Source organism: Pseudomonas sp. PAMC 25886, from assembly GCF_000242655.1.
In the GTDB taxonomy this organism is placed as follows: domain Bacteria; phylum Pseudomonadota; class Gammaproteobacteria; order Pseudomonadales; family Pseudomonadaceae; genus Aquipseudomonas.
Map to the genome: position 1 here is coordinate 1 of NZ_AHHC01000054.1, position 49,495 is coordinate 49,495.

Genomic DNA, 49,495 nt, shown 5'->3' on the forward strand with positions numbered 1-49,495 from the left:
AGAAAGCGGTGGACGCGACAACTACCCTGACACCGGGGGGAGCGGGCACGGTCAAATGTGGGAGCTGGCTTGCCTGCGATGCAGACAACTCGGTACATCAGACACACCGAGGTGATGCCATCGCCGGCAAGCCGGCTCCTACAGAAAAGCAGCTCTGCTTTCGCTTTGGCTTTTGATCTGGCTTCTACCACTCAAGCCGGCCTGTAGGCCGCTGTGCTCTTGCTTTTGATCTTGATCTGGCTCTGACTGCCCCAATAAGCCCGAGGCCGAACGCAGGTGGTGCGGAGCGGGTAAACCGGCAGGACGCCGGTTTAGCCGCGCTGGGCCAAGGATGGCCCATCGCGGCGGCCCGCGGAGCATCGCCGGAGTGAGGGAACACCGAGCCTAGGCGAGGTGCCGACAGGCGGGGCAGAGCCCTTTGGTTACTTTGGGGCTTTTTGTACGGACCGGACACATGGTGGACACATGTGCGGGGACATGGTTGACACATTATGGTCCGTAATCTGGCTTATTCACGTCGATAGTCCGCAAAAAGTGATGGCAGAAGTAGACGTCAAATAGCCCCTCGCTTTCAGGCTTTGAGCGTATCGCGATGTGATGTCCAGCCAGGCCTTTGGCGATACTGAAATAGCGGTTCTGAAAGCGGAATCGGCTGTGATAGGCCTTGGCCAGCTTGTCGTCCGGTCCGTATTCAAACTCTGGCAAACGCTGCGGATAAGCCCAAGGACTGGCGCGATACCGGTCCATCGGCACCTTGTAGTCCAATGCTTGATGAGGGCGTTGCAGGTTATAAATCTCACGCCATTGATCAAACGCTGTTTGGGCTTCTTTCAAGGTAGAAAACTGCCGCCCTTCAAGCACTTCAGCCTTGAGTGAGCGATGAAATCGCTCAATCTTTCCATTGGTTTGAGGGTGGTAAGGACGGCTAAAGCTGATCCGGATTCCTAGACGAATCAACCAGATACTCAGCTCTGTGATTTCACCAGGATTACGCGGTGAGCCCCATGGCGGCCCGTTATCAACGTTGATGCGAGCCGGTAATCCGAAACGCTCGAATACCTCGATCATCTTCTCCTTCACCGTGGTCCCACGCTCGTTATCACACGCCTGAATAGCCAAATTGAATCGTGAATGGTCGTCCAGCAACGTCAGGGGATGGCACCGGCCTTGCTGTGTCGCAAAATGCCCTTTGAAATCCATTTGCCAAAGATCGTTAGGCGCATCGTGCTCAAATCTCAGCTTTGCCGTTTGTTCCTTTGAAGCAGGCTGAATCAGCCCGTGTCGGTGCAGGACATTGGTGACGGTGCTGGGAGCAATCTGCTTTTTCAAAATGCTGCTGATCGTACGCCCACCCCATGCGGGATGGTCTTGCCTGAGTGCTATGACCGCCGTTTCTAGAGCAGGGTTGGTCAGCTTGGGGCTGGTGATAGGTTTGCGGGACTTCTCTTGCAGCCCCGACCGGCCTTGGGCCTCGTAGCGTTCGAGCCACTTGTACGCCGTTTGGGGGCTAATCCCGAACCGTCGACACAGCTCTCGTTTATTGCTGCCGGGTTGCCGGGCTAAGGCAACGAACTCTTCTTTCAGGCTCATGGCATCTCTCGTGTCCCAGGGCATGATGGATTTCCGGCGAAATTGGCTCGCCGAAAAGTGTCCACCATGTCCCCGCACACCCGTCAACCATGTGTCCGGTCCGTACAGGCTTTTCCAAAGTGACTCGCTGTAAGAGCGAAACCATAAGCCGCCGTTACCCAAATAACGGATATGTACTCAGTCAGCAATAAACCGCACCCCCGGCTTACCCCGCTCATCCACGATCAACTCAAAAATGTCAGGCCGGGCATAATGCCCAACCACATCATAGTCATACCGCGCCCGCACCAGATCATCGGTATCAATCCGCGCCACCAGCAACCCCGCCCCACCCAGCAACGGCCCTGCAAGAATGTCCCCCATGGGCCCGACGATCACGCTGCCACCGGCAATCAACGGCCGATCCCCAGGCCAGTTCGCCACCTCCACGCCCAACGCCTGGGGCGACGCCTGCACCTGACACGCACTCACCACAAAACACCGCCCCTCATGCGCAACATGCCGCATGCTCACCTGCCACATCTCCCGCTCGTCCACCGTCGGCGCACACCACACCTGCACGCCCTTGGCGTACATCGCCGTGCGCAACAACGGCATCATGTTCTCCCAGCACACCGCGCCACCAATGCGCCCCACCGCCGTATCAACCACCGGCAATGTCGAGCCGTCGCCCTTGCCCCAAATCAGCCGCTCGGTCCCGGTAGGCATCAATTTGCGATGCTTGGCTACCAACCCGCCCACCGGTTCGATGTACAACACCGTGCAATACAGGGTGCTGCCACTGCGCTCGATCACACCCAGCACCAAACTCGCCCCGGTACGCGCCGACAACCCGGCCAACGCCTCGGTCTCCGCCCCCGGCACATCAATCGCGTTGGCAAAATAACGGGCAAAGGCCTCGCGGCCTTCCGGCAGGCGATAACCCAGCTGTGTGCCAAAGCCTTCACCCTTGGGATACCCGCCGAGCAAGGCTTCAGGCATCACCACCAATTGCGCACCGCTGCGCAGGATTTCGTCCTCGTAAGACAGGATCTGTTCCAGGGTCTCGGCCTTGCCACCCGGCAGGGAACCGATTTGCAGCGCAGCCACGGTAGAAATGGGCATCACGATCACTCCGAATCAATGGGGTGACCCATTCTCCAGTCAGGAGCATTCATGAATAAAGCCCACTTCACTGCTAACTGATATGAGCCAAATAAATATCCACTCCCATCAGTTAACGTCTTTCAAGGATCCAATAAGGGTTTCGATAAAAAGCTCAAGCGCCGCCGGTAATGCGCGTTTGGGCATCGTCAGCACCTGGATTGCGCGGTCTGAAAATTGAGGGTTCGACAACGCAACCGATACCAGGTCGTCGCTTCCATTCGCCCGATGGCTGATCGCACCGCCAAACGCAATAGTGTCTGTGTTGCGAACGAATTCATGGATGGCGCCCGAATAGTTGCACGTCATCACGTGATTGAATGACAGCCCTTCCATCTGGCAAACGAGGTCAAACAACAGCCTTTGAGTGGAGCCCTTTGGCGTCAGCGCCAACGGGTAATGTGAGAGTGATCGAAGGGGCACCTGCTTGAGCGTCGCCAATGGATGCCCCACACGCATCACGGCGCGGATCGGCGAGCGGCTTGAATGCAGGACCTCGACACCGTCGATAGGCTCGGTACTGAAGACCAGCCCCACATCCGCCTCGCCGCGCCTCACTTTATCCGCACATTCGTGAGGCGACATCACCTCCAGCACATACTGGAACGCCGGATGTTGCTGGTAATGCCGGATCAGCACCTGAGGCAGGAAGTAACGGGAAAGCCCCTCGGTTGACACCAGCCGAACCACTTTCGCGCCCGGGTAATCCCCCGCCCGCAACTCCGACAGCAGGCTTTGCTCCTCCAGCGAGGCACGTCGTGCATGATCGGCCAAGGCGCTGCCGGCAGCCGTCGGCTGCATGCCCCGTGGCCGTCGCTCGAACAACGGCACCCCGATACTTTCTTCCAACAGGGAGATTTGGCGACTGACGGCGCTGGGCGCGATATGCAAGCGTTCACCGGCAGCAGCAAGCGACCCCGAGTCGATCACGGCCAGAAAATAGCGATAGTCCACGGTTTGATTCCTTTACCCAGGCATCTATTTATTAGAAGTCAAACGTCAAAAAACAGCAATATACAGAGCGATACGTGACTTCTATATTGGATTGAACCCAAGCACGCACCGGAACTGTCATGTCCAAGCAACAAGCGCTCGCGAATGTTCGCCAGTACCTGGCCGACGGCCATTTTGAAGCCGATCTGCGCCGCCGGATCGCCATTCGCAGCGAAAGCCAGAATCCCGGCCAAGCCCACGAACTGACGCGGTATCTGCAACAGGAAATACAGCCTGCGCTGGCAGGTATGGGTTTTGAATGCCAACTGCTCGATAACCCGTCCGGCGCCGGGCCTTTGCTGTTCGCATCACGTCATGAAGCGGACGACCTGCCGACAGTACTGACGTACGGGCATGGCGACGTGGTACTCGGCTATGACGAGCAATGGCGCGAGGGCCTCAACCCTTGGGCGCTGACCGTTGAAGGCGATCGTTGGTACGGCCGTGGGACCGCGGATAACAAAGGCCAGCACAGCATCAACCTGACGGCCCTCGAACACGTCATCAAACAACGGGATGGGCGTTTGGGCTTCAACGTCAAAGTGCTGTTTGAAACCGGTGAAGAATGCGGCTCTCCCGGGCTGCGCGAGGTGTGCACGACGCACCAGGCGTTGTTGCAAGCCGATGTGTTCATCGCCTCCGACGGCCCGCGCTTGAACGACAGCCGCCCGACGATATTTCTCGGCTCCCGGGGTTCCGCGCTGTTTTCCCTGAACATCAAGGCACGGGACAAGGGCCTGCACTCGGGGAACTGGGGCGGCGTGATGTCCAACCCCGCCGTGGTGCTGGCCAATGCATTGGCCAGTCTGGTGGACCAGAACGGTCGTATTCGCTGCCGAACGCTGGTGCCGGGCGCCATCCCCGAGTCGGTGCGCGAAGCCATCCGTGAACTGGGCATTGATCAGCATTCGCTGGGCCGTCCGTTGGACGTGCAGTGGGGCGAGCCCGGCTTGACCTTGGGTGAGCGACTGTTCGGCTGGAACACCCTGGAGGTGCTGGCGTTTACCGCCGGTAATCCATCCAAGCCGGTGAATGCCATTCCGCCCGACGCCACCGCTCATTGCCAGCTGCGCTTCGTGGTGGGTACCGACTGGCAACACCTGGAGCACCTGCTGCGCCAGCACCTGGATGCCGAGGGCTTTCAACAGGTCAATATCGTGATGGATCGTTGTACACCTGCCAGCCGGCTGGACCCTGACAACCCGTGGGTGCACTTCGCCAGACAGTCGATTGCCGACGCCACCCACCGGCCTGTCGCCGTGTTACCGAACCTTGCGGGCACCCTGCCCAACGATATTTTCGCAGACATATTGGGCCTGCCTACGTTGTGGATACCGCACTCCTACCCCGGCTGTTCACAGCATGCTCCGGATGAACACCTGTTGGGCTCGGTAGCCCTTGAGGGGCTGCAAATCATGACCTCGCTGTTCTGGGACCTGGGTCACCTCACACCACCCCAACCACAATAAAAAATCAGGGTCAGGCCGACCCTTTTTATCTGCCGCTCACCCCCTTATAAAATCAGGAGCGTCAAGCATGACAGCGTTATCGTCCCCCACCGTTTCACCCGCGGTCGCAACCGCGATGCCCCTCTGGAAGCCCGTGGGCGCCGCCTTGATCGGTAATACGCTTGAATGGTTTGACCTGTCGGTGTACGCCTATTTTGCGCTGACCATCAGCAAGGTATTTTTCCCGGCCGCAGACCCGGCGGTCTCGCTGTTCCTGGCCTTTGCGACCTTCGGGCTGTCGTTTCTGATCCGTCCGTTGGGCGCCGCCGTACTGGGTTCCTATGCCGACCGGCAGGGCCGCAAGAAAGCGTTGACGCTGTCGATCATGCTGATGCTGATCGGCACGGCGATGATCGCAGTCATGCCCGGCTATGCCGCCATCGGGATTATCGCGCCGATTGGCATTCTGCTGGCCCGTCTGCTCCAGGGCTTCTCGGCAGGCGGTGAGTTCGGCAGTTCCACCGCCTTCATGATGGAACATGCCCCGCAAAAGACCCGCAACTTTGTCGCGAGCCTGCAGTTTGCTAGCCAGGGATTTGGCGTGGTCATCGCCTCGTTGTTCGGCTACTTTCTGACCACCAGCCTGAACGACCAGCAGATGTTCGACTGGGGTTGGCGCGTGCCGTTTTTCTTTGGCTTGATCCTCGGCCCGGTGGGCCTGTACATCCGTCGCACGGTGGATGAGTCCCCCGACTTCAAGGAAAGTGAACCGGGCTCCCGGCCGCTGCGGGAGGTGCTGTTCTCGCAGAAGACCTTGTTGCTGGTGGCCATGGGCGTGCTGATCGTGTCGACGGCGTCCAATTTCATGATCAAGTACATGCCGTCCTATGCCGCGACCACCTTGAACATTCCCCAGTCCACAGGCTTTTTGGCCACGCTGTCAGGTGGGCTCATCCTGACCGTGGTCACGCCGGTGGTCGGGTTCATCACCGGTTATGTCAGCCGGATCAAAATCATGCTCTGGGCTTCGGCCGTCTACATCCTCGCGATCTTTCCGGCATTCGTCTGGCTCAACACAGTACCCAGCGCAACCTCGTTGTTGCTGGTGGTGTCCATGATGGCGTTGATCAAGGCGGTCTACTTCGCACCGCTGGCATCACTCATGGCGGATGTGTTTCCGGTACGCACCCGGGTGACCGGCATGTCCCTCAGCTACAACCTGGCTGTGACGATATTTGGTGGCTTTGCGCCGGTAATCGCCACCGGGCTGATCGCCCTGACCGGCTCACAACTGGCGCCGAGTTTTTACCTGATCGCGGCAGCGGCCCTGAGTATCAGTGCGCTGGTGGTGGCCAGCAGAAAATTGCAGCTGGTCTAGAGGCGTTATACATTCGAGACATATCCAGCCACGCACTATGAACCCGATGAATATCGCCAACGTCGATCTCAACCTGCTGAAAACCTTCGAAGCCCTGCACGACGAATCCAGTGCCAGCCGCGCCGCCCTGCGCCTTGGGGTGACACAGTCGGCCATCAGTGCGGCGTTGCGTCGTCTGCGGGATGTGTATGGCGATCAATTGTTCGTGCGCACCGGCCGGGGCCTGGCGCCAACCTTGCGGGCCAACCAGTTGAAACCGGTGATCAGCGAAGCGCTCGACCGTTGCCGCCAGAGCCTGGCCATGGTCGACCCTCACGGCAGCCATTATCAGGGCCGTTCGGTGGTTTTGGGGTTGTCGGATGATTTCGAAATTGCCTACGGCCGCCGGCTGATCGATGAGATCGCCCGGCGTGCGCCGAAGCTGCGGCTGATTTTCCGCCAGACCCACAGCCAGATCGTCGCCGGTGCCCTGCTCGACCGCAGCCTGGACCTGGCGATCACCGCCGGCGGTTTTGCCGAGCGCCGGCTGAGCCGCCAGGTACTCGGGGAAGGCCATTATGCGTGCCTGGTGGACCCCGCCAGCCTGGCGCCGGGACAACAGGCCATCGACCTCGACGAGTTCGTGAGGCGTGAACATGTGTTGGTATCGTCTGGGGGATTTATCGGGATTACCGACGAGGGCCTGGCCGCGCAGGGCTTGAGCCGGCACGTAGGCGCTTCCACCACCCACTTTGCCGCACTACCGTTTCTGCTCAAGGGCAGCCAGGCGGTGGCGACCATCCCCGATCACGCGGCCCAGGCCATCGCGCGGCTGACCGGGTTGACGGTGCTGCCCTGCCCACTGACCTTGCCGCGCTACCCGGTGGAGCTGGGCTGGCGCACCCAGGCGCAGCTCGATCCCTTGCAGCGCCTGGTGCGTGAGGCGATCGAGGCGTGTTTTACTTCGCCGCCATCAGCCGATTGACTTCACTGCGCACCATGTTCGAAAACTCCGGCGGCGACATGCCGTCCAGTTCCGCACGCACCCATTCGGCCCATTTGCCCTTGCGCTTGGCACGTTCGCCAAACAGGCGGGCGGCTTCGCCCTTGGCCTTGCCCAGGTTGCTTTGCCACAGGTCGTAGAGACGGGACTTTTCATCTTCCAGCGCGGCGCGCTCGGCGAGGGGCTTGTTGGCCAGATTGAAGCTCATGTTGAATTACCTGCTGCACAAATAGGTGACATCTTACACTGTAGGTCGAATTTTCTTGGCCTGGATTTCACCTAAGCTGACCTCAGGAAAAAAACCTGCAACTTTTGCCAGCTTCAAACACTCCATTCTTCATCGAGCGCATTTATTGCCACATTCACCTGCAAGGAGTTAACCCAATGGCCCGCAAATCTGCCGCCCAAGCTGTCGAAGAGCAAATCAAGGATCAAGCGTTCAGTGAGCTGACCGCGCTGATCGAAGAATCGGACAAGCTGCTCAAAAGCAGTGCGTCACTGGTGGGAGAAGAAGGTGAAACCCTGCGCGAACAGGTCGCTATCAAGCTCAAGCAGGCCCTGGACTCGGTGTCCAATGTGCGCGAGCGCAGCAAGCCGGTGGTAGACGCCACCGAGACGTACATCGGTGGCCATCCATGGCAGACCGTGGCGATTTCCGCCGGGTTTGGCCTGGTGGTCGGCCTGTTGCTGGGTCGCCGCAACTGACCTGACAAAACGCCTGCGCCCTCCCCGGGCGCAGCGCGCTTCACACCTGTGCCAGCACCCGCAACCGCTTCAATTCCTGCGTATTCAGCTCGATCCCGTCTGCCAGGGCCTTCGCCCGCGTGCGATGGCGCCGATCCCCCGGCAAACGCCGTAACCCTGCCGCATGCATCTGCCGCACCAGCTCCTGGCTGCGCTCGGCGAAGCTTTGCCCGGCAGTCTTGCTCGGGTCGATCACGATCAGCAACTGGCCGGTCCACGGCGTGCGGGCACCCGGGTGATCGGACCAGTTGAACTCAAACGAGAAATTGCCGCCCGTGAGGGCCGCTGCCAGTAACTCGACCATCATCGACAACGCCGAGCCCTTGTGCCCGCCAAACGGCAGCAGCGCGCCGCCTTCGAGAATGGCCTTGGGGTCCTGAGTGGGCTGGCCGAGGCTGTCCACGCCGATGCCCGGCGGCAGGCGTTCGCCTTTGCGCGCGGCAATCTGGACGTCGCCGTGGGCGATGGCGCTGGTGGCCAGGTCAAAGACGATCGGCAAGCCATCGGCACGGGGCGCCGCGAAGGCAATGGGGTTGGTGCCGAACAGCGGCCGGTCTGCCCCGTGGGGCACTACGCAGGTCATGCTGTTGACCACGCTCAAGGCCACCAGGCCTTCTTCGGCGAAGGGCTCGACATCCGGCCAAAGGGCCGCGAAGTGATGGGAATTGTGAATCGCCAGCAAGGCGATCCCGGCGCTTCGGGCCTTCTCCACCAACAGCGGGCGGGCGGCTTGCAGCGCGGGCTGGGCGAAACCATTGGCGGCATCGACGCGAATGAAACCACTGGCGACGTCCTCTACCACCGGCACGGCCTTGCCGTTGACCCAGCCACTGGCCAGGGTGGAAACATAACCGGGAATGCGAAACACGCCGTGGCTGTGGGCGCCATCACGTTCGGCGCTGGCGCAGTTCTCGGCAAGCACCCGGGCCACGTCGGCCGATGTGCCGTGGCGCACGAAGACCTGGCGCAGCAGGTCGGTCAATTGGGCGTAAGTGAGTCGCTCTGATGAAGACTCGACATCCAAGGGCGATGCAGACATCTGAAGCTCCCGTTTAATTATTGGAAAGGGCAACAGCGTACAAAGAATCGGTCTGACGATTAGACAGGGTTTGCCCCATGGCTGTCGACAGGGAACGCCAGACATATCTAGCGCCCTGAGGCGCTCGCGGGTGCGTAGGGTCGACGCCCTCACTTTGTCCAAGGATCAGGCACATGAGCCACAGCTCCCTACCCTATTTTTTCCCGGAAGCCCTGCGCGATGGCTGGAACGTCTTGGAGCGTGAACGCCGCCTGGGCCTCGACCGCAAGGACCACGAGTTTCTCGGCAAGGTGTTTTTCGCCACCGACACCGCGCGTCGTCAGCAGTCGCCGCCGATGATTGCGCAACGCCTCTGGCTCGACAAAAACACACCCAGCGCCGCCGAACTGGCCGGCAGCTTCATGATGAGTTCCAGCGGCGTTTACCCTCACGCGTTCCTCTACACCCCCTACGGCGGCCTGGAAAAATTCGATAACCGTGCGCAAGCCCTGGCGGCGTTGAGCGAACGTTTGAAAAATCCGGCGCAGGCCGCGCAACTCCTGCGTTTCCTGCCTTTGCAACAACAGGCCATACGGGCAGCGGATAACACTCCCGTACTGACCACCGAAGCCATCCTTGAGGGTGTTTTTGAGGAACAGGAAAAAACCCTCAACGCCTATCAGGATAAAAACCGCCAGGCGATGCTGGCCGAATTAAAACGACTCCCGACGCTGGGCACCTTGCTGTCGCAGTTGCTCAACGTGGTGTGTCGACCCGCGTTCCCGGGACTGGATGCCAGCGCCGCCCATGTGAGCTTTTTCGCCCGCCAGCCCGTGCAAGGCAACACGCCCCGCTGGCTTGATTCACTGCACATCAATGATGCCGTGTTGTTGTTTTACCGCGAGCAAAACTGGCCTGTCGGGCAGACCCGGGAATTTTTCCATCCCGGGCGCCCAAAAGACCCGGCGGACGCACCACGCTGGGAAACCGCGATTCAGCAAGCGGCCGGGCAACTGGTTCCGTTCCTGCAGAGCGCCCTGGAAACGTTCTGGAACACCGAAATATCACCCAGTCTTTCTCGCCGGGCCTTTTTCACACAGGCCATGGCGGCAAATGCCCGACTGGACATACTGCTCAAGCGCCAAAAGTCGATCATCAGTGCCTCGCAAAGCCAGGCGCTGGCCCTGCTGTACGAGCCCGAAGAGACCTTGAACGGGAACAACATCACCCCACTGCGCTTCGAAAAAGTGCAGATCTGGGAGCATCCCGCCAATACAGTTTCATTGGCCAGCACGTTGATGATCGGGAACGCCACTACGTTTTTCTACACACCGGGATTGGGCCTGCAGGTGCTCGGAAACTACGAGGATTTAATGAAGGCCCTCGAGGCCATGGTCAAGGCGCCAGGGTATGACAATAACCTCTATAACCTGATGTCCCTGCAAGAGCGCGCATTGTTTATCGGCTTCAAGGCCCCCCGGTTTTCTGGCCTACAACTGCAAGGCAACCTGTTTGAACAATTGTTCGAAGAGGTCATCGCCAAACAGCAGCAGAACCTCGGTTATGCCCTGGACCTGTACCGTCGCACACGAGCCGGCATCGATCCCGCGGCCCTGGTGGATCACTCGCTGGACGTGCGCTACATGATTGACAGCCAACTTCCGGGCCTGGATAGCGAGGGACGGTGGACCCCGCACTCAGTACTCGCCGACCCCACGCGCCCGGTCTCGCTCACTGCCGAACGCGTTGCCCTGCTGCAAAAACAGATGGTCAGTATCGAGCAATCCCTGGCCGTGCAGATCCGGGCGCAACCTGCATTGGCGAGCAAGGTCCGGGAAGTATTGACCGCGCAGTTCAACCTTCACCGCCTGCCGGATCTCGACCCGGAGGGAATTTACGTCAACCGATACGCCAGTACCGCAAGCGATGCAGCCGTGGCACCGCCCCTGGAAAGCCAAAGCCTCAGCAGCTATTTCATCGGGCGCCTGACCCGTGGCCTGGGGCCTATTCCCCAGACCCCCGACTACGGTCTCTACCATGCCCCGGGAAAGGGACTTGCAAAAAAACTGACCTCGCTCGATATCACCCGGGCCAACGCCATTCTCGGCGCTGCACTGACCCAATTTCGCAGCCGCGACCTCGCCAACATGCCCCGTGAGCACTTGGAGACCCTCAAGGCGCCCATGGCCCATGCCATGTCAGTGGCCATTCAGGGAGAGGCCCGGCTCAGGCGCCTGAACAACAGCCTCGACGCCCGTGACGAGGCGCTGATCAATACCGTATTTGATCATCAGCGCCCTGATCGGCGCCGGCGCCAGGGGCTCAACGGCTTCATTCCAGACGCCTTCGCGCTGACCGTCGAACCGCAGAACCAGAAGCAAAGGGTGCCATTGGCGCATTGCCTGGTGCTCACCGAACGTGGCGGCCTGGACCCTTCCCATTCCGGCCGGGCGATTCTGTGGACCCCGGCGCGAGGCCTGGAAAGTTTCACCCACATCGCTCAACTGCACACCGAACTCAAGCGCCGGCTCGCCGATCCCGAGCAGCGCATGATGCTTCTGCAGAACCTCGCCCCCCGCCAGTTCAAGCCCCACCAGTCTTACGCCCTGGGCAGCTTCATGCAGATCAACGACGCCGTGGCGCAACACCGCCAACAGTCGTGGATTGAGCATTACATCGGGCAACGCGCCCACTGCCTGGCGCTGAGCTTATCGAGCGGTGCCTTGTTGAGCCGTTTTGCTGCGCTGGAACAGACGCTACCCGCCACCGACCTGGACCACACGTCACGAATCGCCCAAACCCTGATGGCGCAACAGTCGTTACCCGCCTGGCTGGGGATGGCCCCGATCAAGGAGCAACAGCGCCATATCGAAATCCTTGAGCAATACCGCCAGAGCCTCAGCGACGACAAAGACTACCTGCATGATTTTTTCTCCCTCTCGCAGTATGTCCACGACACACTCACCGGCTTGTTGATGGCCTACGCCGTGTCCCCGAAAAACGTGTACATCACCCCCAAGCTGGTGCTCGCCGGCCAGCGCCAGAACCTGCTGGACTACGCCCTGAATCACGTTACACAACAGGCCGCCACCTTTGAAGTCGACTCCGCGGCCGTTGGCCTGACGCCCACGGTCATACGTCAGATACTGGCCCGCTTGACCCTCAAGCAAGACAACCAGGCTTACCTGACTGAAAAGCTCACCCCAGGCAACCCCGGTGCCGGGGAGCGAGAGCAACGGTTTATCCGGCAGTTGCCCTGGCAACTGCTGCAACATGCCCATGCACTGAAGCTACAGGAGCGGCTCTCGGTCACCGGATTGGGCCTGATCGAACAGATACTCGATATGCCGGACGCCACCGCCCGCGCTACCGTCGAGGGCGCGACCGCGAGTATCCGCCCGTTGGAGTTGATTGCGACGGCGGGCGCCCGCGCCGTAAAGACGCTGGGGGTCTACTTGATCAGTGCCGCCGGAAAGAACCCGGTAGTGATGTATACGCCGTACAGTCCGCAACAGACGTTCCAGGAGTTTGAAAACGAGGCCAGTTTGCTGCTTCGGCTCAACATACCCGGCCTGCTGCAGGACTGGATCATTGGCCATCTGCCGGCCAGCGATCAAGCCACCTATAAAAACCTGTGGGCCACCACTGCAGGGAAACTGTCTGAAATCACCCTGGCAGCAACGCCCATCATGGGCAATGCACTCAAGCAGCTGTACCGGGACAACACTGCCCTTATGGTGCACATGCTCGACCAGCAAAATCAGCCCGACGGCCAGTCGAATTGGGACACCATAAAAGCGCTGTTTACCGGCGGCCTCCAACAGTCACTCGGGTTACTGCCCGGCAAACTGATGCTGCCGATCGTGATATGGCAGAGCTACCGGCTTTTCAAGGCCTCCGCCGAAGCCTTGCAGCAACACCAATGGCGTGAAGCGTTGGAGTCGTTTATCGCGGGCGTCGGGCAAATGCTCTCGTTGCGCCAATTGATGCAGGCGCCTGTGGTTCCAGACGACCCTCAGCCGGCACCTGAACCAACGGATACAGCCCCGGCCTGGCCAGGCATCGACATAACGGCTCAAGAACGCACCCGGCTGCAGGCCTATGAGGTGCACGAACCCAGCCTGGAACAATTGAGTGCGGGCGCCTCCGGGGTCTACACCTCGGAGAATAACCACCATTACGTTCCCTGCGCGGGCAAGGTCTATCGCGCCGAAAAACAGGGCAGTCACTGGCGGCTGTTCAGTGCACAGTCCAAAGGCCCTCGCTTGCGCCTGGATACCGGACGCAAATGGCGGGTCGATACCCGTCCGCCCATCCGCCGCTTCGGCCCCGGGCTCAGCAGAATGCTCGAGCAGCGAGAAGTCAGGGCAGCAGCCCGCAGGATCATGAACATCGAAGCCCGTGGCATGGCCAATATCCGGCGCCTCTCTCCACACAGGGCCCAGGCGATTGTCGAGGCACTGGACCTGGCAACGTTTTACCTGCACAACTGCCAACAAAACCTGAAGCTGCTGGACCCCAAGTACCCACCCGTCACGCGGGTGCATCGCTTCGTGAATCGCTTCTTTGGGATTGCGCCAGACCCCGATACGGGGCCCGCACGGTTTCCCGAGGCGCTCGCAAAAAAACTGCTGGAAACCGTTACCGCTATCCTGGACGAGATCCTGGAACCGTCGCTTTACTCACTCAACTCGACGCGATTCGTTTCCGGAGCGCATATCGTCGAGCCCGAGCGGCATTGGGCCTTTACCATCGACGACGACCCCGACCGACGCATCTACCTCTCCGACAACTTCTTCGATCCCCCTGCGTCGCTGTATGACAGCCACTTGATCGGCTACTTCGACCAACCGGTCCATGCTCGCGCCACGACGCTTATCCACGAACTGACCCACATCGTGCGCAACACCGTCGACGCGGTGTACCTCAATACGGTATCACCGTTTTCCGACCTGATCGAAGTCCAGACCCAGACCGGTCGCGACCTGCGGGACTGGCTGCAAGACGTGCAAGAAAACGCCTACTCGGTGAGCACGCCCGTTGGGCACTTGTTCAAATCAATGGATGCCATGGGCGTGATCGGCCCTGACGTAGGCACAGATCCTGACGACGACTACATCAAGGAGCAGATTCTGCAGACCACCGGAGGCGTGGACTTGAGCAATGCGAGAGGGATTTTCAAAACCAACCTGACCCGGCGTTTCAATACCCAGATAGACAACGCCGACTCATTGACCCTGCTGATTACCACCCTGGGACGTCAGCTGGATCCGATACCGTCGATGGCGCACCAAACGCCCTGAAGCACAGGCCTGCGCAGGCCCGGACCGGGTCTGCGCAGGTTCATTTACCGCGTATCAGTCTTTCTGGTCGCGCAACACGTTGCCTGAGGCGCCGTCGATGCGGAACTCATAGACGATGCCATCAGACTTGCGCCCTTCCCCTTCCCAGTAGCCATCGTTGTCGGCTTCGATTTTGTAGATCTCGATATAACCGGCCTTCGTCTTGGCGGTCTCGATGGCTTTTTCGATGGTGATCCAGCCCGCACCGGGCTTGTCGGCCAAGGCAGCACCGGCACTGAGCAAGGCAGAGGTTGCAACGAGGGCGGCTAAGGTTTTCTTCAACATTTTCGTACTCCATTGAGGGAAAGAATGTGACCTGTCCTGATTTTTAGGGCCTTGCAGACGAGAATTAGTTCCAATTGATGTTCATTCGCCATGATGGCTGTTCTCCCGGTCCTGCTGTGGAGGTTAGAATGTGCGAAATCAGGATGAGTTAATGACAGATAAGTCCCTTTCAGAAGCCGAATACGACGCCATCACCGATGCCGCTGCGCACTGGTGCATGCGCATGCATGCGGGTGATTGCACGACGGTCGAGCGCCAGGCCTTCGAGCAGTGGCACGATGCGCACCCACTGCACGCCTTCGAATATGCGGCCATGCTGGAAATCTGGGACGTTGCCGATCACCTGCCACGCAGTGCGCCGGCGCCTGTGGTGGTGCAGTTGAAGCCTCGCAGCCGTTTAAACCCTTACGCGGTGGCCGCAGCAATCTGCCTGGTGGCGTTGCCGCTGGCGGCCTTCACCGGCTGGGAAGCCGGTTGGCTGCCCAGCTCATACAAACATTACGAAGCCGAAAACACCCTGCGCCAGGTCACCCTGGACGATGGCAGCCAGGTGGAGCTGAACCTGGGTACCGAACTGGTCTACAGCAATTACAAGGACCAGCGCCGGGTCATCCTGAAAAAGGGCGAGGCGTTTTTCAACGTCAGCCATGACCCGCAACACCCGTTTATCGTGCACGCCGGCGACGGCCAGGTTCGGGTGACCGGCACCCAGTTCAACGTCTGGAAATACGAAGACCACGTACGGGTCATGCTGCTGCAAGGCTCGGTGCTGGTGACCAGTGACGACGTCCACAGCGGCCTGCGCCTGTCCCCCGGGATGCAGGCCAGTTACAGCCACGGTGACGCGAGCCCCCAGGCCCAGCCGATTGCCCCGGGCGACACCGCCCTGGCCTGGCGTGACGGCAAACTGATCCTCGACAACCTGGCCCTGGCCGACGCGTTGCCGCTGATCAACCGCTACCTGAGCAAACCCGTGATGTTGGCCGACGCCGGCACCGGCGCGATTCGCATTGGCGGCATCTACAACATCAACGAGGTGTCCAACCTCGTCCCCTCCCTGCCCAAGGTGCTGCCGGTCTACCTGACCCAGAACCAGGACGGCAACCCCGTGCTCAATTCCATTCCGCGTAAAACCCCGAAAAGCTGACCTTCGTTCCAGGGGACCGCGCCCTCCTCCCCTGGCACCCTGCGCCTTTAACTGTCCACTTTTGAAACACTTGCACCGGCTGAGCTGACAGCCGGCTGCGGACTGCCGGGTTTGTGACGCCCGCTGTTTCATCCCTGAGACACCTGCCGGGCGGGTTGCACACGTGCCGGTTGTCTCACTTCTGGAACACATCCTGCCTGCACAGCCTTCGCCGCGCTCATAACGTGTTGAATCCGTTCATAAAATCAAAAGCGGCACAGCTCCTGCTCTCTTCCTGACAGCGCTGTTTAGGGTCAGCGCCAAGAATAAGGAACGCCGTCGTGAAGACACTTAATCCAGGCTCATTGAGCCTTCTGCTGATCAGCTGCGTATTGAGTACCAGCGTGAGCCTTCCAGTGCTCGCGGCAGGCGACGGTGTGATCGTGATTCAGCGCACCGTCCAGGGCCACATGGCGGGCCGCACTGCCGGCGTCGATCCCAACCCCGTCACCGTCAATGCCAATGCGGCGCCACAGATCCTGCGTGCCACCAATGAGCTGAGCGATAACGACTACGCGAACATCAGCAGCGGCTCCAGTATCACTCGCGCCATTTTGCCTGGCGGCAACCTTCCCGGCTTGACCAACAACGGCGGCGGCGTGGGCCTCGGTGCAGGCGCAGCAGCCGGCCATGGTAGCGGCTCCAGCCTCTCCGGCCAGATCAACGGCTCAATCTCCCGCGGCATGGCTCCCTTGAACAACATCGGCGCCATGATGGGAGGCCAGTGAGATGAACCATTCCTGGTTGTTCCTCGCGATCCTGGCCAGCTCAGCAGCCATGGCTGACAACAGCGCAGTGATCGACAACTCCGGCACCCAATACAACGGAATTATCTCGATCAACCAGGCAGCCGGTGATCAGCAGCAGCAAATCAACAGCCGCGCGATTTCAGCCGGCACCAACACCCAGGCTGGCGGCTCCATCAGCCAGACCATCGGCGGCGCACCTGCCGACCGCTCCCAGAACGCCAAGGTGGCGATCCAGGGCAACTCTTTCAGCAATGGCAACGGTGTACTGGGCGTCAACCAGTCGGCCGGGGCCACCAACCAGATGATCAATGCGGTGCGGATCAGCGTGAATGCTGGCCCGCAAAGCATCGACGACAGCGTCATGTCGCAACAGAACGTGGCGCTGTCACCAAACTCAGGGTTCACCTCTACCACTGGCAGCCGCCAGGTCGTCACAAGCGACCAGGCCTTCACCGGCAGCCGTGGAGTGGTACAGGTGAATCAGAGTGCCGGGGTGGGGAACCGCATGGCTAACGCCCTGAATGTGCAAATCCAATGATTCATTGGAGCTAGAAGCTGGACCGTACCAACACTTAACCAACTAATTAGAAGCAAGGGGAAATACCATGAAAACTACAATGGCTCTTAAACCACTGGCGTTCGCTCTCGCTGCAATCATGGCTGCCGCCGCACATGCCAACCCACCTACTGCCGTGGTAGCCGCCGTTTCCGACGCGCAATCGAGCAACCACAATGGCGTGCTCAACCTGGGCACCCAGAACAACGCATCGGCCAACAACTCGTTGAACGGCAGCAGCGGCAACGCCCAGGCCAACATCGCAGCCGGTGATGGCAACCAACAAGACAACCAGACCGCCATCGCGGCCGGTGACGCAGATGCCGTGTTTGCCCTGGGTACCATTACCCAAGACAACCACAACAACATCTCGGTGCAAGTGGCTACCCACAACAACGCTTCGCTCAACAACTCGGCCAACGGCAGCTCCGGCAACCTGGGCGTGAACGCGACCGCAGGCAACTTCAACCAACAGAAAAACCAACTGGCTATTTCCTCGGCCAAGGGTGCTGCTGCTGCCGCATCGAGCAACACCACGCAAACCAGCGTGGACAACGCCTACCTGAACACCGTGGCCACTCAGTCTGGCCCATGGGGTAGCCACACCTACCTGCCTGTCGTGAACAACGCCAGCGCCAACAACTCGCTTAATGGCTCTTCGGGCAACCTGGGCGCCAACATTTCTGCAGGTGTGGGCAATCAGCAAGGCAACACCACTGTGATCTCCTCTGGCGTGCGCTTCTGATTCAACGGGGCCTTGGCAACAAGGCCCCTTTTTATTCCAGTGTCCTCCAGGCCATTCGATCATGCGGATCATCGCCCTCACCTTCCTGTTACTGCTCACCGGCCCGACTTGGGCAGGGCAAATGGCGATTGCTGCCATGCCCGGCGGTGGCGTGATCTTCAAGAAGGTCGAGAGCATCCGTGAACGCAAGTTCGCCAACCTGGTGGAACAGAAAACCGATTTCAGCTGCGGTGCCGCCGCCCTGGCCACCATCCTGCGCCAGGCCTACTGGATGGATGTGGATGAAGACCACATCATCAAGGGCATGCTGGTCAACGCCGATCAGGACCTGGTACGCACCCAGGGCTTCTCCATGCTGGACATGAAGCGCTACCTGGAAAGCATCGGCATGCGCGCCCGGGGTTACCGGATTAACGCAGACACCCTGCTCACGGTGAAAATCCCGGTGGTGGTGCTGCTGGAGATCCGCGGCTACAAGCACTTCGTGGTGATGCAGCGCGCCGACAAAGACTGGGTCTACATCGGCGATCCGGTGCTGGGCCACAAGCGTTACGCCCGTGATGACTTCGTCAAAGGCTGGAATGGCATCGTCTTCGCCGTACTGGGCGAAGGCTACGACAAGACCAACGTGCTGCTTGATCCGCCCACCCCGCTGACCGCGAAAAACAGGATCAATGAATTCAGTCCGGTCCGGGACAGTGAATTGATGGATTTCGGTTTTATCCAGAGCGACTTCTTCTAGAAGCGCAATAAGGGGCAGGATGCTCCAGGAGCAAACGATGAACACTTACCGTTGGCTGACGGTCATGTGCCTGGCAGCCTCAATGCCCGCTTATGCGTCATCGGTGTTCAAGCCGATTGAAATAAAGGACTCGGAACTGGCTGACTTGCGTGGTCGCTATGTGATGCCGGGCCGGATCATCAGTTTCGGGATTGTAATGAGCAGTACCTGGACCAATGCCGCCGGCGACAGCGTCACCGGCTCGGCCAGCATGAACGTCAACGCCTCGACCATCACTCCGCAGTTTTATGTGCAGGTCACCGACAGCCCCACTAAAGTCTCGCCCAACCAGCCCAATGGCACGGGCACCGTCGTCGGTGGTGCCGGCCTGGGCTCTGGCCAGGGCGTGACACAAAGTGTGCGCGCTGCCGGCGACGGCAACACCGCCAGCAACAACGTCAATATCAACGTGAACCAGAACGGTTTGTCACCGGCCAACGTCGTGCAATCCGGGCAAGCGCTGGTGGCAGGCCAACCGATTACCGGCAGCACCGGTGCCGGTCAGGTTACCGTTTCGGCGGCCAATGGCGGGCTGCAAATGGCGATCCTGGCCAACAACAACCAGGGCAATGCCTTGCAGCAGATTGGCGGCGGGAATGTTCTGCAGGGCACGGTTTTGCAGGGTAACAGCAACTTTGTCAGCAACATGACGCAGCTCAACGTGGTACTGGGCAATAACGGTTTGAACAATTTGGGGCAGAACCTCAACCTGAATCAACTCAGGGGCCTACGCGCTAACGGTTATTGAACTACGCTGTGCCTCGACACTAGTGCAATAGAAAGGGACGGCTTATTTCATGCATCGATCGCTATCGTTACGTGCCGTAATTTGTTTAAGCACGCTCCTGCCCGCATCTATGTTGTATGCCGCGCCGGACACCGATATAGACACGTTGAAAAAGGAATTGCTGGAGCTCAAGCAACGCTACGAAGTGCAGCAAAAAGCACTGGCGGTGCTGGAACAACGGGTGCGCCAGGTTGAGGAGCAGCCGGTGGCCCCGCCCCCCAAACGCCTGGCCAAATCCCCGGCGGACTTCCAGAAAGGCGGCACTACCGTGGCCGGCAACACGCCGCGTACCGGCGCCGCTGCGGCCTCGGGCGGTGCAGCCGGTGGCGCCTCCTACGGCCAATCCCTCAAGGATGATTCGGCCCCGGCGCAAAGCGTGAGCAACCTGTACAACGAGGCCAGCGGCTTCTTTGGCAACGGCAAGTTCAGCTTTGAAACCGGCGTCACCTATTCGCGCTACGACGCTCGCCAGTTGACCCTCAACGGCTTTCTGGCACTGGACTCGATCTTCCTTGGCAACATCAACCTGGACCGGATCAAGTCGGATAACTGGACCCTCGACCTCACGGGCCGCTACAACCTCGACAACCGCTGGCAATTCGACGTGAACGTGCCGGTGGTGTACCGCGAGTCGACTTACCAGTCCGGCGGCGCCAACGGTGGCAGCGGCACGGCGACCTCGGAACAGTCGGTCACCCGCGACCCGACTATCGGCGACATCAACTTCGGGATTGCCTACAAGTTCCTCGACGAAAGCGTCAACCTGCCGGATGCGGTGGTGTCGGTGCGGGTCAAGGCGCCTACCGGCGAAGACCCATTCGGCATCAAGCTGGTCCAGTCATCAAGCAATACCAACCTCTTCGTACCGGAAAGCCTGCCGACCGGCAACGGCGTATGGTCGATCACGCCGGGGATCTCGCTGGTCAAGACTTTCGACCCGGCGGTACTGTTTGGCTCGCTGTCGTATACCCACAACTTCGAGGACTCGTTCAGCGATATCAGCTCTCAGGTTGGCCAGAAAACCCCCGGCAAAGTGCAGTTGGGCGACAGCTTCCAGATCGGCGCAGGCGTGGCGTTTGCGTTGAACGAGAAGATGAGTATGTCGTTCTCGGTGTCCGACCTGGTGCAACGCAGGAGCAAGCTCAAGCCGGATGGCGGCGACTGGCAGTCGGTGGTTTCCAGCGACGCCAACGCGGGTTACTTCAACGTCGGCATGACGATTGCGGCATCCGACAACCTGACGATCGTGCCGAACCTGGCGATCGGGATCACACCGGATGCACCGTCGTTCAGCTTCAGCCTGAAGTTCCCGTATTACTTTTAAGGCATGACAACGGGAAAAGCCCCGCAACGATAAGGGTCGTTGCGGGGCTTTTCGGTTTACCCGCCCTAGCGGATCTGGTGTTTGTGCAGCAACCGGTAGAACGTTGGCCGGGAAACCCCCAGCACACGGGCCGCGACACTCAGGTTGTCGCTGTGCCGGTTGAGCACATCGCACAGCGCCTGACGTTCGGCGCGGTGCTTGTAATCTTCCAGTGTAGCCATCGGCAGCGCGATTGCCTGCTGGCTTTGCAGTCCCAGATCAACGGCCTCGATCTGCCGCCCTTCAGCCAGTACCAGGCCACGCCGCACGCGGTTGGCCAATTCCCGCACATTGCCCGGCCAGCCGTGCTCGCCCATGGCCACCAGCGCGTCTTCGCTGAAGCTGCGCGGGCGGCGGCCGGTTTCCTGGCTGTAGAAGTGTGAGAAATGGTTGGCCAGCATCGCCACATCGCCATGGCGCTCGCGCAACGGCGCGGTCACCACTTGCAGGACGTTGAGCCGGTAATACAAGTCTTCACGAAAGGTGCCCTTTTCAACCGCAGCTTCCAGGTCCACGTGGGTGGCGGCCAGCACCCGTACGTCCACGGGAATCGGTTGGCTGCCGCCGACGCGCTCGATCTGTTTCTCCTGGAGAAAGCGCAGCAGGTTGGCTTGCAGCTCCATGGGCAAGTCGCCGATTTCATCGAGAAACAACGTGCCGCCATGCGCCGCCTCGATCCGCCCGACCTTGCGCTGATGGGCGCCGGTAAAGGCGCCTTTCTCATGGCCAAACAGTTCGGACTGGATCAGGTGCTCGGGGATCGCCCCGCAATTGATCGCCACAAACGGCTTGGCATGGCGCTGGGACTGGCGGTGCAAGGTGCGGGCGACCAATTCCTTGCCGGTGCCGCTGTCGCCACGAATCAACACCGGGGATTCAGTGGGCGCCAGTTTGGCGAGCAGTTTGCGCAGTTCGCGGATGGGGCGGCTGTCGCCCAGCAGTTCGTGTTCCGGCTGGCCGGCTGGCGCGTTGTTGCCTTTGCCCCGCAGGCGCGCCATGCCGAAGGCGCGGCCCAGGGTGACCTGCACCCGTGACACATCAAACGGCAGGGTATGGAAATCGAAAAACCATTCGCAGACAAAATCGCCGACATTCTGCAGCCGCAGCACTTCCTGGTTAAGCACGGCAATCCACTCGGTGCCGCTGCGGCTGATCAGCTCCTTGACCGCTTCGGGGCGTTCCAGGTGAAACGGCTGCAGGCGCAACAATCCTACGTCACAGGAGCGCTCACCCACGGCCTCCAGGGCACAGCTGTCCACGTCCCACCCCGCCGCGCGCAAACCGGGCAACAGCCGATGGCAGTCATCACAGGGATCGACCACAAGCAGGCGGCGCTGGGCAGGTGTAACAATCATGACTATTCCTTGGCGTCAAAATCGTTAAAGTTATTTAAAAACAGCTATTTGGAAAGTCTGTTGGTAACCCTAGCAAGATCTTGACGCGGCCTTTGTATCGATTCGCTATAAGTCGTGGGCAAACCGCGCTTTTCCGTTACGGCCCTGCGGTCAATTGTCGCGGCGTAACTTTCATGAAGCTTTCAAAATAGCCCCTTACATGACATTAATCAGGGAAAGTTGAAAAATCTTCTTCTAACATGTGACCCGTACCCGGTGATCGTGCATCAGTACAAGTAACCAGTCGTCAGGCACGCCCAACCAACGACTTCACTTGAATGGGCATTTAGAGAGAAGACCCCATGAACGCCCCGCTCCGCATCAACGAAGCTCTTTTGATCGCAGACCGTGCCTTCCAGCCCTTTCAATGTGTGGCCTGGCACGACGGCAACGGCGCCCTGAGCCTGAGCGTCATCGACCGCACCAATACCCGCATCGGCAGCAAGCAGCTGTCTTCCAGCACTTATTCCGATCCGGCGCAGCTTGAGAACTTGCTGTTGCAAGCCCGCGCCGAACTCGACAAAGATGGCTATCAGTTGCAATCCTGGGCGATGCCCAAGTAACTGAAACTGGCGTTGGGCGGCACAAGAAAGTATGCCGCCCGACGACGCAGTATATTGACTGGAAATAACAGGGATGCGCAGCCAGCCATGCAAGTTGCAACTTTGCATAGCTGACTACTTATTACTGTGTTTGCCAATCAATAGGCCGAGAGAATAAACCGCTCTATGGCTTCCGCCGCGCCGTCATCGACATTACTGCCCGTGACGACGCTGGCCTGGCGCTTGACCACTTCTTCGGCCTGGCCCATGGCAATCGACAACCCGGCCACGTGAAACATCGCCGGATCGTTGCCTCCATCACCAATCACTGCCGTCTGCTCCAGCGGCACACCCAGGTGCGCCGCCAGGGTTTTCAAGGCTTCGCCCTTGTTGGCCTTCATCGCCGTCACGTCCAGAAATACCGGCTGCGAGCGTGAGACCTGCGCCAATCCTTCGACTCTCGGCTGCAACTGCGCTTCAAGCTCAATCAGCAGTTGGGTGTTGGTGCTGGCTGCCACAATTTTGTCGACCCGATCCAGAAACGGCTCGAAACTCTCCACCACGATCGGCCCGTAGCCCAGGCCGTGTTCCTCGCGAACCGCCATCGGTCCGCCAGGATCACGGCGCAGCCAGTCACCGTCGGCAAACAGCCAGACTTCCACGTCCGGCTGCGGCGTAAACAAGGCCAAGGCCACCAGCGCGGCTTCGGCCGGCAAGTGATGCGCCACCAGAATACTGCCGTCCGGGTTGACCAGCGTGCCGCCATTAAAGCCGGCAATGGGCACATCAACACCCAGCGCCTCGACCTGCTGACGCATGGCCTTCGGCGGCCGCCCGCTGGCCAGGCTGAAAAACACTCCGGCAGCGCGCAAGGCGCGAACCGTATCGATGGTGCGTTGGCTGAGGCTGTGATCGGGATGCAGCAACGTGCCGTCCATATCACTCAGGACAAACCGGATGGGTTGGCTCGGCAAGTCACTCATCCGAGGCTGTGCCACGTTCGGCCATCGCGGGCCAGCAACGCATCAGCCGCCGCCGGGCCATCTTCACCCGCCTTGTAGGCCTGGATACCGTCATCCTGCTTCCACGCATCGAGGAATGGCTGCACCGCACGCCAGCCGTTTTCGATGTTGTCGGCGCGCTGGAACAAGGTCTGGTCGCCGGTCATGCAGTCGTAAATCAGGGTTTCGTAACCCGTCGACGGCTGCATCTCGAAGAAGTCCTTGTAGGCAAAACCCAACTCGACGTTGGCCATGTCCAGGGTCGGCCCGGGCTTTTTCGCCAACAGGTCGAACCACATGCCTTCATTGGGCTGGATCTGGATCTTCAGGTACGTCGGCTTGAGTTCATCGACCTCGGTATCCCGGAACTGCGCGTAAGGCGCCGGCTTGAAGCAGATGATGATCTCAGTGTCGCGGATGCTCATGCGTTTGCCGGTGCGCAGGTAGAACGGCACGCCGACCCAGCGCCAGTTGTCGATCAGGACCTTGAGGGCGACGAAGGTCTCGGTGCTGCTGTCTGGCGCGACGTTGGCCTCTTCGCGGTACCCCGGCAGTTGCTTGCCGGCGACTTCACCGGCGGTGTACTGGCCGCGAACCGAGTTGGCGCGTGCGTCTTCCAGCGACCAGGGCCGTATGGCCCCGATCACCTTGGCCTTCTCGCCCCGCACCGCATCGGCGCCAAAGGCGGCCGGCGGTTCCATGGCGATCATCGCCAGCAACTGGAACAGGTGGTTGGGCACCATGTCCCGCAAGGTGCCGGTGTGTTCGAAGAAGCTGCCTCGGGTTTCCACGCCAACGGTTTCGGCAGCGGTAATCTGCACGTGGTCGATGTAGTGGTTGTTCCAGAACGCCTCGAACAGCACATTGGAAAAACGGCTGATCAGGATGTTCTGGACGGTTTCCTTGCCCAGGTAATGGTCGATGCGATAGATCTGCTTCTCGCTCATCACCTTGAGCAGGCAGGCGTTCAGCGCTTCGGCCGTGGCGAGGTCCGAGCCGAACGGCTTTTCGATCACCACCCGGCGGAACGCCTCCGGGGTTTCTTCCAGCAAGCCGGCCGCGCCGAGGCGCTGCACCACTTCGGCGAAGAAGCGCGGCGCCGTGGCGAGGTAGAACACCGCGTTGCCGGTGCCGCTGTCGGCAATCTTCTTGCCGATATCGGCGTAGGTGCCGTCGTCGAGGAAGTCTCCCTCGACATAGCTGATGCCTTTGGCCAACTGGTCCCACAACACGGGGTCCAGGGCGTTCTCGGCATTGCCCTTGACCTTGCTGGCGGCCTCGGTGCGAATGAAGTCCTCGAGTTTCTTGGCGAAATCGGCGTCGCTGATGGCGTTGTGATCAACGCCCACAATGCGCAAACCGTCGCCCAGCAGCCCGTCGCGACTGAGGTTGTACAGCGCCGGCATCAGCAGGCGCTTGACCAAATCACCATGGGCACCAAACAGAAACAGCGTGGTGGGCGGAGCGGGTTCGGCCTTGGGTTTCTTGCCGTTAGCGGTCATTTTTTGGGAGTCTCCACATGGCCGCCAAAGCCGAAGCGCATGGCAGAAAGCATTTTGTCACCGTAGGTGCTTTGCTGGCGCGAGCGGAAACGCGCGAACAGCGAGTTCGACAGCACCGGTACCGGCACCGATTGCTCCATCGCGGCTTCGATGGTCCAGCGGCCTTCGCCACTGTCGGCAACCGAGCCGGAATAACCGTCGAGCTTGGGATCGGTAGCCAGTGCATCGGCGGTCAGGTCCAGCAGCCAGGACGACACCACGCTGCCACGGCGCCAGACTTCGGCGATATCGGCAACGTTGAGGTCGAAACGCTGGTCTTCCGGCAGGTTTTCCGAATTCTTGGTCTTGAGGATGTCGAAGCCTTCGGCGAAGGCCTGCATCATCCCGTATTCGATACCGTTATGGATCATCTTGACGAAGTGCCCGGAACCGGCTGGGCCCGCGTGGATGTAACCACGCTCGGCACGGCTGTCCGCTGTGGCAGAACGGTCTTTGGTGCGCGGGATGTTGCCCAGGCCAGGTGCCAGGCTTTCGAAGATCGGGTCCAGGCGCTGAACGGTCTCGGCGTCGCCACCGATCATCATGCAGTAGCCGCGCTCCAGGCCCCAGACGCCGCCGGACGTGCCGACGTCGACATAGTGCAGGCCTTTTTCCGACAAGGTCTTGGCCCTGCGGATGTCATCCTTATAGAAGGTGTTGCCGCCGTCGATGATCACGTCACCGTCTTCCAGCAGTTGGCTCAATTCTTCAATGGTGTGCTCGGTCGGGTCGCCCGCCGGCAGCATCACCCAGATCGCCCGGGGTTTTTGCAGCCCGGCTACCAGGCCCTTCAGATCCGCAACGCCGGTGGCGCCCTCGCCTGCCAACCCTTTTACGAATGCTTCATTGCGGTCGTAAACCACGGTGGTATGCCCATTGAGCATCAGGCGCCGCGCAATGTTGCCACCCATGCGGCCTAGTCCAATAATCCCCAGTTGCATGTGCTGATGCTCCTTACTACGAATAAATGTGTGTCACAGTTTATAGCGCAATGAGGCTAATGAGGGTTAGTCCAGAGCGGATTGGCATAGTTTCATGACAAAAAGTGGCCATGCTTTAGCCTTCAGTGGGAAAAAAGTCACAACGACCATCAAAAATAAAAAAGTTCCCTTCGTTAAAAAAAGAATTCAGAATTGCACCGACTGTTGCCGAGAGCCTCGAATCAAGCGCTCTGGCAGCGCGATACACCCGCCATTTGCGAGGTAAGCAATGAGCACTGCACACATGACCCGCCCGCCACAGACCCTCTATGTCAGCATCCGCCGCGATGAATTACGCCAGTTGAAAGACGAGCGCGACCAACTGCAACAGGAAGTCATGCGTCTGCGCTCGCACTTGCAAGGGCAACTCAATCAGCCGTCCGGCACCCAGCCCGCCCTTTGCTGAACGTGAGCTGAACGAACCGTTCAGGAATAACTCACGAAGTTTTCACATCCCCCTCCCGATACTCCCGCCGAATAGGGCCGCGCCACGTGCGCAGGCCCTCTGTTGCGTGCGTCCCTGCGCGTCGACTGACATTTACCGGGTTGGAGCGCTGGATGGCGATGTTCAAACGCAGCACTACGTCTGCGAAAGGTTTTGATTGGGCCGGCCTCGGCTGGATGTTCCTGTTCTTCTGGTACTTCTCGGGTATTACCCAACTGCTGATCCAACTGACCGGCACCTCCGGCTTCAGCGGTTTCCGCCAGGCATTTTTCATGAGCGCCCTGTGGCTGGCGCCGATGCTGTTGTTCCCCCGTCGCGCGCGCCTGGTGGCAGCGGTGATTGGCGTGGTGCTGTGGGCCTGCTCCATGGCCAGCCTGGGTTATTTCTTCATCTACCAGCAGGAATTCTCCCAAAGCGTCATCTTCATCATGTTCGAGTCGAACATCTCTGAAGCCGGCGAATACGCCACCCAATACTTTGCCTGGTGGATCGTGTTGGCGTTCATTGCCCACACTGCCATGGCCGTTTTCCTGTGGACCCGCGTACGCCCGGTGTACCTGCCACGCGGCCAGGCGATGCTTGCGGCTACGGCGATCGTGATTGCCATCGTCGGTTACCCGTTGGTCAAGCAGATCGCCAAGAGCGAGACCATGGAACTGGCCATCGACCGCTTCGAAACCCGCATCGAGCCGGCCGTGCCATGGCAGATGATCGTCGCCTACCGCCGCTACACCGAACAACTGGACAACATGCAAGGCATGCTGACCAGCGCCAGCAAGATCCCGCCCCTGACCAACCTCAAGGACAGCATGGCCGGCCAGCCATCGACCCTGGTGCTGGTGATTGGTGAGTCCACCAACCGTCAGCGCATGAGCCTGTACGGCTACCCGCGCAACACCACGCCGGAACTGGACAAACTGCGCGACCAACTGGCGGTGTTCGACAACGTGATCACCCCGCGGCCCTACACCATCGAAGCGCTGCAACAGGTGCTGACCTTCGCCGACGAGGAAAACCCGGACCTGTACCTCAAGACTCCGTCCATCGTCAGCGTGATGAAGCAGGCCGGCTACAAGACCTTCTGGATCACCAACCAGCAGACCATGACCAAGCGCAACACCATGCTCACGACCTTTTCCGAACAGGCCGACGAACAGGTGTACCTCAACAACAACCGCAACCAGAACGCCCGCCAGTACGACGGCGACGTGCTGGAGCCATTCGCCAAGGCGATGTCTGACACCGCCGAACGCAAATTCATCGTGGTGCACCTGCTGGGCACCCACATGAGCTACCAGTACCGCTACCCGCCGACCTTCGACAAGTTCACCGATCGCCAGGGCGTGCCTGACGGGGTCAGCGACGCGCAGTTGCCGACCTACAACAGCTACGACAATGCGGTGCTGTACAACGATTTCGTGGTGTCGAGCCTGATCAAGGACTACGCCAAGACTGACCCTAACGGCTTCCTGCTGTACCTCTCCGACCACGGTGAAGACGTGTTCGACTCAGCCGGCCACAGCACCCTGGGCCGCAACGAAGCCAAGCCGACAGCGCCGATGTACACCATTCCATTCATGGCCTACGCCTCGCCCAAGTGGCGCGAAAGCCATGACTGGAGTTTTGCCGGTGACTTGCAGCGGCCTTACAGCAGCTCGCAGTTGATTCATACCTGGGCCGACATGGCAGGGTTGAGCTTCGACGAACTGGACCACAGCAAGAGCCTGGTCAGTGACAGCTTCAAGCCTCGACCGCGGTTGATTGGCGATCCGTATGCACGCCAGCAAAAGCCCCTGATTGACTTCAGCCTGATCAAGCCCAAGCAAACGGACGCCGCCAACGTGGTCGTCAAGTAGCTTGAATAGCCCCGGGTTTCATCCGTGCAACGCGGTGAAACCCGACTTGCCAGCAACACCAAGATAATAGTTATTCTCGTTTAGCGCTAAACTTCCTCGCCTCTTTTCGTCTTTGAGCCAATGGCATTTTTCATAGACGACAAGGAGTTCGCCGCGATGTTTGCGCCTATTACCCGTTCCATGACCTTGACCCTGGGCCTTTTCAGCGTGGTGCTGAGCCCGGACCTGCTGGCTGAAAACGATCCCGAACAGGAATCACACACACCGGCCAAAGCCCTGGAGCTGGGCAGCACCAGCATCACCGCCCAGGGCCTGGGCGCCACCACCGAGCACACCGGCGCCTACACCACCGGCGCGATGAGCACGGCCACCAAGTTGAACCTGTCCATCAAGGAAACACCGCAGTCGGTCTCGGTGATCACCCGCCAACAGATGGATGATTTCAACCTCAACACCCTGACCGAGGTCATGCGCCAGACCACCGGCGTGGCGGTACAGCACCTGGACTCCGACCGGGTCAGCTACTCCTCCCGCGGCTACGAGATCAACAATTTCCAGGTTGACGGCATGCTCAACACCTTCGGCCGTATGAAGTCCGACGCCGACACCATCATCTATGACCGGGTCGAGGTGGTACGCGGCGCCACCGGCCTGACGACCGGCGCCGGCGATCCCTCGGCCACCGTGAACATGGTGCGCAAACGCCCGACCGCCCAGTGGCAGGCCAAGGCGGGTGTCAGTGGTGCCTCCCATGACGATTACTACAGCTACCTGGACGTTGGCGGGCCCCTGGCGTTTGATGGGCGCCTGCGGGGCCGTACGGTGCTCGCCTACCGCGACAGCCAGTCCTATCGCGACAACTACGCGCTGCAACGGGAAGTCGGCTACGGCATCCTCGAGGGCGACCTCACCGACGACACGGTGCTGGCGGTGGGCTTCGATTACCAGAACAAACACGTGCAGGGCACCGCGTGGGGCACCTTGCCCTACTGGAACAGCGATGGCAGCAAAGCCAAGTTGCCCCGCTCCGCCAACATCGCGGCCAACTGGAGTTCCTGGCCGCTGAAAGATGAAACCACCTTCGCCACCCTCGACCACCGGCTGGCCGGCGACTGGCACCTGAAGGCCGCCTACACCCACCGCGAAAGCGACACCGACGGCAAGGTCTACTACGGCGGCTCAGGCTTTCCCAACGCCGACCGCAGTGGCATGACTGCCTGGACCAGCCACATGCTGGGCACCTCGAAAATGGACGTGGTGGACGTGAACCTGGCGGGTTCCTATTCCCTGCTGGGCCGTGAACACGAGTTGATGGTGGGTTACGGCGAATCCGAGCAACGTGATTCTTCGCCACACCTGCGCGACGGGCCGGTGCCCAAGGGCTACACCAGCATCGACGACTGGAAGCACCTGGGCGGGATCGGCAAATTCCCTGACGCCAATACCGGCCTCAAGGGCGAACAAGGCAGCACCCGGCAAAAGGCCGGTTACCTGGCCACCCGCCTGAGCCTGACCGACCGCTTGCATGCCGTACTGGGCAGTCGCTATGGCAGTTGGGAGATCGAAAGCACCACGTATAACTATGACAAGGACACCGACCAGTACCTCGGCGCGACAAAGTCCAGCCAGACCCACAATGACATGTGGACCCCTTACGCCGGCCTGCTCTACGACCTGACCCCGGAGTACACCGTCTACGCCAGCTACACCGATATCTTCAACCCGCAAAGCGAACGCGACGCCAGCAAGAAATACCTGGAGCCGGTGGTGGGCAGCAACTACGAGGTGGGCCTCAAGGGCAGCCTGCTGGAGGAACGCCTGAACCTGGCGGCCGCGTACTTCTGGAGCAAACAAGACAACGTCGCGGAACTGGACAGCACCGCGCAACCGGACACGGAGACCGGCGAGCAGTTTTACAAATCCGGCGGCAAAGGCAACAAAGTGCAAGGCTTCGAGGTAGAAGTCTCCGGAGAGGTGCGCCCCGACTGGAACCTGACCGCCGGCTACACCTACACCCATTCCCTGAATGGTGAGAAACAGCGCAACAACACCAACCTGCCGATGAACCTGCTACGCGTTTCCACGGCCTATCGCCTGCCCGGCGAATGGCACGCCCTCACCGTCGGCGGCGCGGTGAACTGGCAGAGCGACTTCTACGACTTTGCCTACCGCCCGGTGGGCCGGGACACCAGTGGAACACTGATCAGGGAGCGCACACGGATCACCCAGCAGGCCTATACCGTGGTCAACTTGATGTCCCGCTACCAGTTCGACGACCATTTGTCGGCGTCACTTAATATCAACAACCTATTTGATAAAAAATATTACGAGCGCGTCGGCTTTTACAATGGCGTGTATTGGGGAGACCCGCGTTCCATCAGCGTTGCACTTGATTGGAAGCTCTGATTTCATCGCTGCGACAGATTGGAAGTTAACGAAATCGTTAACTTCCGGTCAGCCCGAGGTTAACCCTTACTTAATATGATTGGCCCACAGTCTCCCCATCCCGCCGCTGACCACAACGCGCGGAACCCAACACACTTAAATGAGACACTGCCATGAAAATTTCGACTGTTATCCTTGCCGGCCTGATGACCATGACTTCCGTAGCCGCCTTCGCAGAGGGCGGTTCCGAGCGCTCGAAGGAGTTTTACAACAACTTCACCTTCGTCCAGGAACAAGTCCACGGCGCCGCTCAGCAAACAGCAATGGCTGACGGCAAGACTGCAAAGCCCGCAACTGCCGATCAAACTACCAACACACCAAACAGCTGATTTACCCGTAATACCCTGTGCTATTCCGCTCTGATAGCTAAGGTCAACTTGGCGCCACTTGCTGGCGCCTTTTTTTCGCCTTTAATTAAATAAACATTAATTAAAGCGGCTTATTCCAAAACAACATCCGGCCATGCTCCGGGTCAAACACCGAATCATCAAAACCGAACTTGCGATAAGCCGACTGTGCCACCGCATTGCCTTCGAGCACCTCAAGGGTAATTTTGCAGCAGCCACGCTGGCGAGCGATTTCCTCGACCTTTTGCAGCATCTTCTGGCTCAACCCCAGGCCACGGAATTTATCCATCACCACCACGTCGTGCACATTGACCAGCGGGCGGCAGGCAAAGGTGGAAAACCCTTCAAAGCAATTCACCAGCCCGGCAGGCGCACCGCCGACAAACGCCAGCACGCTGAATGCATGCGCACGCTTGGCCAGCTCCGCCGGCAATTGTTCCAGGCGATCGGCCGGCAGGCTGTGGCCGCCGCCCATCGGGTCTTCTGCGTAATGGTTGAGCACCAGGCCAATGGCCTCGGCGTGAACCGGATTGGTGTAGCTGGCTTGCAGCACCAGGATGTCTGCGCTGTCCATTTCCTTCCTCATTAACGGTGCAACAGGGACTCGGTCCCCATAAAAGGGCTCGATTGTAAGCGTGGAGCGGGCATTAGCTGAAGGAGATTAACTACATTTTCCCGCGTGAAAGCGCGTCAGGCTCACCAAAGCGCGCCAGTTGCATCTCCTGCAAGCGACTCAGGGTACGGCGAAATGGAAACTCCAGGTAACCCTCGGTGTAGAGGCTTTCCAATGGCACCTTGGCCTCGATGTACAACGGCACCTTGCGGTCGTAGCACTCGTCTACCAGGGCGATGAAGCGCCGGACGCTGTCATCATGCACCGACAGCTCCGGCAGTTCCCGGTCACCGGCATCTACCCGCTGGGCGGCGTCTTCCGTGCCGCGGGCAATGCGCCCCGGACGCTTTTGCGCGCTGAGGTTGGGCACCTCCCCCAGCAAGATGGCCTTGAAACGATCACACAGCAGCATGAAATCCATGGCGGCCAGGGGCTGTTCGCACAGGTCGGCATAGCGGCACCACAGCACCGTTTCACTGGACTTCACCGCGACGATGGAGCGATAGCCGACCGCAACAGGTGCACTGCTGACAGCCTGCCCGTCGCTCAACTGGCGAAACACCTCGGCCAGCGCACCCGGCTGATCAACCCAGTAGCGCTGCAGCGCGGTTCCTGGATGCAGGCGATGGTCTTCCCCACCGTCAACCGCCACCACGCGCATATGCTGCTTGATGGCCTCGATGCCCGGCAGGAAGCGATCACGGTTGAAACCGTCCGCATACAGTTGATCCGGAGGTTGATTGGACGTGCAGACCATCACCACGCCTTCCTCGAACATCACCTGGAACAGCCGGCCAAGGATGATGGCGTCACCGATGTCATTGACGAACAACTCGTCAAAACACAGCACCCGCACTTCCCGGCTAAGTTCCCGAGCGAGGGCCTGCAAGGGGTCGTGGGTACCGGTCAGCTGGAACGAGCGCTGATGCACCCACCCCATGAAGTGATGGAAATGCTGGCGCCGCGCAGGCACCCGCAGGCTCTGGTAGAACTGGTCCATCAGCCAGGTCTTGCCGCGCCCGACCGGGCCCCACAAGTACACGCCGGTGATCGGCCTGTCACCGTGGTGCAGGGCCTGGTGGCAGTCTTGCAGGGCTTGCACCGCCTCGCGCTGGGCGTCGTCGGGGACGAAACCCTGTTCGGTGATGGCGTGCTGGTAGGCGGCGAGTGGCGAGTCGAAAGTCATGCCCGGCAGTATGCCATGACGGCTACAGGGAAATGTCCAATCGGGAAATCTTGCCCTGCTCATTGAGGCGGAAGGTATAGCGCAGCTCCAGCGGGCTGCCGGGAAAGCTGCCGGTGATCAGGTTGCTGACCAGCACCTTGCCCGTGCGGTGCTGCACATTGAGCACCTGGACCTTGGGCTGATAACGGCGCCCGGTGTCTTCCATCCAGCGGGCAATGGCGGCGGTACCGACCTGGTGTTCACCTTCGTCGAACACGTTGGCATCCTCGGCAAAGCAGTCGACCACCAGCGAGGTGTCGCCGGTATTCGCGGCGGCAATGTAGGTCGCGATCGCCGGGGCCAGTTCAGGGATGGGTTGGGACATGGTGACAGCTCCTTGTTAGTGATTTATGGAGCCATGCTAAAGCAGCGTTGTGTCAGTTCTTGTCAGGAGTGAATGGCCCGGATTCGTTCTGTTCCATCAGCTTGCGCCAGCCCCGCAACCAGTCACTGCGCCGCCCCGGATAACGCTCGCCTTGCAGGCGCGCAGCGGCCACACGGTCGGTGCGGAAGGTGCGATAGGCACCGCGCAACTCGCACCACGCGACGATCACCCGCACTTCGTTGAGAAAGCCCAGGGCCAGGGGCCAGATCAAGCGTTGGCTGGCGGTCTGGCTCGCATCCGCGTAGTCGATATGCAGTTTGGCCTGGCCGCGAATGGCTTCGCGAAACACATTCAGCGGCACGCGATTTTCCGGGTAGCCGAAGCCTGGCGGGCCCGGCAGCAACGTGGGATTGCGCAACGCTTCCTGCGCGGCCGGGTCGAGCACATCCGCAATCTTTGCCAGCGCGTTGGCAGCCGCCTGGCTCAACACTTCGTCGCCACGCTGATCGACATACCGCAAGCCCAGCACGATGGCCTCGGTCTCGTCGGCATTGAGCATCAGCGGCGGCAGGAACAGCCCTGCACGCAGCACGTAGCCCACGCCCGCCTCGCCGTAGATCGGCGCGCCCAGGGCGGTCAGCTCGGCCATGTCGCGGTACAGGGTGCGTTCGGATATCTCCAGCTCCGCTGCCAGCACGGCGGCGGTCACCGGGCGTTTTTTGCCCCGCAGGACTTGCAACAAGGTCAGCAGACGACTGGTACGCGACACGTTGATCACGCTCGAAAAAGGAAAGTCGCGCAGCTTAGCAGAGGCCTCTGTCAGAAAGTGTCAGGAGCAAGCGCCCTTCCCTTCAGCCCGCAAAAAAGCCGCTTGACGAAAAATATGACTCACATCATATTAAATAGATGTTGATAAACATTTAAATCAATCACAGCGTCAGGAGTTCTCGTATGCGCAATAAAGTCTTCGGCCGTCGTAGCGGCCTGCGGGTTTCAGAGCTGGCCTTGGGCACCGCCAACTTCGGCACGGGTTGGGGCCATGGCGCCGAGCGCGAAGAGTCCAAGCGGATCTACGACGGTTACCTGGAAGCCGGCGGTAATTTCCTGGATACCGCCAACGGCTACCAGTTCGGCCAATCGGAAGTGCTGCTCGGCGAGTTCATTGCCTCGGAACGGGACCGCCTGGTGATCGCGACCAAGTACACCCTGCGCACCCAGCCGCAAGACGAAGGCACCCTCAAGCTCGGCAATAACCGCAAGAACATGGTGCGCGCCGTCGAAGAAAGCCTGAAACGCCTGAACACCGATCACATTGACCTGTTCTGGGCCCATATCAGCGACAACGTCACGCCGATGGAAGAAATCCTGCGGGGCTTTGATGACCTGGTGCGTGCCGGCAAGATCCACTACGCCGGCTTGTCGAACTTCCCGGCCTGGCGCATTGCCCGCGCCGACCTGCTCGCCGAAGTGCGCGGCTTTGCACCGCTGGTGGCGATCCAGACGGAATACAGCCTGGCCGAACGCACGGCCGACCGTGAGCTGCTGCCCATGGCCGAAGCACTGGGCCTGGCCGCCACGTTATGGTCGCCCCTGGGCGGTGGCTTCCTCACCGGCAAGTACCGCAACAGCCAGGACAATACCCGTGCCAGCAAGCTGGGGATTTTGGTTCACGCCGAGAAAAGTGCACGGGAAACCGCCGTGCTCGACACCCTGCTGGCCGTTGCCGGCGAACTGAATGCCACGCCGACTCACATCGCCATCGCCTGGCTGCGGGAAAAAGCCCGTCGTTCGACCACCGCGCTGATCCCGATCCTGGGGCCGCGCACCCGTGAGCAACTGGATGGCACCCTGGGTGCGCTGACGGTGCAACTTTCGGCCGAGCAAGTGGCCCGCCTGGACGCTGCCAGCGCGATTGCGCTGGGTGTGCCCCACGAGATGATCGCCGAGCGCTTCCCGCGATACACCGGTGATGACGCCCAAGACTTGCGCTGGCCGCCGGTTATCTAAGGCCAGTTGTGGTGAGGGGCTTGCTCCCCGTTGGGCTGCGTAGCGGCCCCCAAAAAAAAGCGGGAGCGCTGCGCACTCCAGCGGGGGACAAGCCCCCTCACCACAGACAAGCCCTCTCACCACAGGCAAGCCCTCTCACCACAGGCAAGCCCTCTCACCACAGGCAAGTCCCCTCACCAGAGGCAAGCACCCTCATTACAGGACGGTGTTCGGCCTTGAGTAAACAATTGCCTCCGTTACGCGAGGCTCTTGCTCACCACTTCAAACACATCACTGGACAGCTCGCCCGAAGCGCGAATCCGCTCCAGCTCACCCTTCATCAGCGCCTGCCGTGCGCGGTCGTATTTGCGCCAGCGGGTCAACGGCGCCAACTGCCGCGAGGCAATCTGCGGGTTGAAGCCGTTCAACTGGATCACCAGGTCCGCCAGGAAGCGGTAACCCGAGCCATCGGCCGCGTGGAAGTTGATCAGGTTCTGGCCGGCAAACGCGCCCACCAATGCCCGCACCTTGTTCGGGTTCTTGATGTTGAACGCCGGGTGCTGCATCAACGTCTTGACCCGCTCCAGCGCGCCCGGCAAACCGCTGCCGGCCTGCACGCTGAACCACTGGTCCATGACCAGCGGGTTGTCCTTGAAGTTCTCGGCAAACACCGCCAGGGCCTTGGCCTTCTCTTCTTCGAACGGCGAGTTGACCAACACCGCCAGGGCGGTGAGGCGCTCGGTCATGTTGTCGCACGCGTCAAACTGCTCAAGGGTCGCCGCCAGTACTTCAGGCTTGCCGCTGAGCATCAGGTACGACAGTGCGATGTTCTGCAGGGCGCGACGGGCAAAGTGTTCCGCCTCGGCCACGTACGGGGTTTTCTTCGACAGGTCGCGATTGGCCTGGTAACGCAGCCACAGGCCTTCGAACAGGTGATCCGCCAGTTGCTCGCGGGCAAACTCGCGGGCCGCGTGGATGGCGTCGACATCCGCGACTTCGCTGATTTCAGTCAGGTAGGCCTCGCTCGGCAGCGAGAGCATCTCGGCAACCATCGCCTGGTCCAGGCTCTGGTCGCTGAGCACCGTGCGCAGCGCGGTGATCAGGCGTTGGTCCAGCGCCAGCGCCTCGCCCCGCTGATGCTGGGCGATCAGTTCCTGCAACACCTGCACCGACAGTTGCTGGCCGGCGTCCCAGCGATTGAAACCATCGCTGTCGTGCTGCATCAGGAACATCAGTTGGTCACGGTTGTACGGGAAGCTCAGCTTCACCGGTGCCGAGAAGCCACGCAGCAGCGAAGGCAGCGGGTGTTCGGCGATGTCGACAAAGGTGAAGGTCTGTTCAGCTTCGGTCACCGAGATCACCCGGGACGTGGCGCCAGCCGTCGCTTCGCCGGCCAGGCGCAGGGCGATACCCGCGCCCTTCCCGTCCAGCAGGCCCAGTTCCACCGGAATCACGAACGGCAGCTTTTGCACTTTGTCCGGGGTTTCCGGGCAGCTTTGACGGAAGGTCAGGCTGTAGGTTTTTGCAGCTGCGTCGTAGGACTCGCTCACCGCCAGGCGTGGCGTGCCGGCTTGGCTGTACCAGCGCTTGAACTGGGTCAGGTCGGCGCCGTTGGCGTCTTCCATGGCCTTGATAAAGTCATCGCAGGTCACGGCCTGACCATCGTGGCGTTCGAAGTACAGGTCGCTGCCCTTGCGGAAGCCTTCGGCGCCGAGCAGGGTTTGGATCATGCGGACGACTTCCGAGCCCTTTTCGTACACGGTCAGGGTGTAGAAGTTGGAGATTTCGATAAAGCCGTCCGGACGTACCGCGTGAGCCATGGGGCCTGCGTCTTCGGCGAACTGGTGCGTGCGCAGGTAGGCCACGTCCTGGATACGCTTGACCGTCGCCGAGTTCATGTCGGCAGAGAATTGCGAATCACGGAACACCGTGAAGCCTTCCTTCAGCGACAACTGGAACCAGTCGCGGCAGGTCACGCGGTTGCCCGACCAGTTGTGGAAATATTCGTGGGCGACGATCGCCTCGACACGCTGGTGAGCGGCGTCGGTGGCGGTTTCGGCACGGGCCAGCACGGCGCTGGAGTTGAAGATGTTGAGGCCCTTGTTCTCCATGGCGCCCATGTTGAAGTCATTGACCGCGACGATCATGAAAATGTCGAGGTCGTACTCACGGCCATAGACTTCTTCGTCCCAGCGCATGGACTTCTTCAGACTGTTCATGGCGTGCTGGCACTTGTCGATGTTTTCCGGCTCGACATAGATGCGCAGCGCCACGGTGCGCTCGGTCATGGTGGTGAAGGTGTCTTCAACGCACCACAAATCACCGGCTACCAGTGCGAACAGGTAAGCCGGTTTCTTGAACGGGTCTTCCCAGGTCGCCCAGTGCCGGCCGTCTTCGCCGGGGCCGGACGCAATCGGGTTGCCGTTGGACAGCAGCACCGGGTAGCTGTGTTGTTCGGCGATCACCGTGGTGGTGAAGACGCTCATCACGTCCGGGCGGTCGAGGTAATAGGTGATCTTGCGGAAGCCTTCGGCCTCGCACTGGGTGCAGAACATGCCGCCGGATTTGTACAGGCCTTCCAGGGCGGTGTTGGTTTCCGGGTGGATCTTCACCGTGGTGTCGAGGGTGAAGGTCGCGCTGGTGGGGTGCACGGTCAGGTGGCTGTCGCTCAACTGATAGTCCGCGTCGGTCAGTTCCTGATCGGCCAGGTTTACCGACACCAGCTCAAGCTGTTGCCCGTCCAGCACCAGCGGCGGCAAGCCGGCGCCGCGCTCGGGGTTGCGGCGCATCACCAGTTGCGCGTGGACCAGGCTGTGGTCCTCGAACAACTCGAAGGTCAGGTGCGTCTCGTCGATCAGGTAGTCCGGCGCCTGATAGTCCTTCAGGTAAATCATCTTCGGCTGTTCGGTGCGCATGTCTGTCGTCCTTCTACTGATGCACGGCGAGCTGGTAGGCCGTGTATTTACGAATGTTGATCACGCCGGTGTCGAAGATCAGGTATTGGCCCTTGATCCCCATCAGCGTGCCTTCGGCAATCGGGTTCTTGTCCAGGTTGAAGCTGACGATCTTGGTCGGATACTGCTCGATCGGGTAGCGGATTTCGATCGGTTCGATGTCGCTCACCGGTTGGATGGCCTGCAGGCCAAAGCGTTCCTGCAAACCGAGCAAGCCTTCGGCACAGTTGGCGAACAGTTCGTCGCGTACCTGCGCAAGGTCGACTGCCTGGGCATCGCCCTTGAGCAGCGCGCGCCAGTTGGTCTTGTCGGCCACCTGGCTGCGGAACAGGTCTTCGACGAAACCCGATTGCTGGCGCGTGGCAACACGCATGATCGGCAGCGCCTGGCTGGCGCCCTGGTCCAGCCAGCGGGTTGGCAACTGGCTGGCGCGCGTGATGCCGACCTTGATCCCCGACGAATTCGCCAGGTACACCACGTGGTCGGTCATGCAGAATTTTTCACCCCAGGCCGGATCGCGGCAGGTGCCAGCGTCGTAATGGCAGCGCTCGGGGCTCATGATGCACAGGTCGCACTGGGCCAGTTTGGTCATGCACGGGTAGCAGTAACCCTGGCTGAAACTGGTCTTGGTCTTGCGACCGCAATGGGTGCAATGAATCGCGCCGAGGTATTCCAGGCGCACGGTGGTGCCGATCAACGGGTTGACCGGCACCTCGGTGTCACCTAGGCGAAACGCGTATTGAACGGTCGGCTCACCCAACTGCGCCGACATTTTGCTGACTGCACCACGGCCAATCTCAATCAATGGATGGCATCCGACTTGAACAGGATGTTCGGCACCGGTGCCGACTTCGAGGCGCATTCCTGCGGGCCCATGTAGCCGGTGCGCTGGTCTTCCGGCAGGTTCTGCAGTTCCCAGGCGATCACCGCCTGCAACGACAGTTCACGCTGCTCGGCGGTGAGCTTGCGGCCATCGGACCATTTGCCGATTTCCACGGCGAGCTTGAGGCTCTCGTAGATGTCCGGGGTGATGTTTTCGATCATTTCGACAAAAGAGGACATAAGACTCTTCCTTAACTAAATAGGGGACATTTTGCGGCGGCTGTACAAGCCACCCAGCAAGCCGGTCAGGCACCCGATCACCAGGCCGCCCACGTGGGCCGCGTTGGCGATTTCGCCGAAGCCGATCATCGAGACCAGGCCCGACAGGCAGAGCACCAGCCACACCAGCATCATCACCAACACCCCGCGAGGCAGGCGATACACCGGATTGGGCGACAACAATTGATAGATCCAGCAATGCCCGAGCAAGCCGTACAGCACGCCGGACAACCCGCCAAACAGGCCGGGACCACCAAAATAATATTGAGCGTAGTTGGACACCAGGCTGAACAACAGCGTCAGGCCCAGCAGGTTGATACTGCCCTGGCGCAGCTCGATACGCCGCCCCAGCTCCCAGTACCACATGCCGTTCATGGCCAGGTGCAGGATGCCGAAGTGGATCAGCATCGGCGTGACCAACCGCCACCACTGTCCCGACGCCAGGCTGTCGGTCAATGGCGTGAATCGGATGTACTCACCGACCACGCTGAACGGCAGGAAAGTCAGCCAGCTCATCGCCTGCAGGTTATCCCCCAGCAGCGTGACCGCACCGACAATGATGCTCAGCAGCAGCACCAGCCCGGTGACCGGGCTGTGGCGCAACTGCTGGACAAACCCGGGGCGCCGGGCCGGCGGTGCCTGGTCCGGAATATCCAGTTGCTGGTCCGGGTCGCCGGCAGGAAAGCGCTGGTACAAGACCTTCACGTCTTCGCTGATGGCATCGGGCACCCACAACACCTGCTCCCCGGCTTCCTCGCTCACGCGATGGGGCACTTGCATGCGTTGCAGCAGTTTGACGAAACCACTCAAATCCACCGCCAGCGGCAAACGTAAAACAGCCACGGTACTCATGAAATAACCTCAGGGCGCTCAACGTCGACCCAAACAAATTTACGCGGGTCCAGGCGGGTTTCCTGATCCAGTCGGTAGGCCACCAGCTTGCCGTACAGCACTGCGCTGTAGTCCAGGCAGGCCAGGTTCGGGCGGATCGGTGCCGGTTTGCCGCTGCGCCAGTAGTGGCCGACGAACAGCAACGGTTCGTCGACGCCATAGCGCAGCAGGGAATTTTTCTCGCTGGACGAGAGTGGCGTGGCGGCCACCGGCTCCGGAAGCGCATCGGGCTGGAACACGATGTCGCCGTAGGTCTTCGGGTCGTCTTCCCAGAATTTGGTGCGGAAAAACGAGCGCGTCAGGCCGTCGCCACCGGTCAGGGTCAGGCCGTCCGGCAGCCGCATGTCGGTGCCGCGCAGCAGGCGGTCGAAGGCATTGCTGGCGAAACTGCCGGGCACGGCGGCGGCTTGCAGGAAGTGCTGGTCGATGCAGCCGTCCGGGAAATGCGCGCGCAGGGGTTCGATAAAGCCGTTGTCCCAGCACGCGTGCACCACGCGGAACCGCCCGGCATCGACAAACAGCGGCATCTCGTAGAACCAGCCGAGGAAGTCGTGCCAGTCCGCCGGGTGCTGTTCGAACTGGGTCAGGGTTTCCTGGATCAACCGCGCATGGCGTGGCGTGTGCTCGCGCACGAATTGCTTGCCGCTGCCCGGGGTGGCCGGCGTGCTCCAGCCCAGCGCGTTGAACTCATGGTTACCCATGATGCACAGCGCCTGGCCGGCCTCGGTCATGTCGTGGACGATGTGCAGCGCCTCGCGGATACGCGGCCCGCGGTCGATGATATCGCCGAGGAACACGGCCATTCGCGACGGGTGGCGCCAGGTGCCGCCCTGCTTGTGGTAACCCAATTGGTCGAGCAAGTGCTCAAGGGTATGAGCGCAACCGTGCACGTCACCAATCAGGTCGTAGCTACGCGCGGGATCGAGCATCAGTCGCCTCCACCCCCCAAGCGGCTGCCCCAGCCCAGCTTGGTCCGGCACACTTCGTAGTAGTTGTGGTCCAGCGGATGGATCAACCGCAGCTTCTGCGCCTTTTTGCTCACGGTGATGGTGTCACCGGGGGCGCAGGTGAAATGGTTCTGCCCGTCGCAGGAGACTTGCGGGTAGATCTGCATGTCTTTGGAGACCACGATTTTCAGCTCACTGTTGCCGTCGACCACAATCGGTCTGCTGGACAACATATGGGGGTACATCGGCACGATCACAATGGCATCCAGCTTGGGATGCATGATCGGCCCGCCGGCAGACAGCGCGTACGCGGTAGAGCCGGTCGGTGTGGCGACGATCAGGCCGTCGGCCTTCTGGCTGCACACGAACTGGCCGTCGATGTACAGCTCGAACTCGATCATCCGCGTCGATTTGCCGGGGTGCAGCACCACGTCGTTGAGGGCATCGCCCTGGCCGATGGCTTCACCGTGGCGGCGCACTTCAGCCTGCAGCAGGAAGCGGTTTTCCACCAGGTAGTGACCGTCCAGGACCTTGGCCACTTCGACTTCCAGCTCGTCGGGGCGAATATCGGTGAGGAACCCCAGGCTCCCACGGTTGATCCCCAGCACCGGCACGTTATGCCGCGCCAGCGCACGGGCGGCGCCCAGCAGGCTGCCGTCGCCACCCACCACGATCACCATGTCGCAGACTTCACCGAGCATTTTGCGCGACGAGGTTTGCAGGCCGTGGCCCGGGAGGATTTCAGCGATGGTGTCTTCGAGGATCACATGCAGGTGGCGCTCGAGCAGAAACTTTTTCAGCCGGCGGACGGTGTCCAACACCTGGGTACTGCCCAGGCGACCGATAATGCCGATATTGCGAAATTGCTCCATGGGGCTCCTGCGGGGTTCGGGTTCTGCAAAAAAGAACGATTATGGGCGAAAGCCGGCGTTACACAAAATCCTTTGTCGCCGCAAACCCCAGACGACAACGGTTCTCAGCCCCCTTTCCGGCTGTAAAAGGCTATGCTCGGACCATGACCCTGTTCCCTGATTTACAGCACCTGCCCCGCCAACTGCGTCACCCCGAGGTGCGCGACCTCGCGTGGGTGATGCTCGCCCCGCCGATGCTCGCGCAAACCCCGTGGCCGCAACGTCACCCGCTGACCGGCAGCGACTGGGTGCAGGCCCCGCATTTGCTGGAGCACTGGCTGCGCCAACTGGACCAGGACAGCAGCGCCTTGCTGCACTGGCTGAGCCAGGCGCGCACCCGGCGGCTGGGGTTGTATTACGAACGGTTGTGGCAATTTGCTGTGCAGCATGCGCCGGGCGTGGAATTGCTCGCGGCCAACCTGCCGATCCGCCAGGCCGGGCATACCCTGGGCGAGCTCGACATGCTGCTGCGTGACCGAGACGGCGTGCACCATCTGGAACTGGCGATCAAACTCTACCTCGGCCCCCAGGACGGCGACGGCCGGGACACCGCCCAATGGCTGGGCCCGGGCTGCCACGACCGGCTGGACCGCAAGCTGGCCCATCTGGCCCAGCATCAACTGCCGATCTCCGCCCGGCCGGAGAGCCGTGAAGTGCTGGCGGCCCTGGATATCCAGGACTTTGATGCCCATCTATGGCTGGGCGGGTATTTGCTCTACCCCTGGCCCGGCATGGCGCACGCGCCGGTGGGCGCGCATCCGCAGCATTTAAATGGGCGCTGGCTGCATCAGCGCGACTGGTCGAGGTTTATCGAACAAAGCCCCGCCGGTCGCTGGCAACCGCTGCCCCGCCACGCGTGGCTGGCGCCGGCACACTACCCGGCGGACGAAGCCTGGGACGCGGCCCGGATGCAGCACTGGCTAACCGAACTGGACCCCATGGCGCCCGCTCAATTGCTGGTGCGCCTGGTGGAAAACAGCGAAGGCGAATGGGAAGAGGCCGAACGCTTGTTTCTGGTGGCGGATCTCTGGCCGAATGTGCCGGCGCTTACAGGTTATCGATATGCCGATAATCAATCTGTAACTCCGTAGCCAGCTGCCTCGCGCGCCCCAACCGAATCGGGCCGCGCTCGATGTCCACCAGCAAGCCCGGGCAGCCCAGTGGCGGCAGCCCCGTCACATCCTTCAGCCGTCCATCGGTGATCACCAGCAACCGCTGCTGCTCCGCCGGATAACGCGTGTGTCTGGCCGCCAACCACTGCCCCGCTTCGTTCAGCGCTGCCAACAATGGCGTGCCGCCGCCTGCGCCGAGGCCATCAAGCCAGTGATTGAGCCCCTTGGCTGCCTTTAATCCCTGCACCTGCCATTTCGGCGACTGCCCGCTCGCAGTGAGCAACGCCATGCGCGCCCGCTGCCGATAGGCATCGTCAAACAGCTGGGCCAGCAACCCCTTGGCATCGCTCAACGACTGATGCCGCCGGGTGGAGGCCGATGCATCGACAATTACCAGCCACAGCTCATGGGGCGTGCGGCTGCGCAGTTGATACAACAGGTCTTCACGGCGTTGCGGTCGCCCGCCGAGCAGCGTGCCCGGCCAGTTGATCGAACCTTGCGCCGCGCTGCGCGCCTGGCCTCGCCGGCCCTTGTTCAGTCGACCCGCCTTGGGCCGCGCATCCGCCCCCGCATCAGGCTTGGGGCGAATGCCTAGGGCTTTTTTGGCCAGGTGGGCACGGCTCGGCGAGCGCCTGTCGGCAGTGCGGGTGCGGGCATGTCGCCCCATTGGCCCTGGCCTTCAGGTGCATCATTGGGCTTGGGTGATTGACCGCCAGCGGGCGGCGTTGCAGGCGGGGATTGCTCCTGGCGGCGATGGCGCAGGGCAAATTCCGCGACGGCTTCGATATCTTCTTCGCTGATGGCCGTAGCGCCCCGCCAAGCCGCATGGGCACGGGCGCCACGCAGCCAGACCAGGTCTGCGCGCAAGCCGTCCACACCAGCGGCAAAGCAGCGCTCGGTAATCTGCGCCAGCGCCTGGTCATCCAGCGGGATGCTCTCCAACAGCGCCCGTGCCTGGGTGCAGCGCTCGCGCAACGCGGCCTGCTGATCGGCCCATTGCTCGCAGAAACCCTGGGGATCGTTGTCGAAATCCAGGCGGCGACGGATGATCTGCCCACGCTCGGCGGGCTGGGTGTGCCCGCTCAGCGCCACGTTGAAACCAAACCGGTCGAGCAATTGCGGGCGCAACTCGCCCTCTTCCGGGTTCATGGTGCCGATCAGCACAAAGCGCGCCGAATGCCGGTGAGAAATGCCGTCGCGCTCGATCAGGTTGGTGCCGCTGGCGGCCACGTCCAGCAGCAGGTCCACCAGATGGTCGGGCAGCAAGTTGACTTCATCGACATAGAGCACGCCACCGTCGGCCTTGGCCAGCACGCCGGGGGAAAATTGTGCGCGGCCCTCGCCGAGCGCCGCGTCCAGATCGAGGGTGCCCACCAGCCGCTCCTCGGTGGCGCCCAAGGGCAGCGTGACGAACTGACCACTGGCGAGCAGGTCTGCCAGGCCGCGCGCCAGGGTGGACTTGGCCATGCCGCGCGGGCCTTCGATCAGCACGCCGCCAATTTTCGGGTCGATGGCGGTCAGGCACAGGGCCAGTTTCAGGTCATCGGCGCCGACAACGGCAGACAGCGGGAAATGCGGGAGGTCGGTCATCAACTGCCTTCTTCTATATCCAACAACAGGTTTTCCAACGCCTCACGGTACGCCCCGGGCTCCTGCCACAGGCCGCGCTGCTGGGCTTCGAGCATGCGCTCGGTCATGTCCCGCAGGGCATCCGGGTTGTGCTGCTGCACAAAGGCCCGGGTGTCCGGGTCGAGCAAATAGGCGTCGGCCAGCAACGCGTACTGATGATCGTCGATCAGCGCGGTGGTGGCGTCGAACGCGAACAGATTGTCCACGGTGGCCGCCATCTCGAACGCGCCTTTGTAGCCGTGGCGCTTCACCCCTTCGATCCACTTCGGGTTGGCCGCCCGGGCACGGATCACCCGGCTCAACTCTTCCTTCAGCGTGCGGACCTTCGGCAGGTCCGGCTGGCTGTGGTCGCCATGATAGCTGGCGGCCTTATCGCCGCTCAGGGTTTCCACGGCGGCAAGCATACCGCCCTGGAATTGGTAGTAATCATTGGAGTCGAGCAAATCGTGCTCGCGGTTGTCCTGGTTCTGCAACACCGCCTGCACCTGGCTCAAGCGCTGGGCAAACTGTTCGCGGGCGGCGGTGCCGTCATCGGAGCCGCCATAGGCGTAGCCACCCCAGTTCAGGTAAACCTCGGCCAGGTCTTCGCGGCTCTGCCACAGGCGTCCGTCAATTGCGCCCTGCACACCGGCACCGTAGGCACCGGGCTTGGCACCGAAGATCCGCCAACCCGCCTGTTTCGCGGCGTCCTCCTCGTCCAGGCCCGACAGGCGCAAGGCCTCACGCTCGCTGCGCACCTTGGCCGCCAGCGGGTTCAGGTCGTCGGGCTCGTCCAGCGCGGCCACGGCTTGCACCGCCGCGTCGAACAGGCGGATCAGGTTGGCGAACGCATCGCGGAAGAACCCCGACACGCGCAACGTCACATCCACTCGTGGCCGGTCCAGCAGGCTGATCGGCAGGACTTCAAAGTCATCCACCCGCTGGCTGCCCGTGGCCCACACCGGGCGCACGCCCATCAGCGCCATGGCCTGGGCGATGTCGTCGCCGCCGGTGCGCATGGTGGCAGTGCCCCACACCGACAGGCCGAGTTGGCGCAGGTGGTCGCCGTGGTCTTGCAGGTGACGCTCAAGAATCAGGTTCGCCGACTGGAAACCGATGCGCCAGGCGGTGGTGGTCGGCAGGTTACGCACATCCACCGAGAAAAAATTACGCCCGGTGGGCAGTACGTCCAGACGGCCCCGGCTCGGCGCGCCACTGGGGCCAGCCGGCACGAAACGCCCGCTCAGGGCATCCAGCAAGCCACGCATTTCCGCCGGGCCGCAAGCATCCAGGCGCGGCGCGACGACGATGCGCAAGCTCTCGATCACCGACTTGACGTCTTCCCAGCCGCGCTCTTCAAGCTGCTCCACCGGCCCTTCCAGCGCCTGCTCGATCAGGCGGGCGGCGTACAGTTCGAGGCGTTCGCGGGTGTCGCCTGCGGTGCGCCACAATTGCGTATCGATCTTCTGCAACACCTCGGGACGACGCCCGGTCCACGGCTCGGCCAGGGCACAATCCAGCGGGTCGAAGCCCAACTCAAAGGCCTTGGCCAGTACCCGCAGCAGGCTCGACTGCGGCCCACGACCATCGCCACGCGGAATGCGCAGCAACGCCAGCAAGGTGTCGATGCGCAACCGGCCCTCGGGCGACTCACCGAAGATGTGCAGGCCATCGCGAATCTGCGACTCCTTCAAGTCACACAGGTAAGTGTCCAGGCGTGGCAGCCAGATGGCGGCGTCGGCATCGTTGTCGAGGTTTTCGTCGAGAGCCAACTCTTGGTCGATACGGGTTTCCCGCACCAGCTTGAGGATATCTTTTTGCAGCTCGCGGGCGCGCCGTGGGTCGAGCAGTTGGGCTTCATAATATTCGTCGGCCAACAGCTCCAGGTCGCGCAGCGGCCCGTAGGTTTCGGCGCGCGTCAGCGGCGGCATCAGGTGGTCGATGATCACCGCCTGTGTACGGCGCTTGGCCTGGGCGCCCTCGCCCGGATCGTTGACGATAAACGGGTAGATGTTCGGCAACGGCCCCAGCAGTGCGTCAGGCCAGCAATTTTCCGAAAGCCCGACGCCCTTGCCCGGCAGCCACTCCAGGTTGCCGTGCTTGCCGACGTGGATCACGCCGTGGGCGCCGTAGGTCTGGCGCAACCAGAAGTAGAACGCCAGGTAGCCATGGGGCGGCACCAGGTCGGGATCGTGATAAACCGCGCTGGCGTCCACTTGATAACCCCGGGCTGGCTGGATGCCAACGAAGGTCAGGCCAAAGCGCAGGCCGGCGATCATCATGCGGCCGTCGCGGAACATCGGGTCGTTATGGGGCGTGCCCCAGCGTGCCAACACCGCCTGGCGATTGGATTCGGGCAAGCGGTTGAACATCGCTTCATAGTCATCGAGCGCGAGGCTTTGATGACAGGGACGCAGGTCAAGGCTGTCGAGGTCATTGCTGACGCCGCCCAACAGCTCCTGAATCAACGCCGTGCCGCTCTCCGGCAGCACGTCCGGCAACGGATAACCTTCGATCTTCAAGGCCCGCAGGATATTCAGCGCGGCGGCCGGCGTGTCCAGCCCCACACCATTGCCGATACGTCCGTCCCGGGTCGGGTAGTTGGCGAGGATCAGCGCGATACGCTTTTCGCCATTCGGTACCCGTGCCAGATCGACCCAGCGCCGCGCCAGCTCGGCGACAAAGTCCATACGCTCAGGCTGCGCGCGGTAGCACACCACATCCGACTGACTGCGCTCGCTGCGCCAGGCCAGGTCCTTGAAGCTGATGGGCCGGCTGATGATGCGCCCGTCCAGTTCCGGCAAGGCAATGTGCATCGCCAGGTCGCGCGGGCCGAGGCCTTGTTCGCTGGCCTGCCAGCCGGGCTCGTTGTCCTGGGCGCAAATCGCCTGGATCACCGGGATGTTGCGGCGAAACGGCCGCAGGTGCGGCGCTTCGGGGCTGGATTGGGCAAAGCCGGTGGTGTTGAGAATCACCGAGGCGTGCACTTCGTCCAGCAGGTCCTCGACCACCGTCAGGCAGCCGGGTTCTTTCAAACTGGCCACCGCCATCGGCAACGGATTAAGACCCGCCGCCTGCAAGCGCTGGCAAAACACATCGATAAAACCGGTATTGGCCGCCTGCAAATGGGACCGGTAGAACAGCACCGCCGCCACCGGAAAACCAGGTTGCCAGTCGGCCTGCCAATCGTTGAGGCGGGCATTCGCTTTGTGCGGGTGATAAATCGCGGTACGCGGCAGGGTTTGCGGTTCGTCCCAGGCGTAATCGCGGCCCAGGTAGCCGGCCGCCAGGCAACGATAGAAATCCAGCGCATTGCCCAGGCCGCCCTGGCGCAAAAAGTGCCAAAGCCGGTCACGCTCCTCCACGCCCACGGTGCTCAGGCCACTGAGTTCCGGGTCCGGGCGATCATCCCCCGGCACCAGGATCAGTTGCACACCGCGCTCGGCCAGCTCAACGAGGCGCTCGATGCCGTACCGCCAATAGCCGATACCGCCGTGCAGCGAAATCAGGATGACCTTGGCGTGGCGCAGTACCTCGTCCACGTACAGGTCGACCGAGGCGTGGTTCTGCACCTGCATCGGATTGGCCAGGCGCAGGCTCGGGTAATCCTCGGGCAACTGCTGGGCCGCTTCTGCCAGCAGCGCCAGGCTGGAGTCACCGCTGCACAGGATCACCAGCTCGGCGGGGGTTTGGCCAAGGTCGGCAATGTTGTCATCCGAGACGAAACCACCGGGCTGGGTCCTGAGCAGGTGCATGGTTTAAACGCTGAGGGCAGCGCGCAATTGCGCTTCGAGCAAGGCGGCGTCCAGTTCCTGGCCGATCAGCACCAGGTGCGTGGCGCGCGGCTCATCGGCGCGCCAGGCGCGGTCGAAGTGCTTGTCGAAACGCGTGCCCACGCCCTGGATCAGCAGGCGCATCGGCTTGTTCGGGATCGCCGCGAAACCCTTGACCCGCAGGATGCCGTGCTGGACCACCAGTTGGGTCAGGGCGTCGAGCAGCAGGCTTTCGTCAGCCTGGGGCAGCTCGATGGAGATCGAATCAAAGGCGTCGTGGTCGTGGTCGTGGTCGTCTTCACCTTCGTGGTGATGATCATGGTGGCTGTGGCGACCGTCGATGTGCTCTTCGGAGCCGGCGCCCAAGCCGATCAGCACGTCCAGCGGCAGGCGACCGCTGCTGGCTTC

43 protein-coding genes are annotated in these 49,495 nt (G+C 61.2%); 19 read left to right on the plus strand and 24 right to left on the minus strand.

The window, feature by feature from the left end; translation table 11 throughout:
• Positions 1 to 489: 489 nt before the first annotated feature.
• The 3 genes from MUM_RS0118985 to MUM_RS0118995 all read right to left on the minus strand — a co-directional run bounded on the left by MUM_RS0118985 (position 490) and on the right by MUM_RS0118995 (position 3,687).
• On the minus strand, positions 490 to 1,614 hold the full coding sequence (locus MUM_RS0118985; RefSeq protein WP_010172900.1) for an IS481 family transposase: 1,125 nt from the start codon (positions 1,612 to 1,614) through the stop codon (positions 490 to 492).
• A 153-nt stretch (positions 1,615 to 1,767) separates the two neighbouring features.
• Positions 1,768 to 2,694 (minus strand): carbon-nitrogen hydrolase family protein, encoded by a 927-nt coding sequence (locus tag MUM_RS0118990; RefSeq protein WP_010172902.1) that lies wholly within the window; start codon positions 2,692 to 2,694, stop codon positions 1,768 to 1,770.
• A 108-nt stretch (positions 2,695 to 2,802) separates the two neighbouring features.
• On the minus strand, positions 2,803 to 3,687 hold the full coding sequence (locus tag MUM_RS0118995) for a LysR family transcriptional regulator (RefSeq protein WP_010172904.1): 885 nt from the start codon (positions 3,685 to 3,687) through the stop codon (positions 2,803 to 2,805).
• A gap of 119 nt (positions 3,688 to 3,806) precedes the next feature.
• Here MUM_RS0118995 and MUM_RS0119000 point away from each other — a divergent pair, with 119 nt between their 5' ends.
• The 3 genes from MUM_RS0119000 (at position 3,807) to MUM_RS0119010 (ending at position 7,516) form a co-directional block, all read left to right on the plus strand.
• Positions 3,807 to 5,195, plus strand: a complete 1,389-nt coding sequence (locus tag MUM_RS0119000) for a M20 family metallopeptidase (RefSeq protein WP_010172905.1) — start codon at positions 3,807 to 3,809, stop codon at positions 5,193 to 5,195.
• A gap of 67 nt (positions 5,196 to 5,262) precedes the next feature.
• Positions 5,263 to 6,552 (plus strand): MFS transporter, encoded by a 1,290-nt coding sequence (locus MUM_RS0119005; protein WP_029616000.1) that lies wholly within the window; start codon positions 5,263 to 5,265, stop codon positions 6,550 to 6,552.
• Between the two features lie 46 nt (positions 6,553 to 6,598).
• Positions 6,599 to 7,516 (plus strand): LysR family transcriptional regulator, encoded by a 918-nt coding sequence (locus tag MUM_RS0119010; protein ID WP_010172910.1) that lies wholly within the window; start codon positions 6,599 to 6,601, stop codon positions 7,514 to 7,516.
• Here MUM_RS0119010 and MUM_RS0119015 read toward each other — a convergent pair.
• Complete coding sequence (locus MUM_RS0119015) at positions 7,491 to 7,742, minus strand: hypothetical protein (protein WP_003217960.1); 252 nt, start codon at positions 7,740 to 7,742, stop codon at positions 7,491 to 7,493. The genes MUM_RS0119010 and MUM_RS0119015 overlap by 26 nt on opposite strands.
• A gap of 176 nt (positions 7,743 to 7,918) precedes the next feature.
• Here MUM_RS0119015 and MUM_RS0119020 point away from each other — a divergent pair, with 176 nt between their 5' ends.
• Positions 7,919 to 8,239 (plus strand): DUF883 family protein, encoded by a 321-nt coding sequence (locus tag MUM_RS0119020; protein ID WP_010172915.1) that lies wholly within the window; start codon positions 7,919 to 7,921, stop codon positions 8,237 to 8,239.
• A 40-nt stretch (positions 8,240 to 8,279) separates the two neighbouring features.
• On the opposite strand, the gene MUM_RS0119025 is transcribed toward MUM_RS0119020, so the two are convergent.
• Positions 8,280 to 9,317 (minus strand): Ldh family oxidoreductase, encoded by a 1,038-nt coding sequence (locus MUM_RS0119025; RefSeq protein ID WP_010172916.1) that lies wholly within the window; start codon positions 9,315 to 9,317, stop codon positions 8,280 to 8,282.
• Between the two features lie 173 nt (positions 9,318 to 9,490).
• Between MUM_RS0119025 and MUM_RS0119030 the strand changes: the two genes are divergently transcribed.
• Positions 9,491 to 14,599, plus strand: a complete 5,109-nt coding sequence (locus tag MUM_RS0119030; RefSeq protein ID WP_010172917.1) for a dermonecrotic toxin domain-containing protein — start codon at positions 9,491 to 9,493, stop codon at positions 14,597 to 14,599.
• A 54-nt stretch (positions 14,600 to 14,653) separates the two neighbouring features.
• On the opposite strand, the gene MUM_RS0119035 is transcribed toward MUM_RS0119030, so the two are convergent.
• A complete protein-coding gene (locus MUM_RS0119035; RefSeq protein ID WP_010172920.1) occupies positions 14,654 to 14,923 on the minus strand; it encodes a PepSY domain-containing protein in 270 nt (89 codons plus the stop codon).
• A gap of 151 nt (positions 14,924 to 15,074) precedes the next feature.
• Here MUM_RS0119035 and MUM_RS0119040 point away from each other — a divergent pair, with 151 nt between their 5' ends.
• The 7 genes from MUM_RS0119040 to MUM_RS0119070 all read left to right on the plus strand — a co-directional run bounded on the left by MUM_RS0119040 (position 15,075) and on the right by MUM_RS0119070 (position 21,051).
• Positions 15,075 to 16,070 (plus strand): FecR family protein, encoded by a 996-nt coding sequence (locus MUM_RS0119040; protein WP_010172922.1) that lies wholly within the window; start codon positions 15,075 to 15,077, stop codon positions 16,068 to 16,070.
• A gap of 320 nt (positions 16,071 to 16,390) precedes the next feature.
• Positions 16,391 to 16,837: a hypothetical protein gene (locus MUM_RS0119045; RefSeq protein ID WP_010172924.1), complete on the plus strand. Its 447-nt coding sequence runs from the start codon at positions 16,391 to 16,393 to the stop codon at positions 16,835 to 16,837.
• A gap of 1 nt (position 16,838) precedes the next feature.
• Positions 16,839 to 17,396: a hypothetical protein gene (locus tag MUM_RS0119050; RefSeq protein ID WP_010172927.1), complete on the plus strand. Its 558-nt coding sequence runs from the start codon at positions 16,839 to 16,841 to the stop codon at positions 17,394 to 17,396.
• 79 nt (positions 17,397 to 17,475) lie between these two features.
• The gene (locus MUM_RS0119055) at positions 17,476 to 18,159 is read left to right on the plus strand and encodes a hypothetical protein (protein ID WP_010172929.1); all 684 of its coding nucleotides are present in this window, start codon (positions 17,476 to 17,478) and stop codon (positions 18,157 to 18,159) included.
• Between the two features lie 61 nt (positions 18,160 to 18,220).
• The gene (locus MUM_RS0119060; RefSeq protein ID WP_010172931.1) at positions 18,221 to 18,901 is read left to right on the plus strand and encodes a C39 family peptidase; all 681 of its coding nucleotides are present in this window, start codon (positions 18,221 to 18,223) and stop codon (positions 18,899 to 18,901) included.
• Between the two features lie 37 nt (positions 18,902 to 18,938).
• Positions 18,939 to 19,688, plus strand: a complete 750-nt coding sequence (locus MUM_RS0119065; protein WP_010172934.1) for a hypothetical protein — start codon at positions 18,939 to 18,941, stop codon at positions 19,686 to 19,688.
• 49 nt (positions 19,689 to 19,737) lie between these two features.
• Positions 19,738 to 21,051, plus strand: a complete 1,314-nt coding sequence (locus MUM_RS0119070) for an autotransporter domain-containing protein (protein ID WP_010172936.1) — start codon at positions 19,738 to 19,740, stop codon at positions 21,049 to 21,051.
• A gap of 65 nt (positions 21,052 to 21,116) precedes the next feature.
• On the opposite strand, the gene MUM_RS0119075 is transcribed toward MUM_RS0119070, so the two are convergent.
• On the minus strand, positions 21,117 to 22,445 hold the full coding sequence (locus tag MUM_RS0119075) for a sigma-54 dependent transcriptional regulator (protein WP_010172939.1): 1,329 nt from the start codon (positions 22,443 to 22,445) through the stop codon (positions 21,117 to 21,119).
• Between the two features lie 341 nt (positions 22,446 to 22,786).
• Here MUM_RS0119075 and MUM_RS0119080 point away from each other — a divergent pair, with 341 nt between their 5' ends.
• The gene (locus tag MUM_RS0119080) at positions 22,787 to 23,047 is read left to right on the plus strand and encodes a hypothetical protein (RefSeq protein ID WP_010172941.1); all 261 of its coding nucleotides are present in this window, start codon (positions 22,787 to 22,789) and stop codon (positions 23,045 to 23,047) included.
• A gap of 137 nt (positions 23,048 to 23,184) precedes the next feature.
• Here the strand turns inward: MUM_RS0119080 and MUM_RS0119085 are convergent, their stop codons facing one another.
• The 3 genes from MUM_RS0119085 to gnd are packed head-to-tail and all read right to left on the minus strand — an operon-like array spanning position 23,185 to position 26,533.
• Positions 23,185 to 24,009, minus strand: coding sequence for a Cof-type HAD-IIB family hydrolase (locus MUM_RS0119085; protein ID WP_010172943.1), 825 nt, complete (start codon positions 24,007 to 24,009; stop codon positions 23,185 to 23,187).
• Positions 24,006 to 25,529: a glucose-6-phosphate dehydrogenase gene (zwf, locus tag MUM_RS0119090; RefSeq protein ID WP_010172944.1), complete on the minus strand. Its 1,524-nt coding sequence runs from the start codon at positions 25,527 to 25,529 to the stop codon at positions 24,006 to 24,008. The genes MUM_RS0119085 and zwf overlap by 4 nt, the downstream gene beginning before the upstream one ends.
• Positions 25,526 to 26,533, minus strand: coding sequence for a phosphogluconate dehydrogenase (NAD(+)-dependent, decarboxylating) (gnd, locus tag MUM_RS0119095; RefSeq protein ID WP_272903154.1), 1,008 nt, complete (start codon positions 26,531 to 26,533; stop codon positions 25,526 to 25,528). The genes zwf and gnd overlap by 4 nt, the downstream gene beginning before the upstream one ends.
• Before the next feature lie 244 nt (positions 26,534 to 26,777).
• Here gnd and MUM_RS1000000134510 point away from each other — a divergent pair, with 244 nt between their 5' ends.
• The 4 genes from MUM_RS1000000134510 to MUM_RS0119115 all read left to right on the plus strand — a co-directional run bounded on the left by MUM_RS1000000134510 (position 26,778) and on the right by MUM_RS0119115 (position 31,623).
• Complete coding sequence (locus tag MUM_RS1000000134510; protein WP_158000316.1) at positions 26,778 to 26,954, plus strand: DUF6026 family protein; 177 nt, start codon at positions 26,778 to 26,780, stop codon at positions 26,952 to 26,954.
• Between the two features lie 152 nt (positions 26,955 to 27,106).
• Positions 27,107 to 28,849 carry a phosphoethanolamine transferase CptA gene (locus MUM_RS0119105; protein ID WP_010172947.1) on the plus strand — a complete coding sequence of 581 codons (1,743 nt, stop codon included), beginning with the start codon at positions 27,107 to 27,109 and terminating at the stop codon, positions 28,847 to 28,849.
• Positions 28,850 to 29,005: 156 nt separating this feature from the next.
• Positions 29,006 to 31,255, plus strand: a complete 2,250-nt coding sequence (locus MUM_RS0119110; protein WP_010172948.1) for a TonB-dependent siderophore receptor — start codon at positions 29,006 to 29,008, stop codon at positions 31,253 to 31,255.
• A 152-nt stretch (positions 31,256 to 31,407) separates the two neighbouring features.
• Positions 31,408 to 31,623, plus strand: coding sequence for a hypothetical protein (locus tag MUM_RS0119115; RefSeq protein ID WP_010172949.1), 216 nt, complete (start codon positions 31,408 to 31,410; stop codon positions 31,621 to 31,623).
• A 100-nt stretch (positions 31,624 to 31,723) separates the two neighbouring features.
• Here MUM_RS0119115 and MUM_RS0119120 read toward each other — a convergent pair whose 3' ends face one another.
• The 4 genes from MUM_RS0119120 to MUM_RS0119135 all read right to left on the minus strand — a co-directional run bounded on the left by MUM_RS0119120 (position 31,724) and on the right by MUM_RS0119135 (position 34,573).
• On the minus strand, positions 31,724 to 32,215 hold the full coding sequence (locus MUM_RS0119120) for a GNAT family N-acetyltransferase (RefSeq protein WP_010172950.1): 492 nt from the start codon (positions 32,213 to 32,215) through the stop codon (positions 31,724 to 31,726).
• Between the two features lie 91 nt (positions 32,216 to 32,306).
• A complete protein-coding gene (zapE, locus tag MUM_RS0119125; protein WP_010172951.1) occupies positions 32,307 to 33,440 on the minus strand; it encodes a cell division protein ZapE in 1,134 nt (377 codons plus the stop codon).
• 22 nt (positions 33,441 to 33,462) lie between these two features.
• Entirely contained in the window at positions 33,463 to 33,804 is a 342-nt protein-coding gene (locus MUM_RS0119130) for a nuclear transport factor 2 family protein (protein WP_010172953.1), read from the minus strand.
• Between the two features lie 52 nt (positions 33,805 to 33,856).
• Positions 33,857 to 34,573, minus strand: a complete 717-nt coding sequence (locus tag MUM_RS0119135) for a helix-turn-helix transcriptional regulator (protein WP_029616002.1) — start codon at positions 34,571 to 34,573, stop codon at positions 33,857 to 33,859.
• 182 nt (positions 34,574 to 34,755) lie between these two features.
• Between MUM_RS0119135 and MUM_RS0119140 the strand changes: the two genes are divergently transcribed.
• A complete protein-coding gene (locus MUM_RS0119140; RefSeq protein WP_010172957.1) occupies positions 34,756 to 35,811 on the plus strand; it encodes an aldo/keto reductase in 1,056 nt (351 codons plus the stop codon).
• Between the two features lie 236 nt (positions 35,812 to 36,047).
• On the opposite strand, the gene pepN is transcribed toward MUM_RS0119140, so the two are convergent.
• From pepN to MUM_RS0119170, 6 genes are read right to left on the minus strand one after another with little or no spacing between them, the layout of a single operon-like run.
• Positions 36,048 to 38,705 carry an aminopeptidase N gene (gene pepN, locus MUM_RS0119145; protein ID WP_010172959.1) on the minus strand — a complete coding sequence of 886 codons (2,658 nt, stop codon included), beginning with the start codon at positions 38,703 to 38,705 and terminating at the stop codon, positions 36,048 to 36,050.
• A 13-nt stretch (positions 38,706 to 38,718) separates the two neighbouring features.
• A complete protein-coding gene (locus MUM_RS0119150; RefSeq protein ID WP_029616003.1) occupies positions 38,719 to 39,549 on the minus strand; it encodes a DUF2797 domain-containing protein in 831 nt (276 codons plus the stop codon).
• Positions 39,546 to 39,806 (minus strand): YeaC family protein, encoded by a 261-nt coding sequence (locus MUM_RS0119155; protein WP_003217900.1) that lies wholly within the window; start codon positions 39,804 to 39,806, stop codon positions 39,546 to 39,548. Before MUM_RS0119155 ends, MUM_RS0119150 begins: the two co-directional genes overlap by 4 nt.
• A gap of 15 nt (positions 39,807 to 39,821) precedes the next feature.
• Positions 39,822 to 40,697 carry a rhomboid family intramembrane serine protease gene (locus MUM_RS0119160; protein ID WP_010172965.1) on the minus strand — a complete coding sequence of 292 codons (876 nt, stop codon included), beginning with the start codon at positions 40,695 to 40,697 and terminating at the stop codon, positions 39,822 to 39,824.
• Entirely contained in the window at positions 40,694 to 41,668 is a 975-nt protein-coding gene (locus tag MUM_RS0119165; RefSeq protein WP_177088513.1) for a metallophosphoesterase, read from the minus strand. Before MUM_RS0119165 ends, MUM_RS0119160 begins: the two co-directional genes overlap by 4 nt.
• Positions 41,665 to 42,555, minus strand: a complete 891-nt coding sequence (locus MUM_RS0119170; RefSeq protein ID WP_003217892.1) for an NAD(+) kinase — start codon at positions 42,553 to 42,555, stop codon at positions 41,665 to 41,667. Before MUM_RS0119170 ends, MUM_RS0119165 begins: the two co-directional genes overlap by 4 nt.
• A 143-nt stretch (positions 42,556 to 42,698) precedes the next feature.
• On the opposite strand from MUM_RS0119170, the gene MUM_RS0119175 reads away from it, so the two are divergent.
• Positions 42,699 to 43,685, plus strand: coding sequence for a DUF1853 family protein (locus MUM_RS0119175; RefSeq protein WP_010172973.1), 987 nt, complete (start codon positions 42,699 to 42,701; stop codon positions 43,683 to 43,685).
• Here the strand turns inward: MUM_RS0119175 and MUM_RS0119180 are convergent.
• The 4 genes from MUM_RS0119180 to MUM_RS0119195 form a co-directional block, all read right to left on the minus strand.
• Positions 43,642 to 44,373, minus strand: a complete 732-nt coding sequence (locus MUM_RS0119180) for a VWA domain-containing protein (RefSeq protein ID WP_010172975.1) — start codon at positions 44,371 to 44,373, stop codon at positions 43,642 to 43,644. The genes MUM_RS0119175 and MUM_RS0119180 overlap by 44 nt on opposite strands.
• Entirely contained in the window at positions 44,298 to 45,296 is a 999-nt protein-coding gene (locus MUM_RS0119185) for an ATP-binding protein (protein WP_010172977.1), read from the minus strand. The genes MUM_RS0119180 and MUM_RS0119185 overlap by 76 nt, the downstream gene beginning before the upstream one ends.
• Positions 45,296 to 49,069, minus strand: coding sequence for a cobaltochelatase subunit CobN (gene cobN, locus MUM_RS0119190; RefSeq protein WP_010172979.1), 3,774 nt, complete (start codon positions 49,067 to 49,069; stop codon positions 45,296 to 45,298). The genes MUM_RS0119185 and cobN overlap by 1 nt, the downstream gene beginning before the upstream one ends.
• 3 nt (positions 49,070 to 49,072) lie before the next feature.
• The coding region (locus MUM_RS0119195) for a GTP-binding protein (RefSeq protein WP_010172980.1) at positions 49,073 to 49,495 on the minus strand (423 nt) is incomplete at its 5' end.

What these genes read in the sequence shown, in the direction of transcription:
- MUM_RS0118985 (WP_010172900.1), bottom strand. Translation starts at nt 1,614, where the DNA reads ATGCCCTGGGACACGAGAGATGCCATGAGCCTGAAAGAAGAGTTCGTT.
- MUM_RS0118990 (WP_010172902.1), bottom strand. Translation starts at nt 2,694, where the DNA reads ATGCCCATTTCTACCGTGGCTGCGCTGCAAATCGGTTCCCTGCCGGGT.
- MUM_RS0119000 (WP_010172905.1), top strand. Translation starts at nt 3,807, where the DNA reads ATGTCCAAGCAACAAGCGCTCGCGAATGTTCGCCAGTACCTGGCCGAC.
- MUM_RS0119005 (WP_029616000.1), top strand. Translation starts at nt 5,263, where the DNA reads ATGACAGCGTTATCGTCCCCCACCGTTTCACCCGCGGTCGCAACCGCG.
- MUM_RS0119010 (WP_010172910.1), top strand. Translation starts at nt 6,599, where the DNA reads ATGAATATCGCCAACGTCGATCTCAACCTGCTGAAAACCTTCGAAGCC.
- MUM_RS0119015 (WP_003217960.1), bottom strand. Translation starts at nt 7,742, where the DNA reads ATGAGCTTCAATCTGGCCAACAAGCCCCTCGCCGAGCGCGCCGCGCTG.
- MUM_RS0119020 (WP_010172915.1), top strand. Translation starts at nt 7,919, where the DNA reads ATGGCCCGCAAATCTGCCGCCCAAGCTGTCGAAGAGCAAATCAAGGAT.
- MUM_RS0119025 (WP_010172916.1), bottom strand. Translation starts at nt 9,317, where the DNA reads ATGTCTGCATCGCCCTTGGATGTCGAGTCTTCATCAGAGCGACTCACT.
- MUM_RS0119030 (WP_010172917.1), top strand. Translation starts at nt 9,491, where the DNA reads ATGAGCCACAGCTCCCTACCCTATTTTTTCCCGGAAGCCCTGCGCGAT.
- MUM_RS0119035 (WP_010172920.1), bottom strand. Translation starts at nt 14,923, where the DNA reads ATGTTGAAGAAAACCTTAGCCGCCCTCGTTGCAACCTCTGCCTTGCTC.
- MUM_RS0119040 (WP_010172922.1), top strand. Translation starts at nt 15,075, where the DNA reads ATGACAGATAAGTCCCTTTCAGAAGCCGAATACGACGCCATCACCGAT.
- MUM_RS0119050 (WP_010172927.1), top strand. Translation starts at nt 16,839, where the DNA reads ATGAACCATTCCTGGTTGTTCCTCGCGATCCTGGCCAGCTCAGCAGCC.
- MUM_RS0119055 (WP_010172929.1), top strand. Translation starts at nt 17,476, where the DNA reads ATGGCTCTTAAACCACTGGCGTTCGCTCTCGCTGCAATCATGGCTGCC.
- MUM_RS0119060 (WP_010172931.1), top strand. Translation starts at nt 18,221, where the DNA reads ATGCGGATCATCGCCCTCACCTTCCTGTTACTGCTCACCGGCCCGACT.
- MUM_RS0119065 (WP_010172934.1), top strand. Translation starts at nt 18,939, where the DNA reads ATGAACACTTACCGTTGGCTGACGGTCATGTGCCTGGCAGCCTCAATG.
- MUM_RS0119070 (WP_010172936.1), top strand. Translation starts at nt 19,738, where the DNA reads ATGCATCGATCGCTATCGTTACGTGCCGTAATTTGTTTAAGCACGCTC.
- MUM_RS0119075 (WP_010172939.1), bottom strand. Translation starts at nt 22,445, where the DNA reads ATGATTGTTACACCTGCCCAGCGCCGCCTGCTTGTGGTCGATCCCTGT.
- MUM_RS0119080 (WP_010172941.1), top strand. Translation starts at nt 22,787, where the DNA reads ATGAACGCCCCGCTCCGCATCAACGAAGCTCTTTTGATCGCAGACCGT.
- MUM_RS0119085 (WP_010172943.1), bottom strand. Translation starts at nt 24,009, where the DNA reads ATGAGTGACTTGCCGAGCCAACCCATCCGGTTTGTCCTGAGTGATATG.
- zwf (WP_010172944.1), bottom strand. Translation starts at nt 25,529, where the DNA reads ATGACCGCTAACGGCAAGAAACCCAAGGCCGAACCCGCTCCGCCCACC.
- MUM_RS1000000134510 (WP_158000316.1), top strand. Translation starts at nt 26,778, where the DNA reads ATGAGCACTGCACACATGACCCGCCCGCCACAGACCCTCTATGTCAGC.
- MUM_RS0119105 (WP_010172947.1), top strand. Translation starts at nt 27,107, where the DNA reads ATGGCGATGTTCAAACGCAGCACTACGTCTGCGAAAGGTTTTGATTGG.
- MUM_RS0119110 (WP_010172948.1), top strand. Translation starts at nt 29,006, where the DNA reads ATGTTTGCGCCTATTACCCGTTCCATGACCTTGACCCTGGGCCTTTTC.
- MUM_RS0119115 (WP_010172949.1), top strand. Translation starts at nt 31,408, where the DNA reads ATGAAAATTTCGACTGTTATCCTTGCCGGCCTGATGACCATGACTTCC.
- MUM_RS0119120 (WP_010172950.1), bottom strand. Translation starts at nt 32,215, where the DNA reads ATGGACAGCGCAGACATCCTGGTGCTGCAAGCCAGCTACACCAATCCG.
- zapE (WP_010172951.1), bottom strand. Translation starts at nt 33,440, where the DNA reads ATGACTTTCGACTCGCCACTCGCCGCCTACCAGCACGCCATCACCGAA.
- MUM_RS0119130 (WP_010172953.1), bottom strand. Translation starts at nt 33,804, where the DNA reads ATGTCCCAACCCATCCCTGAACTGGCCCCGGCGATCGCGACCTACATT.
- MUM_RS0119140 (WP_010172957.1), top strand. Translation starts at nt 34,756, where the DNA reads ATGCGCAATAAAGTCTTCGGCCGTCGTAGCGGCCTGCGGGTTTCAGAG.
- pepN (WP_010172959.1), bottom strand. Translation starts at nt 38,705, where the DNA reads ATGCGCACCGAACAGCCGAAGATGATTTACCTGAAGGACTATCAGGCG.
- MUM_RS0119155 (WP_003217900.1), bottom strand. Translation starts at nt 39,806, where the DNA reads ATGTCCTCTTTTGTCGAAATGATCGAAAACATCACCCCGGACATCTAC.
- MUM_RS0119160 (WP_010172965.1), bottom strand. Translation starts at nt 40,697, where the DNA reads ATGAGTACCGTGGCTGTTTTACGTTTGCCGCTGGCGGTGGATTTGAGT.
- MUM_RS0119170 (WP_003217892.1), bottom strand. Translation starts at nt 42,555, where the DNA reads ATGGAGCAATTTCGCAATATCGGCATTATCGGTCGCCTGGGCAGTACC.
- MUM_RS0119175 (WP_010172973.1), top strand. Translation starts at nt 42,699, where the DNA reads ATGACCCTGTTCCCTGATTTACAGCACCTGCCCCGCCAACTGCGTCAC.
- MUM_RS0119180 (WP_010172975.1), bottom strand. Translation starts at nt 44,373, where the DNA reads ATGGGGCGACATGCCCGCACCCGCACTGCCGACAGGCGCTCGCCGAGC.
- MUM_RS0119185 (WP_010172977.1), bottom strand. Translation starts at nt 45,296, where the DNA reads ATGACCGACCTCCCGCATTTCCCGCTGTCTGCCGTTGTCGGCGCCGAT.
- cobN (WP_010172979.1), bottom strand. Translation starts at nt 49,069, where the DNA reads ATGCACCTGCTCAGGACCCAGCCCGGTGGTTTCGTCTCGGATGACAAC.